This is a genomic window from Kibdelosporangium aridum (assembly GCF_900176515.1).
GTDB lineage: Bacteria > Actinomycetota > Actinomycetes > Mycobacteriales > Pseudonocardiaceae > Kibdelosporangium > Kibdelosporangium aridum.
On sequence record NZ_FWXV01000004.1, the window covers coordinates 226362 to 284032 of the forward strand.

56 protein-coding genes and 3 pseudogenes (2 of these 59 cut by a window edge) are annotated in these 57671 nt (G+C 61.5%); 31 read left to right on the forward strand and 28 right to left on the reverse strand.

Annotation, left to right across the window (positions count from 1 at the left end):
- Positions 1-790 carry the 5' portion of a JmjC domain-containing protein gene (locus tag B9C43_RS24875; RefSeq protein WP_084429515.1) on the reverse strand. It extends 422 nt beyond the left edge of the window, so the window shows 790 of its 1212 coding nt (coding positions 1-790); the start codon lies at positions 788-790; its stop codon lies off the left edge, out of view.
- Positions 791-2230: 1440 nt separating this feature from the next.
- Here B9C43_RS24875 and B9C43_RS56840 point away from each other — a divergent pair.
- From B9C43_RS56840 to B9C43_RS24880, 3 genes are all read left to right on the forward strand, one after another.
- Positions 2231-2389 (forward strand): hypothetical protein, encoded by a 159-nt coding sequence (locus B9C43_RS56840; RefSeq protein ID WP_160096676.1) that lies wholly within the window; start codon positions 2231-2233, stop codon positions 2387-2389.
- A complete protein-coding gene (locus B9C43_RS56845; RefSeq protein ID WP_160096678.1) occupies positions 2386-2544 on the forward strand; it encodes a hypothetical protein in 159 nt (52 codons plus the stop codon). Before B9C43_RS56840 ends, B9C43_RS56845 begins: the two co-directional genes overlap by 4 nt.
- Before the next feature lie 157 nt (positions 2545-2701).
- Complete coding sequence (locus tag B9C43_RS24880) at positions 2702-2998, forward strand: hypothetical protein (RefSeq protein WP_084429516.1); 297 nt, start codon at positions 2702-2704, stop codon at positions 2996-2998.
- Positions 2999-3062: 64 nt separating this feature from the next.
- Here B9C43_RS24880 and B9C43_RS24885 read toward each other — a convergent pair whose 3' ends face one another.
- The 4 genes from B9C43_RS24885 to B9C43_RS24900 form a co-directional block, all read right to left on the reverse strand.
- Positions 3063-3296, reverse strand: coding sequence for a hypothetical protein (locus B9C43_RS24885; RefSeq protein ID WP_143446565.1), 234 nt, complete (start codon positions 3294-3296; stop codon positions 3063-3065).
- Between the two features lie 100 nt (positions 3297-3396).
- The gene (locus B9C43_RS24890) at positions 3397-3867 is read right to left on the reverse strand and encodes a recombinase family protein (protein WP_084429518.1); all 471 of its coding nucleotides are present in this window, start codon (positions 3865-3867) and stop codon (positions 3397-3399) included.
- Positions 3868-3872: 5 nt separating this feature from the next.
- Complete coding sequence (locus B9C43_RS24895; protein WP_084429519.1) at positions 3873-4070, reverse strand: hypothetical protein; 198 nt, start codon at positions 4068-4070, stop codon at positions 3873-3875.
- 194 nt (positions 4071-4264) lie between these two features.
- Entirely contained in the window at positions 4265-5323 is a 1059-nt protein-coding gene (locus B9C43_RS24900) for an ABC transporter substrate-binding protein (protein ID WP_084429520.1), read from the reverse strand.
- A gap of 380 nt (positions 5324-5703) precedes the next feature.
- Here B9C43_RS24900 and B9C43_RS24905 point away from each other — a divergent pair, with 380 nt between their 5' ends.
- From B9C43_RS24905 to B9C43_RS24915, 3 genes are all read left to right on the forward strand, one after another.
- Positions 5704-7233, forward strand: coding sequence for an NsdA family TPR-like regulatory protein (locus tag B9C43_RS24905; RefSeq protein ID WP_084429521.1), 1530 nt, complete (start codon positions 5704-5706; stop codon positions 7231-7233).
- A gap of 48 nt (positions 7234-7281) precedes the next feature.
- Positions 7282-8022, forward strand: coding sequence for an MBL fold metallo-hydrolase (locus tag B9C43_RS24910; protein ID WP_143446566.1), 741 nt, complete (start codon positions 7282-7284; stop codon positions 8020-8022).
- A gap of 389 nt (positions 8023-8411) precedes the next feature.
- A complete protein-coding gene (locus tag B9C43_RS24915; protein ID WP_084429522.1) occupies positions 8412-9956 on the forward strand; it encodes an ATP-dependent nuclease in 1545 nt (514 codons plus the stop codon).
- 438 nt (positions 9957-10394) lie between these two features.
- On the opposite strand, the gene B9C43_RS24925 is transcribed toward B9C43_RS24915, so the two are convergent.
- Positions 10395-11918 carry an IS1634 family transposase gene (locus B9C43_RS24925; RefSeq protein WP_456077598.1) on the reverse strand — a complete coding sequence of 508 codons (1524 nt, stop codon included), beginning with the start codon at positions 11916-11918 and terminating at the stop codon, positions 10395-10397.
- A 128-nt stretch (positions 11919-12046) separates the two neighbouring features.
- On the opposite strand from B9C43_RS24925, the gene B9C43_RS24930 reads away from it, so the two are divergent.
- A complete protein-coding gene (locus tag B9C43_RS24930; protein WP_020641977.1) occupies positions 12047-12403 on the forward strand; it encodes a VOC family protein in 357 nt (118 codons plus the stop codon).
- On the opposite strand, the gene B9C43_RS24935 is transcribed toward B9C43_RS24930, so the two are convergent.
- A complete protein-coding gene (locus B9C43_RS24935) occupies positions 12322-13242 on the reverse strand; it encodes an alpha/beta fold hydrolase (protein ID WP_235038855.1) in 921 nt (306 codons plus the stop codon). The two genes, B9C43_RS24930 and B9C43_RS24935, sit on opposite strands and share 82 nt — an antisense overlap.
- Positions 13243-13513: 271 nt before the next feature.
- Between B9C43_RS24935 and B9C43_RS24940 the strand changes: the two genes are divergently transcribed.
- Positions 13514-14740, forward strand: a complete 1227-nt coding sequence (locus B9C43_RS24940; RefSeq protein ID WP_143446567.1) for an L-histidine N(alpha)-methyltransferase — start codon at positions 13514-13516, stop codon at positions 14738-14740.
- Between the two features lie 57 nt (positions 14741-14797).
- Here B9C43_RS24940 and B9C43_RS24945 read toward each other — a convergent pair whose 3' ends face one another.
- Complete coding sequence (locus B9C43_RS24945; protein ID WP_084429526.1) at positions 14798-16240, reverse strand: hypothetical protein; 1443 nt, start codon at positions 16238-16240, stop codon at positions 14798-14800.
- A 155-nt stretch (positions 16241-16395) separates the two neighbouring features.
- On the opposite strand from B9C43_RS24945, the gene B9C43_RS24950 reads away from it, so the two are divergent.
- The 6 genes from B9C43_RS24950 to B9C43_RS24970 all read left to right on the forward strand — a co-directional run bounded on the left by B9C43_RS24950 (position 16396) and on the right by B9C43_RS24970 (position 21897).
- Positions 16396-16770 carry a hypothetical protein gene (locus B9C43_RS24950; RefSeq protein ID WP_084429527.1) on the forward strand — a complete coding sequence of 125 codons (375 nt, stop codon included), beginning with the start codon at positions 16396-16398 and terminating at the stop codon, positions 16768-16770.
- A 228-nt stretch (positions 16771-16998) separates the two neighbouring features.
- Positions 16999-17136: a hypothetical protein gene (locus B9C43_RS56850; protein WP_160096680.1), complete on the forward strand. Its 138-nt coding sequence runs from the start codon at positions 16999-17001 to the stop codon at positions 17134-17136.
- Positions 17137-17712: 576 nt separating this feature from the next.
- Entirely contained in the window at positions 17713-18810 is a 1098-nt protein-coding gene (locus B9C43_RS24955) for a Fic family protein (protein ID WP_084429528.1), read from the forward strand.
- A gap of 6 nt (positions 18811-18816) precedes the next feature.
- Entirely contained in the window at positions 18817-19710 is an 894-nt protein-coding gene (locus tag B9C43_RS24960; protein WP_084429529.1) for a transposase, read from the forward strand.
- 151 nt (positions 19711-19861) lie between these two features.
- Positions 19862-20044, forward strand: coding sequence for a hypothetical protein (locus tag B9C43_RS55750; protein WP_143446568.1), 183 nt, complete (start codon positions 19862-19864; stop codon positions 20042-20044).
- 632 nt (positions 20045-20676) lie between these two features.
- Positions 20677-21897: a hypothetical protein gene (locus tag B9C43_RS24970; protein ID WP_084429531.1), complete on the forward strand. Its 1221-nt coding sequence runs from the start codon at positions 20677-20679 to the stop codon at positions 21895-21897.
- A 266-nt stretch (positions 21898-22163) separates the two neighbouring features.
- Here the strand turns inward: B9C43_RS24970 and B9C43_RS24975 are convergent, their stop codons facing one another.
- The 8 genes and pseudogenes from B9C43_RS24975 to B9C43_RS59645 all read right to left on the reverse strand — a co-directional run bounded on the left by B9C43_RS24975 (position 22164) and on the right by B9C43_RS59645 (position 27355).
- The gene (locus tag B9C43_RS24975; RefSeq protein WP_200825683.1) at positions 22164-22649 is read right to left on the reverse strand and encodes a hypothetical protein; all 486 of its coding nucleotides are present in this window, start codon (positions 22647-22649) and stop codon (positions 22164-22166) included.
- Between the two features lie 21 nt (positions 22650-22670).
- A complete protein-coding gene (locus B9C43_RS24980) occupies positions 22671-23174 on the reverse strand; it encodes a hypothetical protein (RefSeq protein ID WP_143446569.1) in 504 nt (167 codons plus the stop codon).
- Between the two features lie 923 nt (positions 23175-24097).
- A complete protein-coding gene (locus B9C43_RS55755) occupies positions 24098-24415 on the reverse strand; it encodes a hypothetical protein (RefSeq protein WP_143446570.1) in 318 nt (105 codons plus the stop codon).
- A 21-nt stretch (positions 24416-24436) separates the two neighbouring features.
- Positions 24437-26425, reverse strand: coding sequence for a hypothetical protein (locus B9C43_RS55760; RefSeq protein WP_143446571.1), 1989 nt, complete (start codon positions 26423-26425; stop codon positions 24437-24439).
- Positions 26426-26692: 267 nt separating this feature from the next.
- A pseudogene (locus tag B9C43_RS60160) lies at positions 26693-26881 on the reverse strand (DUF6308 family protein); the annotation flags it as partial.
- Between the two features lie 34 nt (positions 26882-26915).
- Positions 26916-27059, reverse strand: a complete 144-nt coding sequence (locus tag B9C43_RS60165) for a DUF6308 family protein (RefSeq protein ID WP_407657124.1) — start codon at positions 27057-27059, stop codon at positions 26916-26918.
- Positions 27049-27282: pseudogene (locus tag B9C43_RS60170) on the reverse strand (DUF6308 family protein); the annotation flags it as partial. The pseudogene B9C43_RS60170 and the gene B9C43_RS60165, both read right to left, overlap by 11 nt.
- The gene (locus B9C43_RS59645; protein ID WP_268811587.1) at positions 27221-27355 is read right to left on the reverse strand and encodes a hypothetical protein; all 135 of its coding nucleotides are present in this window, start codon (positions 27353-27355) and stop codon (positions 27221-27223) included. The gene B9C43_RS59645 and the pseudogene B9C43_RS60170, both read right to left, overlap by 62 nt.
- A gap of 174 nt (positions 27356-27529) precedes the next feature.
- On the opposite strand from B9C43_RS59645, the gene B9C43_RS25000 reads away from it, so the two are divergent.
- The 3 genes from B9C43_RS25000 (at position 27530) to B9C43_RS55765 (ending at position 30791) form a co-directional block, all read left to right on the forward strand.
- Positions 27530-27886, forward strand: coding sequence for a histone-like nucleoid-structuring protein Lsr2 (locus tag B9C43_RS25000; RefSeq protein ID WP_084429536.1), 357 nt, complete (start codon positions 27530-27532; stop codon positions 27884-27886).
- A 296-nt stretch (positions 27887-28182) separates the two neighbouring features.
- Positions 28183-29463 (forward strand): hypothetical protein, encoded by a 1281-nt coding sequence (locus B9C43_RS25005; protein ID WP_084429537.1) that lies wholly within the window; start codon positions 28183-28185, stop codon positions 29461-29463.
- Entirely contained in the window at positions 29460-30791 is a 1332-nt protein-coding gene (locus tag B9C43_RS55765; RefSeq protein ID WP_143446572.1) for a hypothetical protein, read from the forward strand. Before B9C43_RS25005 ends, B9C43_RS55765 begins: the two co-directional genes overlap by 4 nt.
- A 10-nt stretch (positions 30792-30801) precedes the next feature.
- Here the strand turns inward: B9C43_RS55765 and B9C43_RS25020 are convergent, their stop codons facing one another.
- Together B9C43_RS25020 and B9C43_RS25025 are read right to left on the reverse strand one after the other, a co-directional pair.
- On the reverse strand, positions 30802-31896 hold the full coding sequence (locus B9C43_RS25020; protein WP_200825684.1) for a helix-turn-helix domain-containing protein: 1095 nt from the start codon (positions 31894-31896) through the stop codon (positions 30802-30804).
- 21 nt (positions 31897-31917) lie between these two features.
- The gene (locus B9C43_RS25025) at positions 31918-32361 is read right to left on the reverse strand and encodes a hypothetical protein (protein WP_200825685.1); all 444 of its coding nucleotides are present in this window, start codon (positions 32359-32361) and stop codon (positions 31918-31920) included.
- An 887-nt stretch (positions 32362-33248) separates the two neighbouring features.
- Here B9C43_RS25025 and B9C43_RS25030 point away from each other — a divergent pair.
- The 7 genes from B9C43_RS25030 (at position 33249) to B9C43_RS25060 (ending at position 42466) form a co-directional block, all read left to right on the forward strand.
- Positions 33249-33464, forward strand: coding sequence for a hypothetical protein (locus B9C43_RS25030; protein WP_200825686.1), 216 nt, complete (start codon positions 33249-33251; stop codon positions 33462-33464).
- A gap of 223 nt (positions 33465-33687) precedes the next feature.
- Entirely contained in the window at positions 33688-35262 is a 1575-nt protein-coding gene (locus tag B9C43_RS25035) for a type I restriction-modification system subunit M (RefSeq protein ID WP_084429541.1), read from the forward strand.
- Entirely contained in the window at positions 35255-36463 is a 1209-nt protein-coding gene (locus B9C43_RS25040) for a restriction endonuclease subunit S (protein WP_084429542.1), read from the forward strand. The genes B9C43_RS25035 and B9C43_RS25040 overlap by 8 nt, the downstream gene beginning before the upstream one ends.
- A complete protein-coding gene (locus B9C43_RS25045) occupies positions 36456-39530 on the forward strand; it encodes a type I restriction endonuclease subunit R (RefSeq protein WP_084429543.1) in 3075 nt (1024 codons plus the stop codon). The genes B9C43_RS25040 and B9C43_RS25045 overlap by 8 nt, the downstream gene beginning before the upstream one ends.
- Before the next feature lie 736 nt (positions 39531-40266).
- Complete coding sequence (locus B9C43_RS25050) at positions 40267-40557, forward strand: DUF397 domain-containing protein (protein WP_084429544.1); 291 nt, start codon at positions 40267-40269, stop codon at positions 40555-40557.
- Positions 40558-40634: 77 nt separating this feature from the next.
- Positions 40635-41498: a helix-turn-helix domain-containing protein gene (locus tag B9C43_RS25055; protein ID WP_160096682.1), complete on the forward strand. Its 864-nt coding sequence runs from the start codon at positions 40635-40637 to the stop codon at positions 41496-41498.
- A gap of 68 nt (positions 41499-41566) precedes the next feature.
- A complete protein-coding gene (locus tag B9C43_RS25060) occupies positions 41567-42466 on the forward strand; it encodes an SAM-dependent methyltransferase (protein ID WP_084429546.1) in 900 nt (299 codons plus the stop codon).
- A 643-nt stretch (positions 42467-43109) separates the two neighbouring features.
- Here the strand turns inward: B9C43_RS25060 and B9C43_RS25065 are convergent.
- Entirely contained in the window at positions 43110-43478 is a 369-nt protein-coding gene (locus B9C43_RS25065) for a hypothetical protein (protein WP_143446573.1), read from the reverse strand.
- Between the two features lie 482 nt (positions 43479-43960).
- Here B9C43_RS25065 and B9C43_RS25070 point away from each other — a divergent pair, with 482 nt between their 5' ends.
- The gene (locus tag B9C43_RS25070; RefSeq protein ID WP_235038820.1) at positions 43961-44209 is read left to right on the forward strand and encodes a hypothetical protein; all 249 of its coding nucleotides are present in this window, start codon (positions 43961-43963) and stop codon (positions 44207-44209) included.
- A gap of 455 nt (positions 44210-44664) precedes the next feature.
- Here B9C43_RS25070 and B9C43_RS25075 read toward each other — a convergent pair whose 3' ends face one another.
- Positions 44665-45006, reverse strand: coding sequence for a hypothetical protein (locus tag B9C43_RS25075; protein ID WP_084429549.1), 342 nt, complete (start codon positions 45004-45006; stop codon positions 44665-44667).
- Between the two features lie 529 nt (positions 45007-45535).
- On the opposite strand from B9C43_RS25075, the gene B9C43_RS25080 reads away from it, so the two are divergent.
- Complete coding sequence (locus B9C43_RS25080; RefSeq protein ID WP_143446574.1) at positions 45536-46123, forward strand: hypothetical protein; 588 nt, start codon at positions 45536-45538, stop codon at positions 46121-46123.
- A 233-nt stretch (positions 46124-46356) separates the two neighbouring features.
- Here the strand turns inward: B9C43_RS25080 and B9C43_RS25085 are convergent, their stop codons facing one another.
- On the reverse strand, positions 46357-46797 hold the full coding sequence (locus B9C43_RS25085) for a hypothetical protein (protein WP_143446575.1): 441 nt from the start codon (positions 46795-46797) through the stop codon (positions 46357-46359).
- A gap of 922 nt (positions 46798-47719) precedes the next feature.
- Here B9C43_RS25085 and vanH point away from each other — a divergent pair.
- From vanH to vanX, 3 genes are read left to right on the forward strand one after another with little or no spacing between them, the layout of a single operon-like run.
- Positions 47720-48673, forward strand: coding sequence for a D-lactate dehydrogenase VanH (gene vanH / locus B9C43_RS25095; protein ID WP_327223244.1), 954 nt, complete (start codon positions 47720-47722; stop codon positions 48671-48673).
- The gene (gene vanA / locus B9C43_RS25100) at positions 48666-49700 is read left to right on the forward strand and encodes a D-alanine--(R)-lactate ligase (RefSeq protein ID WP_084429553.1); all 1035 of its coding nucleotides are present in this window, start codon (positions 48666-48668) and stop codon (positions 49698-49700) included. The genes vanH and vanA overlap by 8 nt, the downstream gene beginning before the upstream one ends.
- Positions 49701-49702: 2 nt before the next feature.
- A complete protein-coding gene (gene vanX, locus B9C43_RS25105; RefSeq protein ID WP_033383444.1) occupies positions 49703-50320 on the forward strand; it encodes a D-Ala-D-Ala dipeptidase VanX in 618 nt (205 codons plus the stop codon).
- Positions 50321-50362: 42 nt separating this feature from the next.
- Here the strand turns inward: vanX and B9C43_RS25110 are convergent.
- Positions 50363-50587, reverse strand: a pseudogene (locus tag B9C43_RS25110) (ATP-binding protein); the annotation flags it as partial.
- 128 nt (positions 50588-50715) lie between these two features.
- Between B9C43_RS25110 and B9C43_RS55770 the strand changes: the two are divergent.
- Positions 50716-50904: a hypothetical protein gene (locus B9C43_RS55770; RefSeq protein ID WP_143446576.1), complete on the forward strand. Its 189-nt coding sequence runs from the start codon at positions 50716-50718 to the stop codon at positions 50902-50904.
- Positions 50905-50965: 61 nt separating this feature from the next.
- On the opposite strand, the gene bla is transcribed toward B9C43_RS55770, so the two are convergent.
- The 4 genes from bla to B9C43_RS25135 form a co-directional block, all read right to left on the reverse strand.
- Positions 50966-51862: a class A beta-lactamase gene (gene bla / locus B9C43_RS25120; protein ID WP_084429555.1), complete on the reverse strand. Its 897-nt coding sequence runs from the start codon at positions 51860-51862 to the stop codon at positions 50966-50968.
- A 68-nt stretch (positions 51863-51930) separates the two neighbouring features.
- Positions 51931-52758 (reverse strand): serine hydrolase, encoded by an 828-nt coding sequence (locus B9C43_RS25125; protein ID WP_084429835.1) that lies wholly within the window; start codon positions 52756-52758, stop codon positions 51931-51933.
- A gap of 59 nt (positions 52759-52817) precedes the next feature.
- On the reverse strand, positions 52818-53630 hold the full coding sequence (locus tag B9C43_RS25130; protein ID WP_084429556.1) for a LysR family transcriptional regulator: 813 nt from the start codon (positions 53628-53630) through the stop codon (positions 52818-52820).
- The gene (locus B9C43_RS25135) at positions 53630-54247 is read right to left on the reverse strand and encodes a TetR/AcrR family transcriptional regulator (RefSeq protein ID WP_084429557.1); all 618 of its coding nucleotides are present in this window, start codon (positions 54245-54247) and stop codon (positions 53630-53632) included. The genes B9C43_RS25130 and B9C43_RS25135 overlap by 1 nt, the downstream gene beginning before the upstream one ends.
- 63 nt (positions 54248-54310) lie before the next feature.
- Here B9C43_RS25135 and B9C43_RS25140 point away from each other — a divergent pair, with 63 nt between their 5' ends.
- Positions 54311-55156, forward strand: coding sequence for an NAD(P)H-binding protein (locus B9C43_RS25140; protein WP_084429558.1), 846 nt, complete (start codon positions 54311-54313; stop codon positions 55154-55156).
- 11 nt (positions 55157-55167) lie between these two features.
- On the opposite strand, the gene B9C43_RS25145 is transcribed toward B9C43_RS25140, so the two are convergent.
- Together B9C43_RS25145 and B9C43_RS25150 are read right to left on the reverse strand one after the other, a co-directional pair.
- On the reverse strand, positions 55168-56859 hold the full coding sequence (locus B9C43_RS25145) for a sensor histidine kinase (protein ID WP_143446577.1): 1692 nt from the start codon (positions 56857-56859) through the stop codon (positions 55168-55170).
- A gap of 82 nt (positions 56860-56941) precedes the next feature.
- Positions 56942-57671: the 3' portion of a CYTH and CHAD domain-containing protein gene (locus tag B9C43_RS25150; protein WP_084429559.1), read on the reverse strand. 602 nt of this gene lie beyond the right edge of the window; the window shows 730 of its 1332 coding nt (coding positions 603-1332); its start codon lies beyond the right edge, outside the window; it ends in the stop codon at positions 56942-56944.

Here is a 57671-nt window from a genome sequence, read left to right on the forward strand (position 1 = left end):
TCCGCTGCGCGTCGGTTCCTGTGCGCAGCAAGTCATGGCGCAGTAGTTCGCGCTCCCGGCCTTGGTCGGCCACCCACGTGAGCCAGTCCACGCCGGTGCGCTTGGGAATACCGAAGGTGGCGTGCAAGCTGAAACCGTCGCCGCGGTCCTCGCGGGTGGCCCGGTGCCAGTACCCGCGCGGGATGTGCATGACATCACCCGGCCGCATGATGCCGGTCCAGACCGTTTCTTCGCTCGGCTCGAGGTTGGGCTCGGCGTCGCGGTACATCGGTGCCACACGGGACAACCCGCGGACTTCCCATGCCTTCTCGCCTGCCAGCTGCACGACCAGGACATCGTGGTCGTCCCAGTGCAGGTTGAAACCGCCCGACGTGCCGGTAGTCAGGTAGCAGTTCACTTGGACGAGTTCGTCGGCCCACCACTGCAAGGCGCGGCAGGCGACTTCCATCGTGGGGTCGTAGGTGTTGACTTCGTCGAGGATCAGGGTGCAGCCGGAACGCAGAAAGCCGCCAACCCGGCGCATGTCAGCCATGGGCACGCCCCAGCCACGGCGCGCCGTGGAGATCGGCAAGTACTGCTGGGGATGCACGTCGCCGCCATCGGCCAGGATGCGCAACCGGTGTGGGGCAAGGCTACGCCGCATCACCAGGTCGAGCAGGCGGGTCGGCGTCAGCAGCCGGGTGCAGACTTCCATGTCATCGATGTGGCCGAGGGCGAACGCGGCGCCGAGCTGGCTTGGCCCGGACCAGCCCAGCGCCTTCTCGATGCCGTGAATCAGTCGGTGTTCCATGTCGGATTCCTTGTCTCGTAACGAGAAAGGAGGTTCTGCGCGTCCATGTCCCGCAGAACCTCCTAGGAAATCGGCAGATGTTGACGATCAATCAGAACGAGCTAGGCAGGGTCGCGGGTCTCGCCCTCGTCCATGCCGTCAGACATGTGCAGCTCGGTACGATCCTGCGCACCGTAGGCTGCCTGGACCGATTGGATGACCTCGGCCGGCGTTGGTGTGGGCGCAGGCGTTGCCGATGGTGTCGTCACGACGTGCGTCACCTCCTTTCAGTACTGAGGAGTGTTGAGAACCAGCCAGTGGCCAAAGGCCTCGCGCGACAGGCGGTCGTGATTCGCCGAATCAGTAGCCAACGGCCTGGCTGGGGCGCCGACGGCCACTGCGCGGGCCGCTCGAAGAGCCCTCAGCCGAAGCGCTGGCTTCTTCTGACGTTAGGACGTTCTGGCGGTGGCGTGTCGGAGTTGCGTCGACGAATTTCGGTGCAGCAGCAATGAAGTTGTTGGGGCGATCTCCCCGGGCTGCTACTACGCAGGGCCACCACCCGATTGGCGGGACGCGGGAACGAAGCACGGTGGGCTGCTCGTCGTGCCACAGGTCACGTTCGTCGCGCGTCGAGATGCAATCCCGCACTATGGCGGCTTTCCTTGCGGGCAAAGAGAAACCAGCACTGCTGCTTGTTGAGTACTTCGTGATGTCAACAGACTGCGGCCTCCGAGGATGCGCAATCGGTTGCAGTGCTCGGGAATCCAGCCGTATCAGCAGAAGGTTGCTGCTACGAAGGCGGAATCTGCGAGGCTACGTGTCCAGAATCGTCCGACAAGGACAGTCGAGGTCGAAACAGATATGTCAAATGTGGACAAGCCTATGGCTGCTCCCGCATGTCTGGGGAGTGGTGACCGTTAGGCGCAAGGCCATGGTCGTGTCGTTGGGCGGCGTAACAAGTTGCCGCATCGCCTGGATGGCCCCATGGTCCTGCTCGCATGGACACTCACAGTGCACTCTCGGGGCACGGTCGGTTGACATGCCGACACTAATGAGTGAGTACTGTGTAGGAATACGGCTACAAAAATCACGCGATGCAATAACCGAAGAAGCCCTGCAATTGCATCGTCCGTTTGGTCGAACCGTTGCGCCATAACCGCTTGGCGCGCCTCAGTGGCCACTTGGCGCTACTGGCAACCGCTCATCGACTCGTTCGCCAAGATGGAGAGCAGGGGGAGGGGCCTAGGGCGTCTTCCCCTGCTGCACAAAAGCGGCCCCCTGCATCCTTTAGCCCGGAACAGGGAGCCGCCGCTGTGTTGCATCTATGCCTGACCCATAGCAAAGATCAGGAAAGGATCAACACAAAACCGATGGTACGGCCATCTAAGGGATCAACTCCAGACCAGGGGCGGTCACCCAAACCGGTGACTCATCGCCACCTGGCAAATCACACCCGTCGTAGTGACGAGGTGGGCCTCGGCGAGCTGCTTGACCAGGCCGCAGTTCCTGCGGCCCAAGAAGGGCTGCCCCACCGGCGGCCGCAGCGTGGTCGGCATCGCCGAGGACGTCGTACCAGCTGGGCGTGCCTGGCTGAACGTGTCCTTGGCGGCTGGCCGATGACATTGCGGGCAGCGCTTTTGCTCCTGATCGTGCTGACCGGTATGGGAGTGACGCTGGTGGTAGTTGTCGGGCTGCCCGGCACCGCGTGTGTGGCGGGCTTGAGTCTGCTGCTCCAGGCGGTGATGCGCCGGATGAATCGACTGCAGACCGCGTAACCCTCGGCGGGGAGGAGCACCCGCAAGGGGCGCGAGTGCTCCTCCCCGCTTCTTCATGCCGCTGTTGTGAGGATTCGTTCCTGACGACAGCGGCTGCTTCGCCATGGTCGCAATACCGAGCTTCCCTGATGAGCTTGCGGACTGTCTGTGGTGAGACATGGTGCCGCTTGGCCAGGGCATGGACGGTCAAGTCCTTGTTGGCGTCGAATTCAGCCGTGAGAGTTGCAGCAAAGGCGGCGCGCTCCGACCCCCGCAGGTCGAACATGTCGCGGCGCGGAGGCAAATCAGCGCCAGCTTCCTCGAGGAGTCGGCGAACCGTGCGGTGCGCCATACGGTGTCGGCGTTCCATAGCGACCAGCGGTTGCCCGGCTTGCCACTCAGCCAGGAGTACACGTCGCATGACTCGACGTGGCGGCCGATCGCCCGGCTGGCCAAGCGGAGAGGGATCGGATAACGGTGGCATAGCCTTCTCCAAACGCAGCAGTGGACAGCGTTGGGTGTTGGCGTTATGGCTGGCGTTAGCTGTGATCAGGCGGCCGCGTGTCCACTCCGGACAGGGCGTGCATCGCGGCGTGCCACTCCAGAGCCCGGCCGAGCGTCACCAACTGGTGGCCCAGCTCGGCTTCGCTCTCTGGCCAGGTCGTCACCCGGAACTGCTTGTCCATCGCGCCCAGCACCTGAAATACAAACTGCTCTAAGTCACTACGAACGAAACTCAGTCTTGCGACCAGGGCCAGTTCGCCGTCGTCCATCATCGGCTCCGATGTGGAGTGACAAGCGCCAGGAGGGCACCGACGAGAAGTCCTGCTGCGGTCGGCAGGACGAGCGCTTCACAGAACTGGCCAAGTAGTGTCAGCACGGTGCATCATCTCGATGGCTGTCTTCCTCAGTGTCGTCAAGCGCCGTGCTAGTCGCGCCATTCAAGGACGCCTCGAACTCATCGATGGCGATCAGCTTCGCGCCGGTGCGTCGGATTTGGCGCAGCAGCACGGCCAACGTTTCCTCGTGCGCCGACAGATGCGTGCGACTCGGTACGACGACGCCGTACGAGCCGACCAGCCTGCAAACATCCAGCAGCGACGAGAACCCTGGCCGGGCGACGTCCGAGTCCTCAACACCGAAGTCGCTGAAGACCGTGCCGATCATGTAGCCGTAGGTCTGGCAGAACGCCATCAGATCGGTCTTGAGCGCCGCTGCTCGTTCCCTGTCTCCTTGGGCGACACGCACGTAGCCGTACAGCACCCGTGGCGGCAGTTGGCTGGATTCGCCCGTAGGTCGCGGCTTGTCTCGTTGTGAGCGGCTGTTCTCCTGGTGAGCGCTCATAGCCTCTAGAACCCCTCCCGCAAGCGGTACGCCAGCCGCAGGTGATCGCACGGCCACGCGGTACCGCAGCGCACACACCGCTGGAGCCCTCGGGTTGGCGTGTGCAGCAAAAAGGCCAGTACCGTCAGGCCGTACAGCTGGACCGGTTGTGGCAGCGGCGCATCGTTCATCGACGGCTCAAGCGACGTCGCTGCCGTACTCATGAGCCGATCATTTGTCGTGTCGTTGGGGCGCAAGGGAATGACGTTGTGATGGCGGGTTCCATCACCGATACGGACACCCATGACTGCTTCACCTGCCAGGTACTGTGAGGGTGAGGCGCGGTCCCTCCCCAGGCGCGCGTCAGGTTCTGGTTTGTCGTTTGCCGCCAGCGGGTTGCTCGCGACCATGGCACGGCCTACTTGCTGGTCGTCACCCACGGCGCCGGTGGCGGCGGTGGCAGCAACATCCCCGCGACGTCTAACTCGGCCAGTCGCTCACCGGGGACAACGGGGTGCCGTTTCGGCAGTAGGCCGAACTCGGCCATCAGGTCAGCAGGCCGCTGGATGCGCCGGGCTTCAAGGGTTTTGGGGTACCGGCAGATGGTGACGAGCGAGGCCACCATCGGGGTGATCTTCAACTTGCCGGTGAAGATCTGCTCCAACCGCGGGCGGTCCTGGGTGTCGTCGACGGCCCGCGCCATGGCGCGCTGGAACGCCGCCACCGTCCTCGGGTTGGTCTTGACGAACGTGTCGAGTGCACCCCAGCCGGACAGGGCGATCTCATTGGTCGGCCCGCTGGCGATGTCGAAGATCGCCCTGATCCCCTTGTTCTGCTCTGCTTGGGTGACAAAGGGTTCGCCGAAGACTGCCGCGTCCACGTTGCCGTTTTGGACGCTCGGCTCCATGTCCGGGAACCGGATCTCGATCCACTGGAGTTTGGTCGGGTCGACGCCGAACGTGCCAAGCACCGAACTGGCCGCAAGGTCGGAGATGGTGCCCCGGCCCGACACCGCCACCTTCTTGCCGACCAGATCGGTGGCCTGCGTGATGGGCGAGTCCTGCTTGACCATCACCCGGGAGTGCCCGTCGCACGCTTGGTAGGCGTCGCTCACCAGCTTGAAGCTGGCCACCTGCTTGGCCTGGGCACCGAAGAACGCCGGATAGCTGGAGATGCCGAAGTCCAACTCTCCGGCTACCAGCTTGGTGACGACGTCCGGCCCACCGGCCGCCGTGATCGGCTCGACGTCGAGGCCTTCTGCTTTGAAGTAGCCGTTCTCGATAGCGAGGTAGAGCGGCGCCACGTCGACGATCGAGAAGACGCCGACCTTCACCTTGGTCTTCTCCATCTTCCCGATCGGCGCCGGCGACGGGTCACCGGACGACCCGTCGAGCAGGCCGCAGCCGGACAGGCCGGTCATCAGGGTGAGGATGGCCGCCGCAAAGGCCAGCCGATGCATCCGGGGGGATTGCCGCATGGGTGCCGCTCCACGTTTTGGTACGGGATGGGGTGGCGGCACCCGCCACCAGGGCCGTGGGAAGCGACCAGGTCGGTTCTTCTTGACAGGCGGGGTACTACTTGACGTCGACCTGGCACGTCCTTCGTCGGGAAAGGACGTTTCCTGGGGGCGGGTGCCAGAAACGACCTTGGCCGACTCACGCGAATCCGCCCACCGGACGATCACGGAGGTTTTTCCCGGTGGTCAAACGCGTCTGCACCTGCGAAGACGCCGCGAGGACGGCCACTTTCCCCGGTGTATCCGGAGAAATCTTCACAGTCCGGGCGCTTGAACTTGCTCCGGGCGGCGGCGCAGTCTGGAATCCGTCCGGCCAGTGACACCAATCGCGGGGAGACGAGATGGGGAAAAGCGTGACCAAGGCGCAGCGGGAAGAGTTGCGCCGGGCCATGGCGACCGCAGGTGTCGACATAGCTGGCATCGCCAGCGAGATGCAGCGCCGCTTTGCGTTCCGACCACGAGAATCCTGCCGTCACGCTCACGGCTGGAGCCAGGACCAGGCCGCCCACGCCTACAACATCGCCGAGGGTTCCGGCGACGCCCCAATGACCGGCACGCGCATCAGCGCCTACGAATGCTGGCCGGTGAGTGGTGAGCGCCCTTCGCCGCGGACGCTGACCATACTGGCGCGAGCTTATGGGGTTAACGTGAGCCAGCTCATTGATTTCGAGGACTTGGAGCACATGCCGCCCGGCGATCGGCAGCTTATCCTCGAATTGTCAGGCTTGGCTTCAACCACGAGGCCAGACGTTCGCTCAGCTGCGGCACCGTCCGTGGAGCTCGTGCGAGACATGCCGTCACCTGTTGTCCCGGCGGAGCCGCTTGCGACTGCACCGCCTGGTGGTGCCATTGCCGTTCTGGAAAAGGCGTTTCTGATGAACACCGCTCGTGAATCAGCTGCGTTTGCCCACCGGGCAGGCCAAACCAACATTGGGCCGACCGACCTCGACCAGCTTGACGCTGATCTTGATCGCATCGCCCGGGATTACCTCACTGAGCCCTTGATCCCCCTTCTCGGCGACATGCGCGAGTTGCGCAACACCGCCTTCGGTTTGCTCGAAGGACGGCAGTATCCCGAGCAAAGCCGCCACCTGTACCTGCTTGCCGGTCAAGCCTGCGGGCTGCTCGCCAGCGCCAGCAGCGATCTGGGCCGGTACGACGAAGCCGATACGCATGCACGGACCGCGTGGCTGTGCGCCGAACTGGCTGGGCACAACAAGCTTCGCGCCTGGGTGCTGGCGACACGGAGCATCATCGCGTTCTGGGATGGCCGCGGGCATAAGGCGGTTGAACACGCCCGTCACGGCACGGAGTACGTCGACGGCCTGGAACTCGTCCGTCTCCATAGCCTCGAAGCCCGTGCTCGAGCCCGTCTCGGCGATGCAGCCGGGACGCAGACAGCGATCCGGTCCGCGGCCGACGCGCGCGAGCGAGTCACTGATGATCACGAATACTCCGGCATGTTCGCTTTTCCTGTGGCTAACCAAGAACGCTGTGCAGGTAACGCGTATCTGTGGTTGCAACAGCACGAGGACAGCATCCGCTCGCTGGAGCGTGCACTGGCCGCCTTCGAGGAGGATGCGCATCCGGAAGAGCCCTCGTACGCCCACACGGCAGTGACCAGACTTGATCTCACGATGGCTCACCTACGGCTGGGAGATTTCGAGGGAGCCCGGGAGTCGCTCGCCCCCGTCCTCGACTTGCCGCCGGCCAAACGCTTGGCAGGCGTCGTCCGACGCAGTGAGCGGCTCCAGCGGTTGCTTGCGGGCCATGCCTTCAAGACAGTCAGTGGTGCGCGCGGACTATCAGAGACCATCGAGACGTTCTCGGCCGGGGCGTCGCTCAAACAGTTGCCAGGCGCCACGTCGTAGCAGTTCGACGTTCAGCACGGCGTCCCTCGGGCGAGGACAATCTTGGGCATGTCGACCACCACGCCCGCCATGACCCTGACCGTGCTCGGGGCCGCCACGCCGTTCCCCAAGCCGGACGAGCCCTGCTCCGGCTTCTTGTTGCAGGCGGACGGCACGTCGATCTGGATCGACGCCGGCTCGGGCACACTGGCCGAGTTGCAGCGGCACGTCCCACTTGCTGCCGTCGACGCGATCTGGATCTCCCACTTGCATCCTGATCACTGGGCGGATCTGCTGGCGGCTTGGAACGCCTACGCCAATGATGACGCGTTGCCTCGTCCCACAGTCTTCGGCCCGCCGGGATGGACACACAGACTCGACAGCGCACTCGGCCAGCATGGCGCGGCGGCCAAGGTGTTCGAGGTGGTGGAGCTGGGCGATAGGCTGAAGACGATGGTGGGACCGATCGAGCTGCAGGCCTTTGCGATGCACCACAGCGTGCCGACGTTTGGGGTGCGGGCCGAGGCGAGCGGCCGCGTCATGGCCTACTCCGCAGATACCGGGCCGTGCAAGGCACTGATTGAACTCGGGCAAGGCGCGGACGTGCTGGTGATGGAGGCGGGGGCGAGCGAGCCAAGCGAGTTCCACTGCACGCCGGAGGAGGTGGCGCGGACCGTCGGCAATGCCGCACGGGTACTGCTGACGCATCTTGCGCCAGGTCTGGAGACTGACGTCGCTGTTGCACGTTTCCAAGCGGTCAGCCCGGTGCTGGTGGATGTTGCGTCAGTGGGTTTTCAGTTGACGCTTTAGTTGCGCTGCTTAGGCAGGGAGAGGCGCTGGAGGCGACTAACGACCAAGCGCTGGTAGTGAAGCTCGCGTGAGCATTCTCGTCCGGCCGGACAATATTCCGGCCAGGACGGCGTCCCTCACGGGGGGATGGGACAACTTGGAGACCTGCAGCCTGTTGACGATGCGCCGGCGTGTGAGGGCTTTGATGTGCAAGATCAAAGAATAAGGCTATGTGCTGCACTATGCGAATTAGTTTCGCTTCCGCGCCGCCGTACCTATTGTGTTGAGCACTCGGCCGCGGTCAGGCATACTGTGACCTTCTGAAAGTGACGTTCGTAAAGGCTGTAGCGGGGTAGTTCCTCTCGGCGATGCAGCTCACTGGGCATTGGAAGAGAAAGTAAAGGCTCACGATGAAGGTTCGTTCCCTGCGCATCGCCAACTGGAAGAGTTTTGCCGACAGCGGCACCATCGAGTTGGATGACATCAACCTGATCGTTGGCCGAAACAATAGCGGCAAGTCGGCTGTTCTGCGTGCGCTTTACCTGATGCAAATCGGTGCTGAAGCTCTGAGCTCTGATGTTCGACTCTTCTCCGGAGAACGTTTTAGTGCAATCGCAACTTCCTTTAGTGGGGGAGACCTTATTCGTGATCTAGAGAAATACTTCAGAATCCAGCAAACGCCTCAATCTGACACGGTAATCACGAACGTGCAGCGACAAGGTGCTGACCATCTCGCTCCCGCAATAACCCTCAAAGTGGAAAATGGTGAGGGGAATATCGGCGCCAATCGAATTTCCCATACCGAGCCGAATAACTTTATCTACCCGTACCTTGCGCGACGGAAGGTCACCGCGTTCGACACGCAGGTCGATGGCGATCGAGTTAAGGCGGTGACTCCCGATCTTCGCAACCTAACGGCGAAGGTTCTTCGGCTGGCGGATAGCACGTACGGGAAGCATGTTGAATTCACTAAACTTTGCGATCAAGTACTGGGCTTTCGCGTTGGTGTGTACGCGGCCGAAAATGGCCAAAAGGTCGGTCGATCGGTCGGTCCGCATGATCACATACCAATCGAAGCCATGGGTGAAGGTGTCGCCAGTCAGCTTGGCCTCATCGTGGACCTGTGCATGGCAGACGGCAACCTGCTCCTGATCGAGGAGCTGGAAAACGACATCCACCCGCAAGCACTTAAGGCGATCCTGCGGGTGATCGTCGAAAAGTCAGCGAGCAACCAGTTCGTCATCAGCACGCACAACAACATCGTGCTCAAGTACCTTGGTGCCGAGAGTAACGCTCGCATCTTCACGGTTGCATCGACCTTTGCAGAGAACGGCGTACCGACGTCGACCATTGAGCAGGTCGAGAACACGCCGGCCGCGCGTGTGGAAGTCCTCCGGCAGCTCGGCTACGAGCTGCATGATTTCGACTTCCACGAAGGCTACCTCTTCCTTGAAGAGTCCTCGGCCCAGACGATCATCCGCGATTACCTGGTGCGATGGTTCACCCCTCGCTTGACGCGCCTTCAGATAGTTTCAACCAGCGGCGTCGACAGGATAAAGCCCTTCTTTGAGGACTTCCGCCGCTTGTTCCTGTTTACCCATCTCGAATCCCACTACCAGGGTCGTGCGTGGGTCGTGACCGATGGCGACGACATCGGAAAGGAGGCGATCGAGAAGCTACAGAAAACGTATAAGGTGTGGGAGCCTGACCACTTCCGCACGTGGTCTGAGGCTGATTTTGAGCGCTACTATCCAGCAAGGTTCAAAGAGCGAGTGGACAACGTACTGGCGTTGAACCACCACGAGAAGCCAGCAGCCAAGAAGCAGCTCTTGGCTGAGGTAACACAGTGGTGTGATGACAACGAAGATCAGGCAAAGGCGGCGTTTGCGGCGTCGGCGGCCGAGGTCGTAGCGTTCTTGCAGGAGATCGACCGTAAGCTGTTTGGGACGCGTTAATTTCTTGATGGCGGATGCTGCAGGATAGATAGAGCGGCTTACGCCAGTGAGTTGCAAAGGACCGCTACTGCCAGTTCCTGACGTCTTACTCGGGAGCGCAGACCTCTTCGTCACCGTTGCACTCCCACACGCTCACCGTACAAGCCACATCCCCAAAGTTCTCCAGCTGATACCACAGCGTGTAGTCCCCATCGCCGTCACGCCTTATTGGTGCAGCGGTGATGTTCTCTTCAACATCCGGCTCGTACGTTAAGCACAGCCGTGGTGGAGGCATTGTGCTTTCATATGTCCCCACCTCCAGACGTGCTGCCTGACGCGGCTGAACTGTCACCTGATCAATCATCTCACCATGTCGGTACCTGTCTGCATCCCGAGTCATATTCATCTTTTCTACCCTCCTTTAAGGGACATCACGCTTTAGACCTGACTTGGCTCAAATTAGTGCGCACCGCGGTCGTGGATGCGGGTGAGGGCATCGCGGAGGTCGTCGGGTAGCGGGTCGACGGCGGTGAGGGTGTGCTCGCCGGCCTGGATGTTGATGGTGCGGTAGCGGCGGGTGGTGCGCACGAACTTCTTGATCGACCAGCCGGTGGTCTGCTCGATCCACCTGCTGACGGCCAGGGCGGCGAACACGACCGTCAGGTGCGCGTCGATCGACTCGCGCTTGTGGTGGTAGATCGGCCGCGCACGGAGGTCGTGTTTAGACATTCGGAACGACTTCTCGATGTGGAACAGTCGGTGGTAGGCGTCGATCACGAACTCGGCGGTGACGTCCGGGAGGTTGGTGACGTAGCCTTTGAGGCCGGCAAGGGCGCGTGCCTTGGCTTCCAGGGTCCGGTTGACACTCTTGGTGGCGCCGGTGAGCTGGATGAACCGGTTGCGTTTGACCGCGGTCTTGCCGGCGACGGCCTGCTCGGCCTTGGCGACCTGTTCGTCAATGCCGTGCAGGGTGCGCCGAGCCCGGTCCGCCCGGTACTGGTAGTAGATGATCTGGTCGCGGCGCTGGTCCTTGGGGCCGGCAGGCCAGGGCTGGGTGAAGATGTGCCCGTCGGGGATCTGCTCATCCGGGTGCTCGTGGCGCCACGCCTGGACCACGTACGGCACGTCGGGTATCCGCGCGCCGAGGATGAACGACAACCCCGCGGCCTCGATGGCCTGCTGGTTGGCCGCAGAGATCATGCCAGCGTCGGCCACGACCGTGACATCAGCCAGCTGGTGGGCATCCATGAACGCACGGATGGTCGGCAGCATCGTAGTGGTCTCGCCCCGGTTGCCCTCGAACGCGTTAACCATCAACGGAAACCCGCTTGCGTCGGTGAGCAGCCCGATCGTGATCTGCGGCTCCAGGCGGCGTTCTTTGGAGAACCCGGGCTCACGGAACCCGTCCCCGGCATCGGTGTCGAAGTACAAGGTGGACACATCGTAGAGAACCAGTGACGCCGGCCCCAGATCAGCGGTGCGGGCGCACGCCGCGGCCAACTTCTGCCGCCAGGACTCTTTCGCGAACGCGGGCAGACGCCGCTTGAGGGTCGCGTACGCCGGCGGGTCGAAACCTGCCTCCTCGACCACCCGCAGACTGTCCAGCTTGCTGGTCGGCTCGACGATCCGTGCCAGCACCAGTGATCGGAACACCTCGTCACCACCAGCGGCCTCCTCGAACCCCAACAGCTGGTAGGCGTGGCCGAGCGCGTCCCACAGGTACCCCATCCGCGACGACGTGATCGCAAGCGGCCCACCACCAGCACCACTGCCGGCCTGCAACGCCGCGAAGTCCGGGCCAAAGTCGAGCTCGGGCTGCCCCACAGCCAGACGCTGCCTCGCCACCGCCTTGAGCGCCTCCAACGCCGCATCGTCATGCGCCGAGCCGATGTGCTCGATGTCCCGCGACCCGCGACGCGAGGAGTGCACGATCTGCACCGCCCTGGCCCCCGACGCCGTCTTCACCGTGCGCACATACGCCACGAGAGACAGCCTAGAACCGGCCGCTTAGTGCGCAGATTTTCGCCGTTCACACGACGAAACCGCAGCTCAACAGCCAGCACCCTACCCAAGATCAGCGATCTTGAGCCAAAGTCAGGTAAGGTGACGCAATGGTCATGCGGGTGGCGGTTCCCGTGCTGCCGTGCCGAGATGTGCAGGCAGCGCGGTCGTACTTCACGGACGCGCTCGGATTCGACACCATATTCACCTGGGAGACCCCACCTAGCTACGCGGCCGTGATCCGCGACACCGCCGAGTTCCACCTGTACGCCGAAAGCAGCGTCGGCCCGGCCAGGGTGACGGTTGTCGTCGACGACGTCGATTCCTGCCACGACGAGCTGCGCGCCCGCGGCGCCGACATCGTCGAGCCACTGGCTGACCGGCCCTACGGGATGCGCGACTTCAACGTACGGACACCCGATGGGCACTTGTTGATCTTTAGCCAGCCGCTTACCGAGTACGGGTGACCATCAGCGGACCAGCCGGAAGAATGACCGGACCTCGTCGACGAACAACGCCGGCTGCTCGAACGCCGCGAAGTGGCCGCCCTTGCCGGGCTCGTTCCAGTACCGGATGTTCGGGTCGGCCGGCGCTCCGCCCACCGCCGAGACGGGCGCTGCAGCTCCTTGGGGAAGACCGAACAGCCGGTGGGTACGGTCACCGGCGCGCCGGCCGACCCGGAGATCCATTCGTTGACCTGCCGGAGGCTTTCCCAGTACAGCCGGGCGGATGAGGCACCGGTGCCGGGCAGCCAGTAGAGCATCAGGTTGTCGAGCAGCTCATCCCGGGTAATAACCCGATGCAGGTCGCCACCGGAGTCGGTCCACGACCAGAACTTCTCGACGATCCAGGCGCAGAGGGCGGCCGGCGAGTCGACCAGCTCGTAGCCGACCGTCTGCGGCCGGGTCGACTGCTGCGCCGAGTATCCGGAGCCCCATTCGTCCGCCTCCCGCAGTGTCGCGAGCGCCGCCCGCTCGGCACCGGTGAGGTCGTCCAACGTGGCCGGATCGGGCGGTGCGAGCGGCGGCATGAGATGGATGCCGGCGACCCGATCGGGTTGCCGTTGACCGATGCTCGTGGCGATGCTGGTGCCCCAGTCGCTGCCCTGGGCGCCGAACCGCCGGTAGCCGAGCCGGGCCATCAGCTCGCACCACGCGTCGGATATCCGCTCGATCCCCCACCCCGGCGCGGCCGGCTTGTCGCTGAAGCCGTAACCGGGAAGCGATGGGCAGACCCCTAGAACCGGCCGCTTAGTGCGCAGATTTTCGCCGTTCACACGACGAAACCGCAGCTCAACAGCCAGCACCCTACCCAAGATCAGCAATCTTGAGCCAAGTCAGGAAGGGACATCACGCTTTAGATGTGCCCATTATTAAGTGCTCTTGCTTTACAAGGCGGCCCAACCTTGCGAAAATGAGATATGCCTTAATCCGTACACGGGGCCGAAGGCAAATGTGAACAAGACGTGCATATATGCTGTGTGTTCACATGCACGTGGATGGCAGTACTGCTATTCAAAGGATACACTTTTTACTAAATCATAGTCAACAGTAAGTTGGTAGGACACTCGTCGCTTCATGCAGTATTACAAAAATATTGAAATCTCTAAGAGGTACCACGTCTCTTTAACCGCCGTCGCTAAGTGGATCGAGGCTGCCAAGCGAGGCAGGATTGAGTTACAGCTACACCGCATAGGTGTAAGGGCCTACATCGCCAGCACCGCCAAGAACCAGCTGGTGATGGACGAGCTGGCTCGACAGGGCAAGAAGTTCATCAACAGCCGGTCCCGCAAGACCGTCCGGCCGAGCCAGCATTTCTATGAGCTCTACAGCCGCCAGGAAATCTTCGACATCATCGCCAACATCGAAAAGCATCGCGAGATACCGCTGCAATACGTCTACTTCGACGGCGGGGCCGAGTACTGGGACAAATACATGCAGAAGCTGCTCAGCGACGAGACACCCAACACGCTCACCAGCACCCTCAAGCTGTTGGAGTTGGCGCATGGTGCCATCACCAACCTGATCGGTGAACACAGGCGCATCAATGTGATCGACCTCGGCGTCGGCAACGCCATGCCGGTCCGCGGTCTACTGAGCCACCTGCTGGCTGAAGGCCGGCTCCACCGCTACCTCGCCCTCGACGACAGCCAGGCCATGCTTGACATCGCCGAGCGCAACGTCAAAGCGTGGTTCGACGGCCAGGTCAACTTTGAGGGCTACGTCCGCGACATCCTGACCGACCGCTTCGACGACCTGATCGCGGCCGACTCGTTTGACGGCAGTGACTCGCTGAACCTGGTACTGCTGCTCGGCGGCACGCTTTCCAACCTGCCCGACCCTGAACACACCCTCCAGCTCATCCACCGCAGCATGGACCGGCGTGATCTGCTGGTATTTACCCGGAAGCTGGACACGCCGCAGGCCCGCACGTTCTTTGACTTCAACCCTGACGACAGCGTGGCGCCACTACCACCAAGCCAGAAGATGATCCCGGATCTATTGAACATCGACGAGTCGTTTTATGACGTGGAGCAGCTGTTTGACCCGACTGATCAGGCGCGCTACATCCGTATCCGACTCAAGGTAACACTATCCATCGTGTTTGAGATGGGCGGCCGGGAGCGCACCGTCACCCTAGACAAGGGCGAAGCGTTGCTGCTCTGGCGGGCCAGGCATCAGAACACGCTGGATGTTATCCGGCAGTTTGACCGCAACAACTTTGAGCTGCTCAACACCAGCAAGATGAGAAACAACGAGTATATCCTGCTGGTGTATGAGGTGAGGGAGGATGCGGGGCGGTAGATACGTCTTTTCTAACCGACCAGCAGGTTGTGATCTCTGTGATTTACGTCTGAACCGCTAGGCTCTGGCGAACTTAGGCTCGCTCATAGTTAGTATGACACCCGTGCATCCAATGAAGCCTTCGGGAATCGAGACCGTGGCAGACAGCGTAAGTTCCTGAACTGTCTGCGGCACATGAAGGTGGAAGCCTTCTTTGTTGGGTCTGGCGTAGAAATCAAGGAACCCTTTTGACGTTGGGTACGTCGGATCGTCACTTCTTACCTCCCATTCAATCTGCGCATTTGCACAGCCGTATGGAGGATAAGGGCCGGTTACGGCAAGGTAGGCTGAAGCGGCAATAAGGAACTTGTCACGTTCGGCTGGCCGGAGCTTGGTATCGAGCTTACCCTTGCCAGCGATCACAGGAATGTTCCAAGAGACCTCGTTGTCTTCAAGCGCTCCGTCTGTCCCCACTTGCATCGGGGCGTCACCCCGGGCATAAGCGAACCGCACGGTCATAATGTCATCTGTTGGTGGCGTCCCGCCGAGCGATAGAATCACCACGATACCAGTAGCAACAAGCGCGATTGCGAGGCTGACAGCCGCCGCCCGGTTTCGACGGCGCATTGTGCGAAACCTGGTCGCAAGTTGCTTTCGACCGATCGGCGGTAGAAGCTCGGCCGGCTCTTCCGGCGCGTCGTGGTTCTCCGCTGGCTGGGAACTTGAAGAAGCTGGTTCCTCGTCTTCTTTCGTCAACAGAGGTACCGTCAGCGCAGGAGCAGACTCTTCCTTCAACGCCGTAAGCGCCACCGGCTCTTGTTTCACGGTGGGGATTGCTGCCGCCGCGTCTGCACTATCGGTGAGGGTATCGGCGTGTCGCGGGCCGTCTAGCAAAGCGCCATTCAACCCGGTCGGCTCTGGTTGGTTGGCTTGTAGGAATTTGGTGAGCTTTCCGTCTTCGTTGTCGAGGTAGGTGCAGAGTTCGTCGACGAATAGTATGAAGGCCATAGTCTCACGGCGAATTCCTTCGAAGTCGCCGTCAGTCTCGACAAGGCTGAGCCATGTGTGAGTCTTGCCGAGAGGGTGAACGCCAACAATCTTACGGACCTCGCGACCGAAGCGATCGAAGTGTGCGGGCGCGTCGCGCTTTCCTTTATTCTTTTGTCCGCCCTCCTCTTTGTATGCTCTCCAGATATCCCTAATTTCGTCTGTAGACATCTCTTCCGTTGAACCGGGCGCCTTGTTGGTCAAGCCCAGCAAGGAACCGGCCGTGCGCACCCACTCCTCGTGCGACATGAACGCCGTAATTTTCAGCAGTCGGCGGGCCGCGTCCATCCGGTGTTTTTCAGTCGGCTCGCTTGGCAGTATCGCCGTCGGTATGAGGTCGAGCAGCACGGTACAACGATCGGCCAAATGGTCGAGTGGCTCGGGACCTATTTTGGATTTTTCGAGTTGCTCGCTCGTCATGGCGGCAACGGCCTCAAGCCCTTCTCGAAGCGGCCATATCAGGTCGCCGTCCATCGTTACCCTCCTCCCTCCGTGCCTGGTTGGGACGCATGGTAGCCCTGTACTGCTGGGTAGGCATACGTGAGTTCGGTCCGCACGGTGTTTACAAAGATCAACAGCTGTAGTGAAATAAATGAGGGGTTGGCCTTTTGAGTAAAAGGAGGTCAGCCATGTCACGGTTTCGTCCGTACGATCTTGCTCTCGATTCGTGGCGAGATGTAGTTACCTATTATCAGCCGGGCGATCCAATCTATTATCAATACGAAGATGGCGGTGAAACCTGCCTCGCTAATCTCATCAACGAATGGCTGTGGTGGGGCAACGGCTGGGCGAGGTGTTTTGGTGAGTTTGAAATCTTCCTGAAGGTCGTTACCTTTCTGGTCGACGAGTACTACCGGGAAGGCGTCGATGCCATCGCGCTCTACCGGTTCTCGGGCCACCCTCGGCGCAAGGGCCGTGTCACATCGGTGTTTGGCGACGAAGCCCATATGCACACAATCTTTGACCGGGACAACTTCAACGCCGCTGTCTTTCACGGCGAGTAGGTAATACTTAACAAGAAAGCGTGAACGTATCTCGGCCACCCCCGCGCCCCCGCTCCACTCTGGAGCGGGTTTTTCCTGTTTTGCCGGCGTTTGCTTCCATTTGGCTAGGGGAGCAAAACTTTTTCTAGGAGGGAAAAACCATTTAGCTACTTGTCGGTTGCTTGCGTCATTGGGTTGAATCTGAAATGTCAAATCAAAAATGAAGCTAAGGAGGGTGAAGGTCAGACCATGCCGTACAAGGTCTGCCCCACATGCGACGGCAGCGGCTTGGTTGCCCCCGAGGGAGTAGACGAGCCGATCGACTGCAAAACATGTGAGGGCGAAGGTTTCATCGTGGCTGATGACGACAAGGAGGACGACGAGTAGTCAGGAAGTGACTGTGACCCCTTCTGGCCAGCGGCCGATGGCCAGAAGGCGCCTACCCGTTGAAGACCTGCGTCTTCACAAAGTCCGTGAACTCCTTCATCTCCGCTTTGTACGCCTGAAGCAGGTCGCGCCTGGCTGTTTTCGGAGCCATGCGTAGCTGCTTCGGCGCCTTGGCACATGAGGCGGTGGGCGGTCGGACCGAAACTCTGGACGATCAAATGTTGGGTATACGGCACCTGCCGGTCGCGGTAAAACGCCTCAAGGTACGGGAACAACTTCTGCGCTTCGAGCGCGTTTAGTTTGGCTGCGCGTCGCCGCAACTTTTGATACTTCGGGTGTGTCATGCCGAGACGCCCGGCTTGCGCCTCGAGTAGAGCGGTGCGCGGCGACTTGAACAAGACGAACGGGCCCATGGTCGGCCGACTCAGGTGACCGGCACATGACCCCGGTGGTGTTGATACCGAGCAGCCGCAGTGCCGCAAGCCTAACAACCGGTACGGGCCCCGGTTTGCGAAACGTTGCTATTTCTCTCAAATCCCATATAATCTCATATAGAAAGTATATGAGATTTACATTGTGACATCATTCGACACCCGCCTGACCATCCTTCCAGCCAGTCTCTGGCAGCGCATCACCCAGATCGACGAGATCAAGGGGGAGTGGCGGCATGGCGCCGGCCTCGGCCCGCAAGTGCTGGGCCGACTCAAACGCTCCGTGCTTGTCACCTCCACTGGTGCCTCCACCCGCATCGAAGGCGCCCAGCTCTCCGATGCCGACGTCGAACGCCTGATGCGTGGCCTCAGCACCCAGCGCCTGGCCGACCGCGACGCCCAGGAAGTCCGTGGCTACTACGAAGTCCTGCAGCTCGTTTTTGACTCCTGGCAGACCATCCAGCTCACCGAGAACACCATCAAGCAGCTCCACGGTCAGCTACTGCAATACACCAGCAAAGATCAGCGTCACCGCGGACAGTACAAAACGCTCGACAACACCGTTCAAGCCACCGACCCACACGGCCAAGTCGTCAGCGTCTTGTTTGACACCACGCCCGCCTACCTGACCGCCAAGCAGATGGATGAGCTGATCAGCTGGACTACGGACGCCTTGGCCGCAGGGATTCAGCATCCCCTGGCCGTCATTGGCAACTTCGTCGTTGAGTTCCTGAAGATCCACCCGTTTCTCGATGGCAACGGCCGCTTGTCCCGCATCCTTACCAACCTGCTCCTGCTGCGCGCCGGCTACGGCTTCGTGCCCTATGTCTCCCACGAGCACCTGATCGAAGCCCATAAGGCTGCCTACTACCTTGCCCTGCGTCGTAGTCAGACCACCTTCGGCACCCAGCAGGAAACCATCCAGCCGTGGCTGGAGTTCTTCCTGGACACGTGCCGGGCTCAAGCCGAGCAAGCCATCGAGTTGCTCTCCACGACGGCTATCGAGCAGTCGCTCTCTCCGCGCCAGCTGCTGGTCTGGCATTACCTTGGCACCGTTCCCGACGCGGCACCGGGCGAGATCGCAAGCGCCACCAGCGTGCCGCAACCGACCGTCGCCCAGTCGCTCAACAAGCTGCTCGGTCTTGGCAAGGTGGAGCGCTTCGGTCTGGGACGGGCGACACGGTATCGGCGAACAGGAAGGCAGACAGCCGCAGCGGACGATAAGTCAGGGCGGGAGCAGTAGGCAGCTATGGTACCTGTGCTTTCCTCTTCCGAGGAATTTTCCGAGTTTGACCTTCTTACCCGCCATCTCTGGCCCAAGTTCGGCGATATCTACGACTACAACCTAAACGGCGGTGAGGTCAGCGTTGATCCCCAAGAATGGACAGCCGAACTGAAGAAAGCCGTCAGGGACTACCTCCTGAACGAGCTGCCCGATGATGTTGCGCCGTATCTGTTCGACCTGGACGCCGGGACGCTAAAGAACGCCGCAGCCAAGCACGTGGCCGTTGATGTTTTGATTACTGAGGCCGAGCCGTGGGAAGTGGCCATTAAGGTGCAGCAAGCCGCTGTTAAGGCTGTGCCAACCCTTGATGAACTTATCGGCCACCTGAGCGATTGGCCGAGTGAAGACGAGCGTGCGGACACCGAGGAATGGTTGCTGGAGCACGCCAACGACGACGTGCTAAAAGGCTTGGTGGACAACCTGGCAAAGGATCCTGTCAAAGATCCATTCACGTTTAGCCTCTACGGGCTAACCCACGAGCATCAGCCCTTTGAACTGCTGGCAAAGTGGCACCAAGCCATGGGGGCGGCGCCCAGTGACCTCACGGATGCTGAGTGGGAGCTGATCGTGCCGTTTCTCCCAATCGGAGGCAATAACGCGTTGGCTCGTACTGAAGAAGGACAAGCTCGCTTGCGACAACTAGTCAACGGCATGCTCTACCGCTACCACTACGGCACGGGATGGACCGAAGTACCGCGGCACTACGGTGACTACTCGGAACTCACGACGCGGTACGCGAACTACAAGCGCGTCCAAGTCTTCCGGCGCATGCTCGCAGGCCTTGCGAATACTCCCGGAGCCGAGCGCTTAGTGGAGTGGTTGCGGCACATCGAAGCGACACGGGGATCGAGGAGATAGTTACTTGACGGCTACGTTGACGGCAACGACACCGAGCATCCGCGCTCGCGAAGGATGAAGAGCTTATTCGGTACCTTGCTTCCCCTCGATTACTGACTCGGTCTCGTTCGAGGTTGACCTCGGGCTCGTCGCTACCGCCCAGCGAAGGCCGATGGCACCACGTATGCCTGGACTGACCACGCGGTCTTACAGCAACGTCAGCGGTCAGGCGTACGAAGGCGCCCTCATCCTGTTCTACGAACAGGGCACCATCGCCAACTTCCGAGAACTCTTCCTAGCCCAGCTCCAGGACGCCGCGACCAACTACTTCTTTCCAATTGACGATGCAGCGTGACCCAGAGTGCTGAACTGACGTCACCCAGTGCCAGCGTTCGTTGACTGACCACGCAGGCGCTCCAGGGGAGTGGTGCCGTCTGAGAACCTGAACCCACGCTCTGTCGCGAGTTCACAAAGTAGCTCCAACAAGATCCGCGCGGCTGCAGGTGTTAGCACCGGTGGATCTGGAGGGAGGTGCACTGTCACCTCCGTACGCCGCGACCGGGTGCGGCGTGGTTGCTCGGACATGATGCCCCCAATCTTGCGACTCCAAGGTACGACGCGTTCTTCCTCCGTCCTAAAAGTTCACTCCACAGTGGAGATGAGTGGGGTCCGACACGTTGGCCTCGAATGGATGACTGCCGCGGGGACCCATTTACGTTTCCACCAGTTCGATGTCCACTGGCTACCGTGCGCCGATGGGATCCCCTTAACCACCGTCAGCTCGCCGTCCTCCAGCGCATCGCTGCAGGCGATGATCTCTATGATTCTGACGGTCCCGCTCGCCGTTCCGCTGGCGCTCTTCGCGACCGCGGCCTAGTCGCCATCAGTAAACGCGACGGTTGGCGCGTCACGCTCACTGCAGCTGGCGCCTTCTACCTTGACCACGGCTGCCATCCGGATCATCCCGCTGCACCAAAGCTCGCTGCCGTGGTCACCAGGCCGACCACCACGCCGCAGGCGATTCCGGTTACTAAGTCCAAGAAATCAGCTGTCGCCAACGGAGCCGCGACTAAGCACCCGCCGCCTCACACCACCGCGCGGATCATCCGCGAACGGCAAGCCGCCGCCAAGCAGCTCGTCGCCGAACTCGCCATCCACTCGCGGATCGTCCTTGAGAATGTGACCGAGGACGAAGTCGCCAAGCTTCGACGGGTCATCGACTTCGCCAAGCGCAACGGCTTGGTGCCTCCGGGCAGGTACATCGAGATGAAGCAACGACGACGCGGCACTGTGCTGGAGATTGTGCTCTACAGCGGCCGGCATCCGAACACCAAGCACATGCGGGATGGTCTTCCCGTCGTCCCCATGCCCACCGAGTTGCGCTCGCTCCATCCCGTTGTCGCCGCCCTGCAGAATGACCGCGGTCGGCTTGCCATGCCCTGCAGTGTGCGGCGCCGGAGTCTGCTTTTCCTGCATGGTCTGACCCGAGAAGCCGTTCGCCGCGGGTACGAGGTGCGCGAAGAGCCGGTGCCCGAGCACTACCGCTATACGCACTCGGACCGGGAGCATCCCGGCCGCATGACGCACTTCCGCCGTGATGGTGAACTCAACATCGTTATCGACGGCTTTGACTACACCGTCACCATCACACAGGAGAGCCCGGACACGGAGGTCGACGACCGCTGGCGGCGGCTCGTCGTCTCACTGCCGTACCGATCCCCAGGTCGGCAATACAACTGGTACGACCGCAAGCGCGTCACCATCGACGATCGCATCGGCGCGATCCTCGACGAGCTCGAAACCCGTGCAGTCGAAGACCGGCAACATCAACTCGAAGTCGAACGGCAGCAAGCCGAACGCAGGCGACAGTGGGAAGTCGCCATGGAACGTGCTCATCGGCGTGCAACTGAGGCCTACTACGCCAGCCATCTCGATGACCAAGTTCGTGCCTGGCAACAGATGCACGACATTCAGGCGTACTGCGACGCACTCGAGCTCAAGATCCGTGATGCTGGCGACGACGATCAAGCGGCGGAAGCTCGGCAATGGCTCATCTGGGCGCGTCGGTACGCCGCAGCCATCGATCCACTCCGGACACTGCCGACGATGCCGGAAGCGCCAGAATTCCGGGAACAAGATTTGGAGCCGTATCTGGATGGCTGGAGTCCCTTCGGGCCCGAGGAGCCAACGGACGGTCGACGGCACTAGGTGCCGCGTAGCGCTCGACGGCCAACCGATTGCCGTCTTGGCTACTCCGCGGCCTTCTGCAGGGGAAACGTCGGGACCTTGTCCCACATGAGCTTTTCTCCCAGCTCTGCCGCAGCGAGTGACGCCAGGTGCTCAGCGCCGTGTCGATAGATACGGGCACACGAGAGGGCGCCTGTGAGGCCGATGGAGTGTTTCCCACCAGCTTTGGGCTTGAGGACACTACTGGCCGTTCGGACACTGAGTGGTGCAGGCCAGACCTCGCTGCGTCATCCGCTGACCAAGCCGTGAGTCAGGCAGTGGCGGACCTCCATCCAGCCATCGGCCCGGTCGGCCGCTTCCTTCCAGTCGATCGTTTCGGTGGTCGGCGTTTTGCCGACTGCTGGAATGTTGAAGACGCGGAGGGTGAAGCCCTGACCAATGGCGCTCTGCACGCCTGGGATGTCAGCCACCAGCAGTTTGTTGAACCGCGCCACCGTGGGGTTGTTGATGTTGACCTTCTGGGCGATCTGCGGCAGGCCGTGCCCCTGGAGGTAGAGGGCCGTCGCCAGGAAGTCCTCAACGAAGCCTTCGAAGGCTGCGATGACTGCGAGGGTGACGGCTGGTGCCAGCGCCGCGTAGTCGCCTGATCCGCCGGCCTTCCGCGGGTGCAAGTTGGCCAGGCGCTGTGAGACTTCAAGGGAGCGGCCGAACTTGTCGACCGAGCTTTGCAGGGTTGGAGAGAACAGGGTGACGACCTCCTCTGTCGGTGGCACGCGGGTGCTCGGGCGGAACAGTTACATGTCGCCAGGAGCGGGGTTGCCGTTTCCGTTGCTGCCGACATTGCGAATGGCCTGGTTCGCTGCCTTGGCCATGCTCTGGAGCTGGTTCTTGGGCAGGTTGTCCGTGATTCCTTTCGCCAGCTCGTTCACTGCGCCGGTCGCGACGTTCTTGGTTGCCTCTGCCTCCTGCGCCTTAAGCAAAGCCAGCGCCCTGGCTTGGAAAGCGGCGAGGAACGCTCCGCCGGCCGAGCCGATGATGATGGACAGACCGATGACCGCAACCACGTGGTACTGCAGCGTGGATGTCGTCACACCGCCATTGGTTACTACCGTCTCTTTTGGCGGAAACAGGTACAGGGCGGCCATGGCGGCAGCAGCGCCAATGAGGACGTTCGCCACCCAGCCGGTGTCGTGGCGACGTTGGAGAGATCGTGGTCGTTCCAGCTGTCCGAGGCCATCCCTGTTCAACTCGAAGATCAGGCCGCCAAAGGCGCCAAGCACGAAAACGACGATGTACAACCAGACGAAGTCAGCGAGTGTGCGGAGTTCGATCATGGCGCTGCTCCTAACCGCTCAGCCCCTGTGCCTCCGTATCTGCACAGGTCAAATACGTGTTTCACGCGCGGTAACTGCGGTCAGATACGTTGCGCGACTGACGCCGCTCCGTGACATGTGGTTGATGCCGGAGGAGATGAGAGTCGACCTGTTGTGTCCGGGGAGGACGGACGCCGGATCTCGCTAACGCGTTGACGGCGTCCAGTCCTGGGACGACGCGAGTAGCCAATAGTTGACAGATGCTCGTTTGGCGGAACGCTGGAGCGAAGTTCTCTTCGACAGCTCGTCGCGTCAGTCACGACGTTCGCCGCGGCGCAGCGAACATGCGGGTCCGCACATCAGGAGAATGAATGTGACCGGTGCGACCGGCTGTCGGTTTCTATCGTCGCCGGGTTGGTCGCTAACCAGCTCGCAATCGGATCTCCGGCGGCAGGCACCGAAATTGATCACCTGGCTTGGGCGTCTCGCCTGGAGTCATTGGTAGACCCCCAGCGAAATCCCTGGAAGGATCCTTGACCTGCATCTGTCGGAGGTCGACGTCGAGTTGCAGAAGGTCCTGCTGTATCCGCAGCAAGGAGCCAGGCACGTTTGTCGCGTAGTCTTCGAGCAGGTGTCACGTATGCGAACGGCGCAGTTCGCCGTGGCAACGGCTGGTGCGACTCTGGGCCGGTCTTCCGCAAGCTTCCCGAGGACAGTGGGCACTTCAATCAGCCTTACTGGCCGTTCGTTTTCCGAGGGCTCCGCACCCGAGCGCCGCAGTACGTCCTTGATGTAGAACACGGGCAAAATCCGCCGGCCTGGTTGACCGAATTGGTTGACGGGATGGTCGTTGTACGGCTGTGACCGTCCACCCTGCATCCATTGCAGGTGCGCCGGTTAAGCCACGCTCACTGAACGAGTGGATTCTTTTCATCGAGTTCGTCGAACATCTTGATCTCTTCTTCAATCTCATCCACTGTCATTGCTCGACGGGCTAGACTCGAAATAACGTGCGCTTCGGTAACGGCATCACGCTCCTCCTCGGTGCCAATAATATCTCGTTTCGCTGTGGTACTCGCTCGACTTTCAGGACGTACAAACACCTGGCGGCCATCCATCCAACGTTGTTCTTTTGGGAACCTAAGATTTTCCGCGCTAATACCGCCCCCTTCCTTGCTTTTAGCGGCCTGGCCGCTTATGGCATCTTCCGACTTTGCATTTGACATTTGCTACCTCCTCAGTATAAATTATACCTGCTTGCGTGCAATAGCTGCTCGCTTTGTGATCCTAAGATAGTATCGGCGTTGATCGGATTTCTCCTTCCGTAGCATTAGATACATCGCAAAGCTTGCCATAGCGAGAATCGTCCATAGCGTGTTGGCCGTCTGCATATGACCAAACAATGGGAAGTGGTAGTTCAGAAACTGATGCTTGTTGACGTCGGCGAGAAACAAACCGACGCCTAGCAGAGAGGTCATCACGATCGTCCAGAGCCCGTAAAAAGTGAACAGCGATGTTCGGGCCAATGCGTCGGAAGTGATGCTGCGGCCCAAGCCGCCTGCTAGAAATGCTGGGAGTGCAAGGAGGAGCGTCAGGATGGCTTGAGCCGGGATCGACGGCGGCATCGGGCGCCCGCTGTAGAAGAAGGTATAGAAGGAAATTAACAGTGCGGTAACCAGTGCAACCGTTACCGCACTCCCGAGAGCGCCTGGAGGTATTTCCCGAAAACGTATGATCGACTTGAAGTCAGGCACCTGGCCAGTTTCGCTGGTCGGATAGCGCACCTTTCGGATGTACAAGTGAGCTTGACTCCGGCCCTGTTCGTGATGCAAACGAACATACTGTTGCACCCCGCCAGGGCAAAAATCCTGTTGAGTGAGGTGTTTATTACTCTCGAGTCGTTCTAAGTGGTGGTCGTACACGTACTGACCGGGAGGCGCGACCAGTTCAAAATGATAACTGTCAGGTCGGAGCGCCCAGGTCATCGGCGCATCAACGACGACGGGCAGCAAGCCATGCTTTGCCCGAGCACGTTGCTCGGGGCCGATGCTAACTTCAGCAGCCGTGACGACGTGCCTATAAGAAACGGCAAAATTTTCTTTGGTGGGCATCGGAAGCTCGACAACGATCAGGTAGTCATCTGACAATGATTCACAGAAGCTTCTAATGCTGGCTTTCTTCTGGGTGTCAAAACGATCTTCCGAAAGGTTGTCGATCAATCGAAGGGCTTTTGCTCTTCGGCGCTGCGCTAGAACGCGGTCTCGGCCTCGGGTGGCGCAAACGGTGAACTTGGCCACGTTAAGCAACACATGCCGATCATCCTTAGTCAGAGAGCGTTTAGCGTCCGGAACGAGTGCTTGGATAAAGAGCGCTCGTAGTGTCACCATCAAAAGTCCGCGAACTTCCCATTGCGTCAGCGTCGCCAGGTTCTTGCCGGATTCGTCGAAAGCCTCGAAGCGATCGAATAAGAGGCCCTTCTTTATGGAAACAAGTGGAACCAAAACGGTCGCAGGTTCGGGAACTGTTTCCTGGCTGCTTTGCGTTCCTTCGTTACCGGAGGTTCGCGCCTTAAGCGTAGTTTCAAGTACTCTACTCTTTGCAGTGCTGATCCGACGGTAAATAAGCCTTGTCTGAACAACAGCCGTTCGACCATCTAGTTCAAACCGCTCGTCTACTCTAGCGAGGTACGATGGCAGATGCGTAAGCATTCTGCAGAAGTAGTCGACAGAAGCCAGCGGGTAAGTTTCGTCGACATACTGCTCTGCCCGTACGATGGCTGCGTTATCCACGTCTTCCGGTGCGGCACGGCCGAGCGCAGTGTCCTTAAGCCTAGATCCCCATTCGTGCGGCACGTAAAAGTTTAGGATAAATACGGCGCCGCAAACACCAAGGGAAATCCAACCAAGTGCGGCGGAAATGCCAAAAGGCTGAACAACAAAGACTGTCACGGTCGCAACAATAAGAAGCGCCTCGATAAAGATCAGCGGCCTACGAACCACTGCTGTCCCCCCGTCAGGCGTTGACTGATGGAGCGACGGATCGACACTGTAAATGATCTTTATCGACTGCTGCGGAACGCTCTCGCTGGCGCATGTGCCCTCCCCGGTAGCTGTTCGTACGTTTACCGATCGGCATGTCACCACACGAAGAGGTGCCGTTACATCGTCCGTGGCGCTCAGTGCAAATACAACAAGCGGCATGAACAGCACCTGATCTGCGATGCAGTAAACCTGCAAGGAGTAAACGCCATGACCAGACGTAGTTCTGGATCTCAATGGACGTCACCCTCTTGGAGCAGCGGAGCCTTGAGCCCAGTGTAGGCAATATCCCCCGTTTGGGGTAACAACGCAGAGGGCCAACTGGTGGACTGGTGCGGGCTGCTGCCTATGGCCCCTGGGCGTGGGCAATGTTGAACGCGATCAACAGTGTCTCAGCAGCATTGACGCACAGGGACCGTCTCCCATCGTGACGAAGATTGGAGCGGCATGTCGCGCCATACTTGATCACCCATCAGTAGGACAAATCTCGTTCTCGCTGTGGTTGTGCGGTCGTTGGCGCATCCATAGCACCACGTCCGGACACCGCAGCAAGCTGATGTCTTCAATCCCGCTCACCTCGGCGCGCAGCTCCTGGAGCGCGGCAGCGTGATTGCTGTCAGCCTGGAACCAACTCCACAGACAAGCCAGAAGCCTCGCGGCCGGCCGAGCACCCCGCGGACCTGTCTGTCTAAATCGGCAGCAGGTGAGGACGCTTCCGGGCCAACAACTTGTTGGCTGTCACCCCAGTGATCCGCGCCCGCACATGTGCGGAGCAACTCCCACAGTTCCGTGGCCGGCGAGTCAGGAGCGAAGTGCAACCACTCGGCCTCATGCATGGCTACATCCCCCGGAATCTGCTCCAGCAACTTGGCGATCCGCTCGGCGTGCGTCTCTAACACAGCGAGCGCCAACTCGGGCAGTCCGGTCCTGATGTCGAGGAACGTCAGTGCCAGGACGTCGCCCGAGGTTATCTCGTTTGCGACGGCGAGGGCATCACCGCAGCCAGCCACCCGCTCGAACCCGCCGACCCGTGACCAGCTCGGCGACAGGCCCATCCTCGCGGAAATAACGACGCAGATCCTCAATGGACCGCGGACGCTCCTCACCCATCACCAAGCGGTCGAGCACCTGGTGCTGCCTAAAGTAATCCGCCGCGCTGGGTGCCACGTAGCAGTCCTTTCACACCACGCCGAGGCAAGCCACTGGAGATCAATCGTCGGGCCGGAACCTATGCTCTCTGACGTATCCACGCTCAGTCCTGAGTGTTACTCCGTAGAACCGAACAAGAGGAAGCAACACGCCATGGCGCAGAAAGTCCTTGTCCAACTCGTCGATGACCTTGACGGCACGTCGTCTGACGACATCACCACCGTCACCTTTGGACTCGACGGCGTGACGTACGAGATCGACCTGACAGCCAACAACGCCGCGAAGCTGCGTAACCAGCTCAGCGACTTCGTGGACCACGCCCGCCGCACCGGCGGCCGCGTCAAGCGCGGAACATCCCCGAAGGCTGTGGCACCGGCCGCCAACCGCGAGCAGACCAAAGCCATCCGCGACTGGGCCCGCCAGAACGGCTACGAGCTATCTGACCGCGGCCGGATCCCGAGCAACGTGATTGAGGCGTTCGAGGCCGCCCATGCAGGCAAGCGTAAGTAGTTCTTTGTTTGAGCCACCTAATACTGGCGCCACCAGATCCGGTTGTGGATGTAACCGTCAGCCTGGCCTTCCCCAAGACCATCCGACTACTTGGAGAAATCCGGTACGGCAACCAACGCCGACGTCGCACCTCACTCGCGACATGGCAACCGTTGGCCGCGCCATCAGGGCAATCGCTCACAGTTGTGGCTAGCGGAAGCGCCATAGGCTGTTCGTAATAATCGCTATGGCTCGCCCGATATGCTGTCCGCACCACCGTAATGCAGGTCAGCATCGGTTAGGGGTGGGTCAAAGTGATGGACCAGTTCCAGCAAGGCTTGCGCTGTCAGGATGTGCATTCTGGCCTGCGTAACGTCGACCCGAACTCACCGCTTCTGCAGCCGCTGGCTGATACCCGGGTGGTTGGCATGGCCGCCACGCTCGCTGGCCTCATACGTGGACGGGACGTGGTGACGGACGCTCAGTCACTTGCGATGGTGGCGGCAGCTCAGCTCGATGTCGACATGTTGGCTTTCAACGACGTCGTCGAAGTCTTGGAGGAGGTAGGGTTCGTACAGGGAGTTCAGCGCCAAGGCCGGAAGATTCTCTCGTTCACCGAAACAGTGCCTTACTACGATGACCTGTACGGGTCACTCGGGATCTCTTGGTCAGAGAGGCAACCGACAGAGCTTGAGCAGCAGTTGATTCTCGTGGTAGACGGTCTCTCGGCTGCGCCTCGACCGGTGGAAGATTTGGAGCACTCGCTCGGCCTTGACCGCTCAGACCTTCCAAATCTTATGGACTTGGGCAATAAGACCGGCCTTGTTCAACTTATACGCACCATAGACGGCGACCTGGCATACTCGCCATTCTTTGGATTCGAGAACCCGCAGCTTTTCGGTGACCTTGTCCTTGAGCATGGCACTGATCGGCTTGCCGCTGAGTTCGCGGCTCTTCGCGAGCAGCAAGGTCTTCCAATTAACCAGCAGCAGTTTCCGCTTCTGACCGACGCTGTCGCTCGTGGCCTTATCATGGCTCCATCGGTGCAACTTCCCCAAGGGAGTTCGCAGCCATTTGCCGCCCTGCCGTACGTGCCGGACCAAAGGTTGCTCGTGGCTCGAAAACCTGTCCTCGACAAGGCTTTGGCTGTGCTCGCATGTCTTCGTTGTGCTCAGCATTTTGGTGGATACTCGAGCCTTACCCCGGCTGGCTTGGTCAATGCTATCGACAAGCTGCTCGACCGTAACCGCGGTTTCCTCAACCCGCATGAGGACCACAAACGCCAGTACGACCTCATGCATAAGGCGGGGCTCATCACCTTTGGGCCTGACCCAATGCCAGGAGGCAAGTGGGTTGTGCCCACCTTTATCGACAGTGAGGACAATAGGGAGGCGCTGAACCTGGCCAGGGATCTCATTACTCACGGCGAGGCGCTTCAACGCCGAATCGACGACGCGCAGGCCCGCAGTGCACTGGATCTTGGAAAGGGTTACGTGGCGCCGTTGCAGACGATGAACAGGACAAGAAAACTGGCCATGACTGACTCGAAGCACTTCAATAAGGTCTTCGAGGCGGCGATGGGCAGGGCGGAGCTGTGAGCGAACTTGATCTGGGATTGAAAGTTGGGGCTCGGCGCCTATTTTGGAGCATGGGCCTCAGTACGCGGCTCGATGTGGAGCTCAGAGGGTTTTCTCCACCGGCCGACACTGGGCGTCGCCGCAAGGCGCCTGAAACCTACACTGACCTTGATGTCCTTGGTATCGGAGTAACTGGAAGCTACAACCTGTCTGTGGAAATAGCGGACTGCAAAACCACTCGGCGCGACAGCACGTCGCGGGTTTTCTGGCTGAGGGGCGTCGCTGACCTTTTCGGCGCCGATCATGCGTACCTTGTGCGCGAGCACGATGTCACCGACGCCGCTCGGCAGCTTGCTACCCGGCTCGGCGTGACCGTTCTGCCAAGCCCAGACCTCGCTCGTATGCAGGATCACCATGGTCCACCTGTTCAGGATGAATCAAGCGCCTTGGCCATCTTGTTTGATCGTTCAAAGGTGGCAGACCATCTCGCGGCTTTCAATGATCTCGATCGTCGGCTAAAGCGTCTGCTTGACTACAGGCAGTTTGACTATTGGGTCTACGAGCAACATCGCAATCCAATGCAGCTCGTGGCCCACGTTGCCGGTGCGCGCTCACATCTTGACCCTCGGAATCCAATTCACGTCGCGCTCTTCCTGGATTTAAGCTGGCTATATCTTCTGAGCCTAATTCGGCTAACAGCACATGTTCGAAGCGCCTTCTTGGGCGATCCAGACCGTGGCTTGCAGGAATATATCTTTGGAGGGCCAACTAATCTATATGAAAAACAGCAAACAGCCAGGCTTCTGCAGAGCGTAGGTCCGGAGGATGCGAAGGACCTCAACCATCTGCCGCCGTACTATAGTCAACTCCGGGAGCTTGTAGTGCGGCTACTGCGACGCCCAGGGCAGATGCAGACAGCGCTCCGTTATGTGGAGTTGGCGACTGCATTCGCGGCGGCAAGGCAGCGAATATCCCTCATCAAAGCATTTGGGCGGGACCAGTTTGACCCCGTGGCTGCGAAGCTGGTCGCCGATGTTTGTGGGTTCTTGGTCGCGGCTTGTAATCTTGACGGCGGCTTTCGCGCACGTGCACGTGCGTACCTTCTTGCCGAGGAACCTCCAGTTGACGCAACTGGTGGATCTGCTAGCTCTAGGCGGGATGCATCTGGAACGAAAGCTGAAGTTTCAGTGGTGCAAGACGGCCAACTTGCTCTTGACGACTCTGAGACCCGATTCAATGGCCGACATGAAACTGGCTCCAAGCAAAATGCGATCAGAACTCCTGACGCGGCTCGGAATGCGGCAAAACCACCTGAAGAAGGCTCCGGCGAAGAGCAACGATTGCATTAAGCATCTTATCTTAGGTGACGACTTGTAGGCTAGGGCGAACCGGCGGCGATTGATGACGGTCGCCACTGATGGCGACTGGTGCTAGGTTGAAGACTAGATCGTTAATGTCGTGACTCTCGACAGCTAATTCCTGGCAAAGCTGTTCAAACCCGCGGCGCCGCGACCACAGATCTGTCATGACTTGGTTCAATAGCCGGGAAGACTCTCGCTCAATACCGTCTGGCTCACCGGATCGATATCCCAACCGCGACAAGTTGACGCAGGTGGTGTGGTAGAGCCACTCGCTGAGAAGTCCAAGGTCGTGGAGTCGGTACGCAAGGGCTATCGCTGACACTCGCCACCGGCGCTTCTTGAGAAGTATTTGATCGAGAGGGGGATTGGTGGAGAAGTGTGCCCTGACGTCAGCTTCGGGCATCAGGAAGGCCGAGGCGAATGCGTCTGCCTCGCGCTCAGCGTCGACGCCCGTAGGAGTCGTTGCTTCGCTGTGTAGCACCAGGTGGCCGAGTTCGTGGGCAGCGTCGAAACGGCTTCGCTCGGCCGACTTCGCTGTGTTCAGCAGTACGTACGGTCGGTCCTCCGCGCGAAACGAGAAGGCATCAAACACGCCATCGTCTGCCTTGGCTGAGAACACAGCGATCCCATGTAGCTCAAGCAGGTGTATGAGGTTACCGAGCGGTGCCTCGCCAAGGCCCCACTTCGCTCTCACGACGGCTGCAGCCTCGGCGGCCGCACTGGTGCCGACGTACTTGTGCAGCGTTGGTACGTCCACACTCGGCACCTCGTAATGTGCATCAATCCACTGACGCAACTCGGTGGCATGGCTTGCGAGCTGCAACGCTGTGTCTCGGCTGCGCGCTGTCATCTTGCTGGGTGCACGGAAGCTGACCGCCGGTAGAGGTACCTCGTCCAACGGCGGTCGCGAGAAGTACGCGGCTGGCACCCGCAGCGTGTGTGCTAGCTGGTTCAGTGTCTGTTGTGACGGGACTTTCTTGTCGTTCTCGTAGGCGGAGATGCTCGCCTTGCTGATGCCACTGGATGTGCTGAGCGCCGCAATGGAAGTGCCCCGGCGCTTGCGTGCGGCTGTGAGCCTTGAGGGCACGAACACGGCTGCCCTCCCCAGACGAGATCACTTACGAACGATGTCGAAATCATAGTCAGGTGGTTCCTCGTTGGCATGATCAGGACCCACGGATGGGTCAAGCGTTGGGATGAGGATGCGGTCCCTCCATGAGGAGATCTGCTCGCCCTCCATGGCGTTGGGCAGACTCACCTCTGACTGAATCTGCCCGTCGATGTTGACGAAGGTGAGCAGCATCCAGGTCTCGCGTAGACTGGCCAGCTCTGGTGCCACGTCGTGGAGCGCCAACAGCGCGAGAGCGGCGTTCGACTGGACAGCCGCTTGGATAGTTCGCCCCTTCGGGTTCTTTGTCGTTGGTGCCGCGTAGTGACGTCCGGTGGCGCCGGTACCACTCGCGACCACGACACAGTGCCGTCGATCTGGATGCACCAGGGTTGGCTGATTGTCGGGGTTGATGCGCTCCCAACCACGGGGGATCAGGCGCTCGCTCAACCGTCGGACGTGTCTCGACCACCTGGCGTATTCGCCAGCGCCTGGAGCGTCAAGCACTGTATAAGTCGCCTGCTCGGCATCGCCGTAGTGCAGGACTTCGTGAATCGTGGGAATGTCGAGTCCGAGTGCCTCAAGGCGACTTTCGCCAGGAGTACCCGGCCGTGCTTCATACAACATCAACCCTCCAGTACATGTTCAGGTTGACGATACGCGACCTAAATCTAGGGAGTGAAACATCTACCCCGGCGTGTCGCGCTCAAGCTTGCCGACCCGCGTCTGAGGAGAATGATCTTGGTGGCAAGCTCTGTGGCTTCGCGCCATCGAGGAGCGTTGCCCCACGTTCAGCGCTGGCACGTTGTCAAACGGATGCGCCTCGCCCGTCAAGTCGACAACGGGGCTTGTGCCTTCACCACCCAGGGCATGATTCCCGTGTGGAGCTACAACGCCACGCTTCCGCCGCTGGCGGCGACACTCCGACTCTATTTGCTGAGTACACCATGCTATGTACTGAGATTGAGCGGCGGACGAACATCCAATGGAACATCTTCACGTTGCAGATCGGTTCTGCGGACGCGATGACTGGACTGGCTGGTGCCACCGGACCCTGGCGGTCGGCGCGCCCTCGCCAGCGTTTGTGCCGAACGTCGAGGCGCTGTGGACGATGGCGTCCTGTGCGCATCACTCGCCGAATCCCGCGAGGAACGCCAGTGCAGCGAAGAAGAGCGCAGCATCGATGCCTTCGGCCCCTTGCGTTCTGGTACTCCAGTCAGTTGTAGATCGTTATGCGTCTTGGGCTTGGGGAGGTGTGCAGACCTGCGACAGTCAAGTTGTGTCTGCCGCTGGCAGAATCGGGTGGCCTCGGCGTACTACCTGGGTAAGGTCAGGCGATGCCCGAGCTGACGTGGCTGCACGCCGGTCATGCCCCGGCGGTCCAGGCCTTCGAGCTGGCGAACCGGGCATACTTCGCGGCCTCGGTTTGTGACCGCGGCGACGACTTCCTCGCCCAGTTCACCGACCGATACAACGTCTTGCAGGCTGAGCAGGAGGCTGGCATTTGCGCCTTCTACGTGCTCGTCGCCGAGGAAGACCCGGTACTCCTCTGACCACTGCTGGCCGCGTCGTTTGTTTAAGCCGTTTGCCGTATTTCGTGGTTCTGGGGAGGGACATCGTGGTGAGTCGTCCGCACAGGAATGCGATGCCACGCGTGTGTTCAACCGGCAGGACACGCCCGGCGTGCAGATGCCGGGCACGCCCGAAATAGGGTGACCGGCAGGACACCACGGCCTTCGGGTCGCCACCCACTGACGAGCGAGGACACCCCGACTGATGGCAGTGACCCAGCAGGAGATCGAGAACCGGTTGTGGGACGCCGCCGACGAGCTGCGCGTGGCGATGCCCGAAGCGCAATACTCCTCGGTGGTCTTTCCGCTCATGTTCTGGAAGTACCTGTCGGACACATGGGAGCACCAGCACGAGCAGTTTCTGGCCGACAACGAGGGCCTGGATGACCTCTCCGCCGAGGAAGCCCACGAGATCGAGTACCGCGACTACCAGTCTTTCGAGATCCCGTTCATCTACCCCGGCACCGTCCGGGAGCGTCGCGCCTCCTGGACGTCCATCCTCGCCACCATCACCCAGCCCGGCCTCGGCGCGCGAGTCCGGGCCTCGCTTCAGGCCATTGAGACGGCCAATCCCGACAAGTTCTCTCGCCTGTTCGGGTCCATGACTTGGACCTCCGAAGAGGTGTTGTCAAGGGAAGTTTTGGCAGCGGTCATGCAGGCAATGAACCGCACCCCGAAGATGCACGAAGGCAACGTGTCCCACGACGTGCTCGGTGGCGCGTACGAGTACCTCTTGAAGCGGTTCTCCGACGGATCCGGCACCCGCGCCGGCCAGTTTTTCACCCCGCGCGAGGTCGTCGAACTGATCGTCGAGGTCCTGGACCCCAAGAACTTCGAGTCGGTGTACGACCCGACCTGTGGGTCGGGCGGCATGCTCATCGCCTCCGCGAACCTCCTGAAAGCCCGCGGCGGGCGTGGCTACACGCTTAAGCTGTACGGGCAGGAGGCCGTACAGGACACCGCGGGTGTGGCACGCATGAACCTCTTCATGCACAACCTCACCCAGTTCCACGTCGAGGTTGGCGATACGCTGAAGGACCCGCGTTTCAAGAAGGCGGACGGATCCATCGCACAGTTCGATGTGATCGTCGCTAACCCGCCCTACAGCCTGAAGTGGAAGCCGTGGACCAAAGACACCCGCGCCATCGGGGGCACCGCGCCGACGAAGTCGGCCGACTGGGCGTTCGTGCAGCACATGATCGCCAGCATGGACGCGAAGAAGGGCCGCGCCGGTGTCGTCCTGCCCCACGGCGTCCTCTTCCGCGGACGCGAAGAAGAGGCGATCCGTCGGCGTGTCCTGGACGACGACCTTCTCGAGGCCGTTATCGGGCTGCCGCCCAACCTTTTTTATAACACCACCATCCCGACCTGCGTCCTGGTTTTCCGTGCCTCCGGTACCAAGGCCCCTGAACGGCAGAATGGCGTGCTGTTCATCGACGCCTCCACACGCTTCGCTAAGGCCACCAATCGAAACATCCTCACCGACGGTGACATCGCTGACGTGGTGACCGCCTACCACTCCAGCTTCGATACCGATGGCAATCCGGTCGACCCTGACGGCAATGGCGGCTTGGCCGCACGATTTGCTCCGCTGTCGGAGATCGTGGCGAATGGGTACGACCTCAACATCGGCAGGTATATCAAACATGCCGCTGCAGAGCAGGAAGACCTCGGCACCCTCATCGACGCCTACAACGTCGCCCGCGCCGAACGGCAGAAGGCCGAGCAGCGCATGCTCGCGGTCCTCGCGTCCGCGGGAATCGAGGGCTTCGATGAGTGAGCAATCGGGGTGGCCCCAGAAGGCGCTCTGTGAAGTTGGAGAGGTGATCCGCGGTCGGCGTTTTACCAAGAACGACTACGTGGAGTCCGGGCTCGGCTGCATACACTACGCGCAGATTCACACTGACTTTGGGGCTATCGCAAGGGACCCCCTTACATTCCTGGCCGAGGATTCCCGTGCACGAATGCGCCTTGCTCACCCCGGAGATCTGGTCATCGCTGCGACCAGTGAGAACGTGCTTGACGTTGGGAAGGCGGTCGCATGGCTGGGGGACGACGACGTTGCGGTCCATGATGACTGCTACATCTTCCGTCACGGACTCGATCCTGCGTACGTCTCGTACTTCTTCGCGTCATCGCTGTTCCATTCGCAGAAGATCAAGTACGTATCCGAGACGAAAGTTGTGCGGATCTCTGGCGCGAATCTGGGAATGATCCAGATTCCTGTACCCCCTACAAACGTGCAAAAGAGAATTGTCGAGGTTGTCGGCGCGGTCGACGATCAGACCACGGCACTCGATAACGAAGCAGGGGCGTTGGAGGCTGTGTATCGGGCGGCAACGTCTCTGCTCTGGTGCACCGCGGAGGGCACCAAGGCGGAGTCCCGGTTCCTTGGCGACGTGATGCACCTCGACGTCGTACGGATTCCGATGGAAGCGGGAGCGACCTACCACCTCGCTGGAGTCCTCAACGCTGGCAAGGGCCTTGTTGACAAAGGTGCATTCGATGGGGCCGACACCGAGTACACAGCGATGAACGTCCTTCGGGAAAACCAGGTGGTTATGCGGAAGCTAACTGCTTGGGAGGGGCCGATCACCGTGGTTCCTGCTGAGTTTGACGGTTTCGTGGCGAGCAACGAGTTTCCGACCTTCACCCTTGCTGAGGACATCGCACCGGGGTGGATGAAGCACGTCTGCCGGACATCTCGCCTGTGGTCGGAGATGCAGAGCCGGGTCGTCGGGAGTGTGCAGCGCCGCAAACGCCTCAATCCCGACCAGCTCCTGTTGGTGGCTCTTCCCGTCCCGACCCGAACTGAGCAGGAGCAGATGGCGGGTGTCTTGGATGCGATCGAGAGGCAGATTGCTGTGATCCGTGCAGAGGCCTTCAGGCTCCGTCAGGCTCGGGCGCGGTTGCTGTCTGGGCTGCTCGACCGCGCCATCGACGTCGAGTTTGCCGAGCTAGGGGGTCTGAGCGATGGCTAAGGGTATTCGGGAGCGTGAGTTCCAAAACCTGATAATTCAGTGGTCCCTCCCGATGAGCTGGGGCTACACAGCGGGCAGGTCGCTGCCGCGTGAGACGACGCAGACGGTGGTCGCCAGCCAACTGCGGGATGCCATCGTCAGGCTCAACCCTGGGGTGATCGGGGGGTTTGACGTGGACGCCGTGGTCGAGGAGATCGTCGCCGCGGTGAACGCTGTTGAGGGGGGTCTGGTGCGGGCCAACGAGCAGGTGTTACATCTGCTTCGCGGGCGTAAGGAGTTCCGGGATGCCGATGGCGTGTGGCACGCCCTGAAAGTCATCGACTTAGAGCACCCAACCGCCAATACGCTAGTCGTGTCGGACGAGGTTGCCATCACCGTCCCCGGTAACACCTCTCGCCGGTTCGATCTCGTGTATTGGGTCAACGGCTTGCCTCTGGTCGTGTTCGAGGTGAAGTCACCGACCGCGAAGTCCGGGTGGACCGATGCCGTCCGTGAGATCAACGACGTGTACGCCACCGAGTATCCGTGGTTTTTCACTCCCAATGTCTTCGCGGTTGCCTCTGACGGGTTGAAGCTGCGGTTCGGCGCCGCCGGGGCACCGACGAACCTGTGGCAGCCGTTCCGATCCACCACCGACGACGAAAACCTGTCTGGCCAGGCCGACGTCCAGCGCTCCGTCGAGCTGCTGATGAACCCGGCCACGATCCTGGACATGCTGGCGAACTTCGCCTTGTTCGACACGTCCGGTGGTGGGGCGGACAAGAAGTACCTGCCCCGCTATCCGCAGATGGAGGCCGCGCACCTTATCCACGAGCGCGTCTTGGAGGGCGGCAAGAAGGGTCTGATCTGGCACCATCAAGGCAGCGGAAAGACGCTGCTGATGGTGTTCGCTGCCTCGCTGCTGCTGGCCGACACCCGCACCGAGTCGCCTACGATCATCCTGCTCTCGGACCGGACCCAACTCGTCCGGCAAACCTCTGGGGTGTTTACCTCAGCGATGGGGGACGCCTACTTCCACGAGCCCACCACGAGCCAGAAGCTGCGTTCCCTGCTGGCCGATGGCGTGCGCGGTGTCATCTCTACGACAGTCCACAAGTTCGCCGACGCCGGCAAGAACCTGTCAACCCGAGACAACATCATCGTCCTCGTCGACGAGGCGCACCGCACCCAGTCTGATAAAGCGAAGTCTCTGGCCGGGCAGATGCGCGCAGCCTTGCCGCACGCAAGGTTCTTCGGCATGACCGGCACCCCCATCCGCAACCTCGCGACCGACACCTTCGCTCTCTTCGGCGAAGAGAGCGATCCAGGAAGGGTGCTACACCGGTACTCGGTGTCCCGGTCTCTGCTTGACGAGGCGACCGTCCCGGTCATGCTGGATCCGCGCCCGGTCGCCTTCGAGATGAACGACCAAGATTTGCAGGCCGAGTTCGATCAGTTCGCCGACGACTTTGACCTCGACGACCCGGACCGTGAGGCCTTGTCCCGCAAGTTCGGGCGCCTCACCTCGGTGTTCGCCAACCCAGACCGCATCGACACCGTCTGCCAAGACATCGTGGACCATTACCTGGCCGGTGCCTATCGCAACGGCCTCAAGGCTCAGGTCGTTGCCTACAGCCGCGAACTGGCTGTGGCGTACACGGACAAGATCAACGAGCTGCTGGCCAGCTTCGAGGCGTCACAGGTGCTCGCCGAGGTCGGGAAACATGACCGGATCACCGCCGAAGTCAACATCAGCGTCTCAGACGCCAAGGATGAAGACCCCGCCATGCGGGAGTTCAAGCTCTCGGAGGCTGAGGAGGAAGAGCAGAAGCGGCGGTTCCTCACACCAGATGACCCGCTGTGCTTCTTGGTGGTGACTGCGAAGCTGATGACTGGGTTCGACGCGCCCAACGAGGGCGTTCTCTACCTAGACAAGCCGCTCAAGGCCCACACCTTGTTCCAGACGATTACCCGTCCGAACCGCACCTGGGTGTCCCCGACCGGGTTCGTGAAGACTTCCGGCGTGATCGTGGACTACATCGGTCTGGCCGAAGAAGTCCAGCGGGCCGTGGTTGACCCCACTTCGGATGGAACCGACAAGGATGGCGGGTTCGTCACCGACCTATCCGAGTTGGTCGCCGAGTTCCGCACTACCTTCGCTCGCATCGAAGACCTCCTCGCGGACGTGGACGGCCTGGACCTCACGGTCCACGGATACGAGTCTGTGCGAGCCATCAACGTCTTCCTGGACGCCAACCCCGGCACCGCCGAGGTGTTCACCAAGGATTACCGGCTCCTGGCCCGCTTATACCCGCTCATCAACACCGACAAGCGGGTCGCTAAATACCAGGACGGCTTCGGGCTGTTCGGGTCCGTGTACACGACCCTGTTCAAGAAGTCCTCAGACGAGGAAAGAAAGGAGCGGCTGGGCGAGTTGGGGCCGATGGTCCTGGAGATCATCAATGCCCACGTCCACTCCTTCTCCGTGGCTGCTTCTCAGGAGGAAGCTCTCGTCTTGGACGCTCGGGGCATTGCGGTCCTCAAAGAGCTGCTGGCCCTCGTCCGCCACAAACCCAACAAAGGCAGCAGCGAGGACAAGGCGACGCCGTCTGCCGCGGAGATCTTGGACCGCATCAAGGCCTCCCTCGAAGAGGGTGTCGAACCAGGGTCCGCGAAATACACCGCCCTCGCGGAGCGGATCAGGCAGCTCCGGGACCGGATCGTCCAAAACGCGCAGGACGCATTGGAGTTCTTGTCCGAAGCACTCCGGGTCGCCCGCGCCGTTGTGGATGCCGGGAAGCACCCTGACGAGGTCGTCGTCCTGGACGACGACCATGTGGGTGTTCTGTCGCGGATCATCCACGACCACGCACCGGCCGGCTTAACCATCACCGAGAGGAACCTGGCCGAGGAGATTGACCAGGTGGTCACCCGGACCCTCGCCCAGTCATGGGACAACGCCGACGCTCGTAACCGTGGCGTCCGCCGCGCCACCGCCGCAGTCTTCCGCCGGTACATGTTGAAGCCAGTGGGGGAGCCTTATGACTCCACCGTCGCCTACATCGAAGCCCACTATCTCGTTGACTGACGGATCGCGGAGCACCGGCAACTCCCAGCTGCCGTCTGGGATGAAGTGACGGTCTCCTTTGACCTGGATGTCGATGACGGTCCCTGTGACTTCACCGTGCTCGGTGTAGCCACGTTGAGACGGCGTCCGTAGTCGCTGCGTGCGTCGACTTCGTCGATCACCATGCCGTGTGCTTCCGGCAGCGTCCGTACGGCGTTGATGTCGCCCGCTCGCTGACGTGGCCCTACCGAACCCGCCTTGGCGGACGGCTCTGGTGTTCATCAGCACGTTGTAATCGTGCCAGCACGTGCGGTCGGAACCCGGGCCCAGCGTGCGTTTTCTCGGAAAAACATCGGTACCGCATGTCGGTAGAGGATCGAACTCAAGTCCGACGTCGATGCCGACTCTTCGCCGAGCTGTAGACGGTCGCTTCCGACAATTAACTCGATGAGCTTCTGGGGCTCTTGCTCGTTAAGCAGCTTGGCTGTGTCAGGTCGCTGACCTTGTCGAGCGGAGCAGCTGGAGAGCCGAGAAGCGCCTGGAGGAGGGGGAGGCAGCGTTTAGCTGATCTTGCCGCCTTCACAAGGTGATCGTCGCACGCCTGTGTCGGATCGATCGAGCCAGCACCCGTCATGCCTCTCCTTGCTGTCCTGAATCCAACTGTTCGATCCGCGTGACAGATTAGGGACAACCACGCGACTTTGTGTCGACTCTCGTGGTGCGGCTTCGATTAATCTGGTTGGATTAATCGTCGGCAATGACACGGGTCTGGGGAGGCGACGTGATCAAATTTTGCCAAGGTAAGCCTGATGGGCCACATGACGGTTGGATTCGATCTACTCGTAGCCGCCCGGGCAATAACTGTGTCGAGGTCAAGCTCGGCCAGTGCCGAGTCATGGTGCGAGACTCGAAGAACCTTGCCGGCCCCGTGTTGCATCTTAATTGGCACTCGTGGCGCGCCTTTCTGACGTGTGCTGCTGGCGACAGCGATCACAACAGGGAGGTCAAGGTCACCTGTTGGGGCAGAGGCCGACACTCGGTTACGTGAGGGGTGACTACGGATTCGATCGCTGATCGCCTACTCTCGCAGGACTGCGGTTCCTAGTGGGTGATGAGGGAGATCAAGTGGCAGACGAGGCCACTGTGCGTCAGTCCGAGTTTCTGGCCAAGCTCGTGGCTGTGCGTAAGCGGGCGGGTTTGACGCAGCAACAGCTGGCGGAGGCGCTCGGGTGCACGCAGGGAAAGATTAACAAGATCGAGACCGGCAAGATCAAGATTAAACGGCAGGATCTAGAGGCTCTGCTCGAAGTCTGTAACGTGCCCCCCGAGGCTGCAGCAGAGATCAAGGCGATGGCCATCTACTCGGGGCCGACGGCGTCATCAGGTTGGGCCTACAGTGCCGCCTACACAAGGTTGATGGCCCTTGAAGGTCAGGCGATCGAGATCCTCGCGCTCGCCAGTGAACGCCTGCCCCGGATACTTCAGGCTGACGCGTACGTGCTGAAGCAGTTCGAATGCGCGGGCATGCTTCACGACCCCAGTTCTCTGTTGCTGGAGAAAGCAGCTCGCACGGAGATGTTTCGGAAGCAGCCGCCGCTGCGGTATCGGTGTTTGTTGAGCGAGTCGTCGCTGCGACGGTTGCCTGGAGGGCTAGAGCCGGCCTTGGTGATTGACCAGGCGACTCATTTGCTGGGGCTGATGGCATCCCATGAGCATGTGTCTATCCAGATTCTGATCTACGCCGCAGCGATTCCCTGGCTTGACCCTGACTTCACGATCCTGAAGTTCGACGGAAGTCAACGAGACCTCGTGTACGCCGAGTTTGCTACTGAAGGCCGCCTCCACCGCCCAGCCAAGCTGGTTGCTGACCGTGAGGAATACTGGCACCAGCTGCAGAAAGCTGCGCTCAGTCGCGATGACACCAGGGCCTGGCTTGAAGATCTCATCAAGCAAGCAGAGGCTGGCTGGCAGCCGCTTCCTGTCACATAAACGATAAGTTTACGCCACCGCGTGTACAGGAGGAGGCTTGTACCCGCTAGCATTGGGCTTGCTCAACGATGACACGAAAGGCCCAACTGATGGCTGGAAACGGTAGATATCCAACGCCTCGGCGGCATATCGATCTCGACCGACCAAATATCTTCCGGGTCTACGACTACTACCTTGGTGGGACAACCAACTGGGCGATTGATCGATTCTTTGGTGATCAAGTCCTTCGGAAATCCCCCCTAATGAGTGACATTGCCCGCACCAACCAGGTGTTCTTGAATCGGGTGATTCGCTACCTGGTGGAATCGGGTGTTCAGCAGTTCGTTGATGTTGGGTCAGGCGTCCTGACAAGGGACAACACGCACCAGGTGGCCGATGCGCTTGCCTTCGATGCAGGCCGAGAACCCGATGTTCGAGTGGTCTACACCGCACCCGATCCGATCACAGTTGCGCACGCAGAGGTGTTGCTGGACAGGGACGGCGATCCGAGGCGCCACGCTGTTGTAGAGGCTGATCTCCTAGAGCCTGCGCAACTGTGGGCACAGGTCGAGGACGTGGAGATTCTCGACCTGAATCAGCCGGTGGCCCTGCTACTGATCACGGCGCTTCAGGTGCAGCAGCGACGGGATTTAGACGGGTTGGATCTTATGGATTCAGTCGTCCAACTCCGGGAACGACTGCCAGCGGGTTCCTACATAGCTCTGTCACACCTCACTGAGGACGCAGCGCCAGCTGACATCTGTGAACGGCTAGCTGAAGTGAAGCGTATGTACAGCACCTGGACTGACAGCAGCTTGGTCTGGCGGTCGCACGAGGACATTGCTCGGGTGCTGGCTGGCCTGGAGCTCGTTAAACCGGGCTGGACGTCCAACTGGCACGTTGACGAGTCCTTTTCGACTCGTTCGGATGTAGCGCCTGCCTTGCCGAGTCCCACTGTGGTTTGGGCTGGACTCGGCCACAAGCCTTGACATCAGCTTCAGCCGGGCTCGTTCGAGTTCTCCCGACACCCTGTCGCTATTGACAGGTTAGTGCTGAGTTCCGACCTCGCGTTCTTCGCGCTCGCCCATTACGTCCGACGACGGCACCTACACGATGTGGAAATACGCTACGTTGTTCACTTGGACTGTCTACAGTATAATACTCCATATGGCCTAACCGACGAATGTACTCGTTAGTATGATGCGCATCTGCAGGGAAACATCTAGCGTTCCTTGAGCGATGGTTCACGGGACTGCGCGACAGTGTCGGCGCGGAGGGTAGGTCCTAAAGGTCAGCGGCAGAGGAGGTAGCCGGGATGACATCGTTGTCAAGCGCGTCTATCGGCTTCCTCGATCTTGCTCAACGTGGATCTGCTCGCTGGTTGCCGGCAGTGACCGGCGAAGGAAAGTCTGGCCATTCGCAGATCGCCGGCAGCACTGCGTCTGCGTCCACTGCATTAATGGCATCGGGTACGGCACTTCGCCCCGCCGACCGAGGTTGCGTTGACACCGCCGCTGCGGAAACTGTGAGAGCGCGATCTTCGGCCGCTGGACCACGGGCCCTGGCCACATTACGGCCAGTAACACAGCTGCAGGTGGGGCATAATTGGTGTATGCCCCACCTGCAGCTTATTCATTTAGAGCCGTGTGCGCCTCCACGGCCAAACGTCCGGACGACGTAGACCGTAACGACCAGCTGGATCAGCACTAGCGTGAAGCACATCCACGCCGGGAAGCCTTCCGGCAAGGCGTTCAGCGTGAGTGCGGGGCCAGCCGCGGCCAATATTGTCCCGACCGCCCAACGAAGAACCTCGAGCAACCCTCCCGTGTGTCGACCCGGTATGTCGACCTCCACCTTTAGGTCTTCCCGCTCGAATCTGACCACAGCGCGTTCGGTGGCTTCACCGTCGTCACGCACCGTGGGTTCGACCTGGTGCGGTTGCTCGTTATCACCTTCCTTTCGGTTGTCGGGCTCTTGACTTGGTGACTGAAGGTTGGGCATGTGCCCTCCCAACGTCCCGAACAGGCTCTACGTCTGTTTCGTAGAGCAGTCACTCTGCTCGAGACCAAACTCGTGATCGCCAGCGTGGAGACGCATGCTCTTGCCCTCTCCGCTCGCGATGACGACAGCTGATGTGTGCGGCGCCTGAGAGGCGCTCGATCCTTGTCAGCTGCTCCAGCGGCAGATGGCGCGATGCTGCGCTGTGCGCGGTAGCCAAGCTGTGGATCGGCCAAAGCTGGTACATCGATCGGTTTGCATCACTTGTCAGACTCCCTTCTGGGCTCGCCCCGGGATGGGGCAAGGTGGCGGTAGCGTACCTGCTGACGGCAGAACAGCAACATGGGGCACACCTCGACACGCCGAAGGAGCGGCGGATGTCACACACGCCGACTGCAGAAAAACCACATTTCCTGATGCGAGGCGCCGTCGGGTGCCCTACGATTAATCCGAAGGATGTGGACTATCGATGATGTGGAGGACGTGTGCCCTCACGAAACCGGCAGGCAGGTGTGGAGCGGGGACCGGCAGTAGTAGATCGGGTCAATGTTGTACTGATCGAACAGGCCGCCCTTGCGCTCGCCAAACTTCTAGAACGAACCAAGTTCAAGAAGGTTGACATCGTCAACCGCGCCTTGACGATCTACGAGTACATCGACGCCGAGATGCGGGAAGGCAACGAGTTGGTGATCAGGGACCCGAAGGGGTCGGAACAGAGGCTGAAGATCTTCTGACGTACGGAAGAAGGCTTGTCTAGATGGGCGGGAACCCCCAGGTAGAACGAGTACACAGAGGGCGCGGGAGCTGCTGAACTTCCCTCGCCCTCTGTGACATGTAGCCCCCATCGACCATCGCCTGGTACCTCCGCGGTTCCGTCGCCGGAGATCGCGTTCGTATCTTGTTCGCTGCGGTGCCCCTTGTAGGTCGTGCTGACGTTTTCGACCTGCTCCCAGCTGTGCGGCCCACTTCGCCGCTTGTCCGCGTTGTACGAGGGCGGCACCAGTATGGGCAGCCACCCGGAAGCTCGGCGGCAACTCAATAGCAGTTCAACATGGATAACCTGCGAGCCGAGCGAAACAGTGTCGGCATTCGGGTCGTAGCTGAAGCGCCAGAAGTCGTGGGCTACGTCGCGTAGAAGCTGGCCGGCCTTCCGCTGCTCCTCCTGCGGACCACGTCCCTCTCCGTGTGATCACTCCTCGAAGTGCATGAGTCCGTCGCACATGTGCTTGATGCCCGGCAGTGCATCCTCGAACCGTTGCCGGGCTTGGAGAAGTCCAGCGCTCACGGACGGGTCGATGTCGAGTTCCCGCAATGCTGTCTGCTCGAGGTGTTCGGCGGCGAGCGGCTGCCGGAGCACGAAGACAAGGTGTCGGGCGTCAAGTTGCCTGGAGCTGAACGGGATTCGGCTGTCGTCGCCGTCGCGGATGCGGCCGATGGTCAGGACGACGTCCTGCGGGAGCCAGTACGCCTCGGAGGCCGCGATCGCGTACGGGTTGTCGGCTAGTGACCAATCGGTTGGAGCTTGTGTCACGCTGGCATTCTCGGTGTTGTCATCCGGACGCGCACATCACAAAGGGGTGGCTGTGGATTCTAATACGTTGACTATCGGTATAGCAGTAGGCAGCCTCCTGATCTCCTCGGTAAGCATGGGGGATATCCTGGATGTCCTATCGTCGTGGAGGTCAATATGTCGAACCGATAATCGAGCTCGACGAGCCAACTTGCGGCTATACGCGACGTAAGCGTCAAATTCCATCAGATCTTTCGAATGAATGAGCGTCCGTCGGCTATCTGGGACACGTTCGTACTGGCGGTGTTAACTGTCGACTGCCTGAGCGTGATTACGACTCCAAGCGAGGTCCATGATGCGACGATAAGCGGGATGACGACAGGAATGACGACGTCCTTCAGTAATTTCCAACCTGCTGACTCGGTCGCTTGCTGCATGGATGCGCTCCCTCACGTCGCTGTCACACGCCCTCACGACCATGGTGCGGCGCTTGAGCTGTAGCAGCAAGCAACCATCAACTGTCACCCGAATGGTTCCGACGAGGCTGCCGATGCCAGTGATTGCGTCGATCGCCACCAGCACTCGTGAAACATTGTCAGGATCAGCATGCATCCGCCTTTGGGTCCGCCAGCGACAAATGCCCACGCCGGTGCGCGTTTCACCTGGTCGGGCGGTCGTTGGCATCGGCCAGTGGATCTATCGGCGCGCCTGCCACCCGATCCTTTGCAGGGCGGTGATTGTGTCCGGCGTGAATCTTGAACCGCGTGGCACGGCCCACCACTACGAAGTGCTCGGCCGACTGATGGTCGCCCTGTTCGACTCCGGTGCACCGGGCATTCTCGAGGGAGCACAACACTTCCGGTTCTGGGAGACGATGCAAGGTGGGTTCTGCCTGACCTGGGACCGCGGTTCCCATGCCGACGAGGTCGCCAACGAACTGCTCGAGGTGGCCGCTGACGACGACCGAACCCACGTCCTACGCCCTGGCGATGTCGTCTTCATCCACAACGGCGTCGTCGACCCGAGGCTCCACACCACTGTCGATATTCAGAACGTGCGTATGCTGCTCCGCCCGCACGACACCATCGGCCGGGAAGCCGCGCTCGTCGAGGCATTCGCGGCGGTGAGCGCCACCTGAGCACCGCGCACAAAGTGGACCGCGTCGAGCGGGGTGTGTCGGCTGTCTGGGTGCTGGCCTGTTTACCGGTAGCGTCCATCCTCTACCGCACAGGCACGTACTCCTTCACATCGCTGGGTGATGCCGTGCTTTGGTCCGTTGCGGGTAACTTCGACCGGGCGCACGGGTCCCTGGGTGCTCTGCTAGCTGGAGGTGTACCTTCACCGATCTCTATTGGGGCGAATCGTTGTTCATCAGGCCTGATCTCTGCCAAGTGGGCCTCTGGTTCGAACGCCTCGTTCTCGTAGTCGGTTATGCACCGTCGTCGGGTCGACCGCCATCCGCTCACCAATCCGGGCCAATGACCACCCGCTCTCGTACAGCCGCACTGCGTCGTCGATCTGTTCAGGGGTGAGCCCGCGGCGGCGCATCGGCACGTTGTGGCGGTGGAGGATCTGGCTAACCGTCCGCCGGTCGATCCCGAACTCCGCACCGAGCTGGTAGACCGTCGCTCCTGCCAGATAGCCCTTGATGAGCTTCTGAAGTTGGACTGTGTCAAGCTGCTTGGCAGTACCCGGTCGCCGACCTCGTCGAGGCGAACGAGGTGGAGCGGACGCAGTAGGCAGCTTCTTGAGCAATGCCTCCAGCTTGCTGACCAGGCGCCGCGTGTTGTAGTGGCCTCCCCTGGGGTCCACGTCGTCAGGGGACCTGTGTCCGCGGAATGCGCGGACCGGGTCCTCCGTCATTATTTTGGGGGGCCGAGCCCCCCACGCCCCCACGGGGCGTGCTTCTTTTGAACCAGCGTTGTTGCTTTCGCTTTCACCAGCTTTGCTTGGTTGCTTCGCAGCCTTCGCCAGGGACCGCCTCTCTTCTTGGCGGGGCTTGGTCTCTGGTGGGGCGGGCTTCTCTTGGGTTGGCGCTGGGGCTTTGCTTTTGTCGGCGTGGCTTTGTTTGGTTGCTTTGCAACCTTCGGCCGGGGCCGCCTCTCCCAGGTGGGCTTCGTCCCCTGCCCCGGGCGTGCTTCTCTTGGGCTAGCGCTGTGGGCTTTCGCTTTCACCAGCTTTGCTGGTTGGTTCGCAACCTTCGCCCGGGGCCGCGTCTCTCCTAGGCGGAGCTTCGTCCTTCGCAGGGCGGGTTCGCTTGGGTTGGGGTTGCGCTTCACTAGCGTGGCTTTGGTTGGTTGCTTCGCGACCTTTGCGGCCTTCGGCGGGTTCCGCCTGTTCTCGGCGGAGCTTCGTCGCCTCGCGGGGGCTTCGCAACCTTCGTGGGGGGTGTCGCGTCTCCTCTAGGCGGAGCTCTCACCCCTCGTGGTGCGTGCGTTTCGCATTTACCAGCGTTGCTTTGTTCTTGGTTGCTTCGCAACCTTCGGGCGGCGCAGGTGGGTGAGGGCGGCGCCGGTCGGTGAGTATAGGGTGCCTCCTCGACGACCAAGACACGCACGGCCCCGCATGTTACCGGCCGGTAGCATACCGTCGGCATATCGAAAACCACATACGTGCTGGCAACACCACGCTACCTTGACTGGAGGGCATGATCTACAGCGAACCGACACGAACGGCGGCTCGCCGCACGCGATTGCTGACGTCCTCGTCCTCCTCGACCGTCCCGACAACGGGAATCACGATTTACGGATGCGGGCAGGACGAGGCTGTTCTGTTCCAGGAGATGGCGCCGCGCTTCGGCGTGCGGCCGACCATCACCGAGGAACCGGTGTCCGAAGCCAACATCGAATTGGCCTTCGGTAACCGATGTATCAGCGTCGGTCATAAGACTCGCATCACGAATCCCACTCTTCTTGCGCTGAGCAAGGCCGGCGTCGGGTACATCTCAACGCGGAGCATCGGCTTCAACCACATCGATGTGGAATACGCCGAGAGCGTTGGAATCTCCGTCGGAAACGTCGCCTATTCGCCCGACAGTGTGGCTGATTACACGTTGATGCTGATGCTGATGGCAGTGCGGCATGTGAAATCCATGATCAGGCGTGCGGACGTTCATGACTACAGGCTGAACGACGTGCGCGGGAAAGAGCTGCGCGATCTGACCGTTGGTGTCGTTGGAACCGGACGCATTGGCGCGGCGGTCATGGACCGGCTGCGCGGCTTCGGTTGTCGCATCGTGGCCTATGACACTCTTCCGGCGGCCGCTGCCGATTACGTCTCGCTCGATGAACTGATCCGGCTGAGCGACATTGTCACTTTGCACACCCCGCTCACCGAGGAGACTCATCATCTCCTCAACCGTCAGCGCATCGAGCAGATGAAGTACGGCGCCTACGTCATCAATACCGGACGCGGCCCGCTTATCGACACCGAGGCCCTCATTCTGGCACTGGAAAGCGGCAAGCTTGGCGGCGCGGCATTGGACGTCCTCGAAGGGGAGGAGGGGATCTTCTACGCCGACTGCCGGAACAAGCCCATTGACGGCACCCCGCTCGCCCGGCTTCAGAAACTGCCGAATGTGCTCATCAGTCCGCACACCGCCTACTACACGGACCACGCCCTGAGCGACACTGTCGAAAATTCTCTTACCAACTGCCTGACATTCGAAAGCAGGAATCAGCATGGCTAAGTTGAAGGTCGGAATCATTTTCGGGGGCGTTTCCGAAGAACATCCCGTCTCGGTCAAGTCGGCCCGTGAGGTCGCGAAGAGCCTGGACACCGACAAGTACGAGCCGTTCTGGATCGGAATCACCGAAAGCGGCGCGTGGAAGCTGTGCGAAGGCCCGGACGGAGACTGGGAGAACGACGGTTCCCGCCCCGTCGTGGTGTCGCCTGACCGCACCGTGCACGGGCTGCTCGTGATGGACGAGGGCAAGTACGAGACGATCCGGCTGGACGTCGTGGTGCCCGTGCTGCACGGCAAACTCGGCGAAGACGGCGCGATCCAGGGCCTGTTCGAGCTGTCCGGCATCCCCTACGCGGGCTGCGATGTCCAAAGCTCCGCCATGTGCATGGACAAGTCGCTCACCTACCTCGTGGTCAGCAGCGCGGGAATCGCCACGCCGAACTTCTGGATCGTCTCGGCTGACCAGAACATCGACGCCGACAAGCTCACCTACCCGGTCTTCGTGAAGCCGGCCCGTTCCGGGTCGTCCTTCGGCGTCACCAAGGTGAACAGCAAAGAAGAGCTGGCGAGTGCGGTGAAGACCGCGAGCGAGTACGACTCGAAGGTGCTGATCGAGGAGGCTGTCGTCGGCAGCGAGATCGGCTGCTCGATTCTGGGCAACGGTCAGGAGCTGTTCGCAGGTGAGTGCGACCGCGTCGCGCTGACCCATGGCTTCTTCCGGATCCACCAGGAGGAAACGCCTGAGACCGGGTCCGAGAACTCAAGCTTCATCTGCCCGGCTGACATTCCGGCGGAGTCGCGCGACCTCGTTCAGGAGACGGCGAAGGCCATCTACCGCGCCCTTGGCTGCCGTGGACTCGCCCGCGTGGACCTCTTCCTGCTGGAAGACGGAAGCGTGATGCTCAACGAGGTCAACACGCTGCCCGGCCTGACCTCCTACAGCCGTTACCCGCGGATGATGGCGGCCGCCGGACTGTCGCTCGGTGACGTGGTCGACCGGATGGTGTCGCTGGCGTTGGCAGGCAAATGACGATGCACGATGATTTTGTCTTTGTAGACGAGATCGTCTCCGGAATACGCTGGGACTCCAAGTACGCCACCTGGGACAACTTCACCGGCCGGCCGGTGGACGGATACGTGGCAAATCGGATTGTCGGCACAAGGGCGTTGTGCGCGGCCCTGAAAAAGGCGTCAGAAGAGGCCGCGGCCCTTGGCTTCGGCCTGCTGCTGTGGGACGGTTACCGGCCGCAACGCGCCTCGGACTGTTTCATGCGCTGGTCACAACAGCCGGAGGACGGCCGGAAGAAGCAGCGGCACTATCCGAACATCCACCGAGGTGAGATGTTCGAAAAGGGGTATGTCGCGGCCAAGTCCGGCCACAGCCGGGGCAGCACAGTCGACTTGACGATCTACCACCTGGCCACCGATGAGCTCGCGCCCATGGGTGGTGACCATGATCTGATGGACTTGATCTCACATCATGGCGCAGAAGGAATCACGGAAGTCGAAGCGGAAAACCGTCGATACCTTTGTTCCATCATGGAGGCCAGCGGTTTCAGCTCGTACGATCGGGAGTGGTGGCATTACACCCTGAAAGACGAGCCTTATCCAGACACCTACTTCGATTTCCCCATCACATCGCAGAGTTGAGCGGCCCGGAGCCGGTCGGCGTCCGGCCGGCAGGGCACTCGCTCATCGGCCAGCGCGCGGTGGCGCGGCGGGCAGTCGCACCGTGACGCAGAGCCCTCCACGGGCTCGGGGCGTGAGGGTGAGGGTTCCGTCGTGTGCTTCGGTGATGCTCTTGACGATTGCCAGGCCGAGGCCGACACCCGCATGGTCGCCGCGTATGCGTTCGGTGCCGCGTTGGAACGGTTCGGTGAGTGTCGACACCAGCTCCGGAGTGAGCTTGTCGCCGGACCGGTTTTCGCTGGAGTTGAACACGCTTGGCCCGGGCCAGGCCGCTGATCTGGTGGTTTCAACTGGGACTGGACGTTCGCCGCCTTGCTGAAGCCGAGGTGAAGTCGGTGGTGAGCACGCTGTTTCGCATGAAGATCAGTGTTGGACGCGTCGGGGCCGGGGTTCTCGTCGCGGGTTTCGTCACCACTTTGGTCGCGTTGGCTCCCGCCACCGCGGCAGCCGACAGCGTGCGGATCACGTCCGACCCGGACAGCGTGCGGATCACTTCGGACAGTGTCCGGATCACGTCTGACAGTGTTCGGATCACGAGTGTGTGAAGGGCCGGACCGCGAGCACATCCTCTGTGCGAAGCCGTAATCCTTGAGCGGCCACCAAGGTCTACAGTCCGCCTACTGCGACCTTGGTGGCCTCGGCGATCAGCGCGTTGTCGTACTTCGCGTTCTCGTCCGCCTTGTCAGTCAGGATCGCGATCACGATCGGCTTTTCCGGCGACGGCCACGTGACGGCGACGTCATTGGCCGCGGCGAAGCTCCCGGTGCCGGTCTTGTCGCCGGTCACCCATCCGCTGGGCAGGCCCGCACGGATTCGGGCGTCTCCGGTGGTGTTCGCGATCAGCCAGTCCTTCAATTGCTTGCGTTCCGGTTCGCCGAGGACGTTGCCGACGACCAGGTCGCGATAGGCGCCTGCGATGGCGATAGGCGTTGTCGTGTCTTGTTCAGTGCCTCGGGGCACGACGTTCAGTTCCGTTTCCCAGCGGTCGAGGCGGGTCACCGGATCGCCGATCGACCGGGCGAAGTCCGTCAGTTTCGTTGGGCCGCCTAGGAGTTTGAGCATCTGGTTGCCCGCGGTGTTGTCGCTCTTGGTGATCGCGGCCTCGCAGAGTTCCGCGACCGTCATGCCTGTGGTCACGCGTGTGCTGGTGACCGGTGAGTTCGCGACCACTTCGGCTTGTGTGAACCGGATTGTCTGCGTGAAGAAGCCCGAGCTCAGCGGGTGGGCCTTGAGCAGCGCGCCCGCTGCGTAGGCCTTGAAGACCGAGCAGATCGCGAACCGCTCGTTTTCCCGGTATGCCACCGATTTCCCGGTCGTCACGTCCACTGCGTACACACCGAGGCGGGCGTCGAACCTCGCTTCGAGCGCCTTGAAGTCCGGGGTACGGGAAGGCGTCGTTGGTGTTGTCGTCGTTTGTGGTGCTGCGGCCGGGTTCTGAGTGGCGCAGCCCGCGAGAGGTGCGGTGGCGAGAGCGGCGAGCAAGGTTCGGCGGTTGATCTTCATGTTTCTACCGAATCACCGTTCCGGTCATAGCGCCAATACGAATTGGTGCCGCTTCTGATAGCGGATCGCTATCGCGTGCGGCCGGAACGGAGGTCGGTGACGGCGATCCGGGCGGCTTCTCCGATGGCCGCGTCGACGGCGGGCAGCGCGAGGTCTGAGCGGGCGGCGAAAGTGAAGACTGCGACGGCGATCGGGGTCTCGTGCGCGTACTCCACAACGGCGACCTCGTTGCGGACCGCGCCGATCGTGCCGGTTTTGCCGGACACACGGACGTCGCCGAACGGGAATCCGGCGCGGATCCGATGTTGCCAGACCTGCATTCCCATCAGCCGTCGGATGAACGCGCATTGTTCGGCCGACGCCACCGAATCCGACCAGATCAGCGACAGCAACCGGGTCATGTCCCGAGGCGTTGTGGCGCTTGTGTACGCGGGGTCGTAAGCGCTGACCGTCCGGACCTGGTCGTTGTCGCTGATCAGAGCAAATGCTTGCGCGGTAGTCGATGTGCCGGTCTCGCGCATCAGCGTCGCCTCGACATCCGCCGCGCCGCCGACGATCTTGGTGCCGGTGAGTTCCAAGTCCGCCAAGGTGCTCCCGACGGTGTCCAGGCCGACCTCGCCGAGGATCAAGTCGGCGGCCGCGTTGTCCGAAACGGTCATCATCGACACCGCGAGATCGCGCCAGGACATCGTGATCGGGTCGAGGAAAGTCGCGATCCCGGTCGGGCCGGGCGAGCACGACGCCGGGTTGATCCGGACTGTCCTGCGTGGATCGATCCGGCCCGCGTCGAATTGACGGCAGAGGGCGACCAGCAAGGGCAGCTTGTACACCGACGCCATGACAACGGGTTCGTCTGCGTCGACATCGACTTCGCGGCTTGCGGGTCCGAGGGGCATCGCGTGCAACCAGCCTGCGGTGCCGGCGTCTCGGAAGACTGAACGAACCTGGTCCGCGATCACGTGAGGGCCGCCGAGATCGCGTCACGGACATCCGGCTGGAGCGCTCGCCAGACGAGCCGCACTCGCAGGGAGAACTGGTCGTCGAGCGCGACTCGATCGACGCCGGGTGCCTGCAGATGCGGGTCGCACGTCATCCCGAAGGCGCGTCCGGCGGCGACCGCGGCGACGATCTCCCGTTCGTCCGAGGCTGGAACGAAGGCCGGATCGAGGCCTGCCGCTCTCAGCCGGTCGGCGAACAAGTCGAACGCGGCCGTGCCGTGGCTGCGCGGTGGCAACGCGAAGGGCAGGCCACGCAAGTCCGTGACGGCGGTAACCGGATGACCGGACGGGACAAGGAACCAGCTGGGCACCTTGATCACCGAGCCGCACTCGAGGGAGTTCACCAACGCGGGATGGTGCACGACAGCGCAGTCGAGTGCGCCGGACGTGACCGCGTCCACGAGCTCCACAGTGGACGCCGTGGTGACTGTGACGGTTGTGCTGGCAGCCAGCGCGGCGACGTGCCACGAACTCAACTGCGGGATCACACCGAGCCGCACTGCCCGATCGCGAAGCCGCCCGGCCTCGGCGACAAACCGCTCAGCGCCGCCGAGCAGCGCGTACGCCTGAGGCAGAAGTTCGGCGCCTGCCGGCGTCAACCCGACTCCGCGAGACCCGCGACTGAACAGCTGCACGCCGAGTCGGCGCTCCAACCGTTGCACGCCTTGGGACACCGGCGGCTGAGTCATCCCGAGCCGTTCGGCGGCACGGCCGAAGTGTCCCTCCTCCGCGACGGCGACGAAGAAACCCAAGTGCCGCAACAGGTCCATTACGAACGCGGCCCCAGCCTCGCGACCATGTCACGGACGAAAGCCGTGTAGCGCTCGCGGAACACCGGGTCCGTGGCCTCGACGCCGAAGGTCTTCTTCACCAGGTCCGGCATCACCGTCGGCGCGGACGTCATCGCGATCAGCGCGAGCAGGAGGCACGCCGGATCGATGTCCGGGTCGATCTCGCCGGACTGCTGGCGCTGGGTGATCCCGCTCAGATCCTGCTCGGGCTCCTCGTCCGGGGTCTCCTGCCCGGCCGCGTAGCTCAGGCCACGCCACACCATCAGCCGGGTGCCCCTCGGGTCGTCGAGCCCGTCGTGCAGGTACGACGTCGCGACGTCCGCGGCGGGCCTGTCGGGGTCGTGGAATGTCGCCTCGTGCTTCAACCACTGGCTCTGCAAGGTCCGGTACAGGCCTTCCTTGCCGCCGAAGTAGTAGTTGATCAACTGCTTGTTCACGTTGGCCCGCGCTGCGATCTCGTGCACGCGTGCGCCCGCGTAGCCCTTCTCGGCGAACTCTTCGTACGCGGCAGCGAGCAAGACCCGCCTGGTCCGGTCCGCGTCCGCCTGACGCTCCTCCGGTGCAGGTGAGCGCCTTGGCTTGCCTGGTTCACGCATGATCGGATGGTATCAGTCAACTATTTGGTTGACGCGGTTTAACAGATGGTTGAAACTGGCCGTATGACCATCTTGGTAACCGGGGCGACCGGCAACGTCGGCCGTTCCGTCATCACACAGCTGCTTGAAGCAGGCGCGTCCGTGCGTGCGACTTCGCGCAACCCGCGGTCCGCGGACTTGTCGGTCGACGTCCGCGCCGCGGACCTGGAAAAGCCCGAGTCGTTCGGCGAGGCGCTCGAGGACGTCGAGAAGGTGTTCCTGTTCCCCAATCCGGCGGGTGCCCATGGGTTCGCCGAACTCGCGAAAGCCAAGGGCGTCAAGCACATCGTGGTGTTGTCCTCGCAAGCCGCGGCCCACGAAAGCTACGGCGATTCGCCCGTCCGAACCATGCACCTCGCGGTCGAAGCAGCGGTGGAGCGATCCGGCATCGACTGGACGTTCCTGCGACCAGGCGGGTTCGCGACCAACACGTTGGCCTGGGCGCACACCATCAAGCAAGAAGGATTGGTGCGGCTGCCTTTCCCCGATGCCAACGTGAACTCGATCCACGAGGCCGACATCGCGGCGGTCGCGGTGAAAGCCTTGCTGGAGGACGGGCATGTCGGCGCGGCCTATGAACTCACCGGCCCGGAGTCGATCCCGGAACGCCGCCAGGTCGAGTTGATCGGTGCGGCGATCGGCCGTGAGATCAAGCTCGTCGAACTGGGCGTGGCAGAGGCGAAAGCGCAGTGGGCAGCGCACTTCGGGGACTTCGCTGACGAGAAGCTGCTCGACTCGATGGTGCAGATGTACGAGCAGGCGACCGCCAGGCCAGCCGACCTCACGACTGTTGTGCAGGATCTGCTTGGCCGCCCGGCGCGTACGTTCGCCGAGTGGGCGACCGACCACAAGACCGACTTCACCGCCTGACCGGTTCGCGGTTACGGCGCTGGTGGGGGAGTTGCTGGGCTGGGGACTTTGAGCGTGGCGATGGTAGGGCCGCCTGGCGGACTGGTGACGTCGAACGTGCCATCGAAAGTGGCGAGCCGTCGTTGAACACCGCGCAACCCGGTGCCGCCCTCGGGTGAAGCCCCACCACGGCCGTCATCGATCACGGAGATCTCCAGCGCGTGCTCCGTGTGTCTGATGTGGATGATCACGCGGGTGGCCGCGGCGTGCTTGGCCACGTTGGTGAGCAGCTCGCTGACGGCGAAGTACACCGCGGACTCGATGGGGGAGGCCGGTCTGCCGATCACCTTCCCCTCCACGGTCACCTTCAGCGGGCTGTCCAACGCCAACGCCTGCAAAGCGTCGCCGAGGCCGCGTTCGGCCAGCACCGGCGGGTGGATGCCGCGGACAAGGTCCCGCAACTCGACCAACGCCTCGGCCGATGCCGCCTTTGTCTTCGCCACAAGGGACTTCGCTGCCGCCGGGTCCTGGTCGATCAGTCGTTCCACCGCGCCGAGGTGCAGGCCCATCGCCACGAGCCTGGCCTGGGCGCCGTCGTGCAGGTCTCGTTCGATGCGGCGAAGCTCGGCGGCTTGGGCGTCGGTGGCGTCGGCGCGGGTCGTGGTCAGTTGGTGGACTCGTTGCGCCAGAACGGCTTTCGTCGTCGGGGCGAGCAGCCAGCTGGACACCTTCAGCTGCAACGAACGGGTCCACGAGGGAGCGAACACAGCCATGGGGATGGCAACCAAGCCGAACAGGGTGTCGACATAAGCCGAAGCGAAGTCACGCCACGTTGCCACGTCGGTCATCACCCACCGGTAACGGGCGGAGCGCATGTAGCTGGCGGGTGTCTTGTGCAGTTGGTTGCGGTGGCGGTACATGCCGTCGGGTCGTGGTGCCGGCAGCACCGGCGCCGGCATGTACGGCGAGGGGATGTCCTTACGGCGGAACGAGGTCAACTCGCGGATCATCATCACCAGCGGGACCCACGCGAATATCCATAGACCCCAGATGTGGATCGGTACGACACCGATCAGCAGGACCACCGTGGACGCCAGTGCGGTACCCAGCGCGAGCAGGAAATGGGCGGTCACGAACCACAACATCTTGATCCGCGCGCGCACTCGTGCCCAGAAACGGAACATCACGCCGTCGTGCTTGGCCTTCAACATCACGTACGACCACCGGTTGTGCACCTGCACGAGCCAAGGCGCGAGCAGATATCCAGCGGCGACCGCGAGCGGAGCGAAAAGCCAGTACGGGGTGAAGGCGAGCCAGATGCCCAGGCCGATCAAGCCCGGTGCCAGCCCGGCCAGCACACCGCCGACGAAGAAGTTCGCGAACATCCAGTTCAGGTCGCGGCGCGTGCCTGGGTCGTCGATCGCCCAGTGGAGCAACCGGTCGAACTCGTCGAACCACCGTGGCTTCTTGACCAGGCTGTCGCCGACCCGGTACAGGCCGTCCTCGTCGAGCGTCGGGGGTGGCGGGTCCGGCCAGTAGACGCCGTCGAGCGGCACCCCGGCCAGCCGCCTGGCCAGGTTGGGCAGCCAGCGGCAGTCCTTGATCACCATCGGTGCGGTGACCACGATCGAGCAGTTGGCGAACACCCATATGAACATCGGCAGGCTGAGCAGTGCGATGCCGAGCAGCTGAACGCTGCGCCATACCGCCCTGCCGTGCCGCATCATGCCCCTCCCGTGGTCTCACACAGTCTGACGGACCGCGGGAGGGTCGCGCATTGCTCGCAGGCCTAGGTGCCAGGTGGGCCTAGCCCCACCTGAGCTCACGGGTGACGCGTTCGGCGTTGGCCTCCTCTCGCCCGTAGAGCAGGCCGAATGTGAACCCGTTCTCCTGCATGCCGAGCGTGCGCAGCAACGGCAGGGCGACCACGCTGTCCTGGTACTCGCCCGCCAGCTTGGTGAACGCCTTCGCGCGCTTACGGGCCTTGTCGGAGCCCTGCACTTCGAGCCCGTAGCGCAGGCGCTTGGCGGCCTTGCGCGCCCGGTGGATCTCGCCCGCGTCCAGCCGGGTGCCGACCTTGTCCGAGGCTTTGGCGGTGTGTTTCGGCAGCTCCTTGGCGGCCTTTCGGGAAGCCTTCTTCGTCAAGGGCGGGGCGGCGAGCCAGGCGTCCAGCTGGTCGAGCAATTGGAGGTAACGCTTGCTGCGCAACGTCCGCAGCACGTCCTTACGGGCCTTCGCCTGCTCCGGGCTGAAATACCGGACTAGCTGCGCCTGCACGGGCCCGACGGCGAGCTCGACGGGCAGCTCGGACACCGCCTTGGTCAGCCGCTCGGACTGCACTTCGAGGTCACGTGCCGCGCTGAGCTCCTTGCCGAGCCACTGCAGTTCGGCGTCGAGGTCACCGCTCGACACGATCTTGCGGTACACGCGCAACGCGCTGCGCAGCCGGCGGGTCGCGACGCGCATCTGGTGCACCGAGTCGTCGACGTCCTGACGCACCAGGATGTCGTAGTACCTGATCTTCTCGATCTGCTTG

Coding starts and splice junctions, on each gene's coding strand:
- B9C43_RS56845 (WP_160096678.1), top strand. CDS start 2,386: ATGACATTGCGGGCAGCGCTTTTGCTCCTGATCGTGCTGACCGGTATG.
- B9C43_RS24880 (WP_084429516.1), top strand. CDS start 2,702: ATGGTGCCGCTTGGCCAGGGCATGGACGGTCAAGTCCTTGTTGGCGTC.
- B9C43_RS24885 (WP_143446565.1), bottom strand. CDS start 3,296: ATGGACGACGGCGAACTGGCCCTGGTCGCAAGACTGAGTTTCGTTCGT.
- B9C43_RS24890 (WP_084429518.1), bottom strand. CDS start 3,867: ATGAGCGCTCACCAGGAGAACAGCCGCTCACAACGAGACAAGCCGCGA.
- B9C43_RS24895 (WP_084429519.1), bottom strand. CDS start 4,070: ATGAGTACGGCAGCGACGTCGCTTGAGCCGTCGATGAACGATGCGCCG.
- B9C43_RS24900 (WP_084429520.1), bottom strand. CDS start 5,323: ATGCGGCAATCCCCCCGGATGCATCGGCTGGCCTTTGCGGCGGCCATC.
- B9C43_RS24905 (WP_084429521.1), top strand. CDS start 5,704: ATGGGGAAAAGCGTGACCAAGGCGCAGCGGGAAGAGTTGCGCCGGGCC.
- B9C43_RS24910 (WP_143446566.1), top strand. CDS start 7,282: ATGTCGACCACCACGCCCGCCATGACCCTGACCGTGCTCGGGGCCGCC.
- B9C43_RS24915 (WP_084429522.1), top strand. CDS start 8,412: ATGAAGGTTCGTTCCCTGCGCATCGCCAACTGGAAGAGTTTTGCCGAC.
- B9C43_RS24930 (WP_020641977.1), top strand. CDS start 12,047: ATGGTCATGCGGGTGGCGGTTCCCGTGCTGCCGTGCCGAGATGTGCAG.
- B9C43_RS24940 (WP_143446567.1), top strand. CDS start 13,514: ATGCAGTATTACAAAAATATTGAAATCTCTAAGAGGTACCACGTCTCT.
- B9C43_RS24945 (WP_084429526.1), bottom strand. CDS start 16,240: ATGGACGGCGACCTGATATGGCCGCTTCGAGAAGGGCTTGAGGCCGTT.
- B9C43_RS24950 (WP_084429527.1), top strand. CDS start 16,396: ATGTCACGGTTTCGTCCGTACGATCTTGCTCTCGATTCGTGGCGAGAT.
- B9C43_RS56850 (WP_160096680.1), top strand. CDS start 16,999: ATGCCGTACAAGGTCTGCCCCACATGCGACGGCAGCGGCTTGGTTGCC.
- B9C43_RS24960 (WP_084429529.1), top strand. CDS start 18,817: ATGGTACCTGTGCTTTCCTCTTCCGAGGAATTTTCCGAGTTTGACCTT.
- B9C43_RS55750 (WP_143446568.1), top strand. CDS start 19,862: ATGGCACCACGTATGCCTGGACTGACCACGCGGTCTTACAGCAACGTC.
- B9C43_RS55755 (WP_143446570.1), bottom strand. CDS start 24,415: ATGTCAAATGCAAAGTCGGAAGATGCCATAAGCGGCCAGGCCGCTAAA.
- B9C43_RS60165 (WP_407657124.1), bottom strand. CDS start 27,059: ATGAGGCCGAGTGGTTGCACTTCGCTCCTGACTCGCCGGCCACGGAAC.
- B9C43_RS25000 (WP_084429536.1), top strand. CDS start 27,530: ATGGCGCAGAAAGTCCTTGTCCAACTCGTCGATGACCTTGACGGCACG.
- B9C43_RS25005 (WP_084429537.1), top strand. CDS start 28,183: ATGGACCAGTTCCAGCAAGGCTTGCGCTGTCAGGATGTGCATTCTGGC.
- B9C43_RS25030 (WP_200825686.1), top strand. CDS start 33,249: ATGCCCGAGCTGACGTGGCTGCACGCCGGTCATGCCCCGGCGGTCCAG.
- B9C43_RS25035 (WP_084429541.1), top strand. CDS start 33,688: ATGGCAGTGACCCAGCAGGAGATCGAGAACCGGTTGTGGGACGCCGCC.
- B9C43_RS25040 (WP_084429542.1), top strand. CDS start 35,255: ATGAGTGAGCAATCGGGGTGGCCCCAGAAGGCGCTCTGTGAAGTTGGA.
- B9C43_RS25045 (WP_084429543.1), top strand. CDS start 36,456: ATGGCTAAGGGTATTCGGGAGCGTGAGTTCCAAAACCTGATAATTCAG.
- B9C43_RS25050 (WP_084429544.1), top strand. CDS start 40,267: ATGACACGGGTCTGGGGAGGCGACGTGATCAAATTTTGCCAAGGTAAG.
- B9C43_RS25060 (WP_084429546.1), top strand. CDS start 41,567: ATGACACGAAAGGCCCAACTGATGGCTGGAAACGGTAGATATCCAACG.
- B9C43_RS25065 (WP_143446573.1), bottom strand. CDS start 43,478: ATGCCCAACCTTCAGTCACCAAGTCAAGAGCCCGACAACCGAAAGGAA.
- B9C43_RS25080 (WP_143446574.1), top strand. CDS start 45,536: ATGCCAGTGATTGCGTCGATCGCCACCAGCACTCGTGAAACATTGTCA.
- vanA (WP_084429553.1), top strand. CDS start 48,666: ATGGCTAAGTTGAAGGTCGGAATCATTTTCGGGGGCGTTTCCGAAGAA.
- vanX (WP_033383444.1), top strand. CDS start 49,703: ATGCACGATGATTTTGTCTTTGTAGACGAGATCGTCTCCGGAATACGC.
- B9C43_RS55770 (WP_143446576.1), top strand. CDS start 50,716: ATGAAGATCAGTGTTGGACGCGTCGGGGCCGGGGTTCTCGTCGCGGGT.
- bla (WP_084429555.1), bottom strand. CDS start 51,862: ATGAAGATCAACCGCCGAACCTTGCTCGCCGCTCTCGCCACCGCACCT.
- B9C43_RS25125 (WP_084429835.1), bottom strand. CDS start 52,758: ATGCCCCTCGGACCCGCAAGCCGCGAAGTCGATGTCGACGCAGACGAA.
- B9C43_RS25130 (WP_084429556.1), bottom strand. CDS start 53,630: ATGGACCTGTTGCGGCACTTGGGTTTCTTCGTCGCCGTCGCGGAGGAG.
- B9C43_RS25135 (WP_084429557.1), bottom strand. CDS start 54,247: ATGCGTGAACCAGGCAAGCCAAGGCGCTCACCTGCACCGGAGGAGCGT.
- B9C43_RS25140 (WP_084429558.1), top strand. CDS start 54,311: ATGACCATCTTGGTAACCGGGGCGACCGGCAACGTCGGCCGTTCCGTC.
- B9C43_RS25145 (WP_143446577.1), bottom strand. CDS start 56,859: ATGCGGCACGGCAGGGCGGTATGGCGCAGCGTTCAGCTGCTCGGCATC.